The 55,394-nt window shown below is 68.1% G+C and carries 53 protein-coding genes and 2 tRNA genes (1 of these 55 running past the window's edge); 25 read left to right on the top strand and 30 right to left on the bottom strand.

The window, feature by feature from the left end:
* The 4 genes in view from VF651_03915 to VF651_03900 are tightly spaced (at most 29 nt apart) and all read right to left on the bottom strand, a layout consistent with a single transcriptional unit that may run on beyond the window.
* Window positions 1–995 carry the 5' portion of a CHAT domain-containing tetratricopeptide repeat protein gene (locus VF651_03915; GenBank protein ID HEX7964844.1) on the bottom strand. 2,368 nt of this gene lie to the left of the window's left edge, so 995 of the gene's 3,363 nt are visible here — the first part of the coding sequence; the start codon lies at window positions 993–995; its stop codon lies off the left edge, out of view.
* Window positions 996–1,018: 23 nt separating this feature from the next.
* Window positions 1,019–4,369 (bottom strand): CHAT domain-containing tetratricopeptide repeat protein, encoded by a 3,351-nt coding sequence (locus tag VF651_03910; protein HEX7964843.1) that lies wholly within the window; start codon window positions 4,367–4,369, stop codon window positions 1,019–1,021.
* Window positions 4,370–4,398: 29 nt separating this feature from the next.
* The gene (locus VF651_03905) at window positions 4,399–5,175 is read right to left on the bottom strand and encodes a DUF928 domain-containing protein (protein HEX7964842.1); all 777 of its coding nucleotides are present in this window, start codon (window positions 5,173–5,175) and stop codon (window positions 4,399–4,401) included.
* Between the two features lie 17 nt (window positions 5,176–5,192).
* Window positions 5,193–7,073, bottom strand: coding sequence for an adenylate/guanylate cyclase domain-containing protein (locus VF651_03900; protein HEX7964841.1), 1,881 nt, complete (start codon window positions 7,071–7,073; stop codon window positions 5,193–5,195).
* A 132-nt stretch (window positions 7,074–7,205) separates the two neighbouring features.
* Here VF651_03900 and VF651_03895 point away from each other — a divergent pair, with 132 nt between their 5' ends.
* Both VF651_03895 and VF651_03890 read left to right on the top strand, forming a co-directional pair.
* On the top strand, window positions 7,206–7,760 hold the full coding sequence (locus VF651_03895) for an outer membrane beta-barrel protein (GenBank protein ID HEX7964840.1): 555 nt from the start codon (window positions 7,206–7,208) through the stop codon (window positions 7,758–7,760).
* Window positions 7,761–7,764: 4 nt separating this feature from the next.
* A complete protein-coding gene (locus VF651_03890) occupies window positions 7,765–8,673 on the top strand; it encodes a pirin family protein (protein ID HEX7964839.1) in 909 nt (302 codons plus the stop codon).
* A 37-nt stretch (window positions 8,674–8,710) separates the two neighbouring features.
* On the opposite strand, the gene VF651_03885 is transcribed toward VF651_03890, so the two are convergent.
* Window positions 8,711–9,253 carry a peroxidase-related enzyme gene (locus VF651_03885; GenBank protein HEX7964838.1) on the bottom strand — a complete coding sequence of 181 codons (543 nt, stop codon included), beginning with the start codon at window positions 9,251–9,253 and terminating at the stop codon, window positions 8,711–8,713.
* A gap of 104 nt (window positions 9,254–9,357) precedes the next feature.
* On the opposite strand from VF651_03885, the gene VF651_03880 reads away from it, so the two are divergent.
* Entirely contained in the window at window positions 9,358–9,915 is a 558-nt protein-coding gene (locus VF651_03880) for a TetR/AcrR family transcriptional regulator (GenBank protein ID HEX7964837.1), read from the top strand.
* A 288-nt stretch (window positions 9,916–10,203) separates the two neighbouring features.
* Entirely contained in the window at window positions 10,204–10,713 is a 510-nt protein-coding gene (locus VF651_03875) for an Lrp/AsnC family transcriptional regulator (protein ID HEX7964836.1), read from the top strand.
* Here VF651_03875 and VF651_03870 read toward each other — a convergent pair.
* The 5 genes from VF651_03870 to VF651_03850 all read right to left on the bottom strand — a co-directional run bounded on the left by VF651_03870 (window position 10,697) and on the right by VF651_03850 (window position 14,892).
* Window positions 10,697–11,173 (bottom strand): hypothetical protein, encoded by a 477-nt coding sequence (locus VF651_03870; protein ID HEX7964835.1) that lies wholly within the window; start codon window positions 11,171–11,173, stop codon window positions 10,697–10,699. The two genes, VF651_03875 and VF651_03870, sit on opposite strands and share 17 nt — an antisense overlap.
* A 122-nt stretch (window positions 11,174–11,295) precedes the next feature.
* Window positions 11,296–11,664: a VOC family protein gene (locus tag VF651_03865; GenBank protein HEX7964834.1), complete on the bottom strand. Its 369-nt coding sequence runs from the start codon at window positions 11,662–11,664 to the stop codon at window positions 11,296–11,298.
* An 11-nt stretch (window positions 11,665–11,675) separates the two neighbouring features.
* A complete protein-coding gene (locus VF651_03860) occupies window positions 11,676–12,323 on the bottom strand; it encodes a glutathione binding-like protein (protein HEX7964833.1) in 648 nt (215 codons plus the stop codon).
* Between the two features lie 19 nt (window positions 12,324–12,342).
* Window positions 12,343–13,338 (bottom strand): EamA family transporter, encoded by a 996-nt coding sequence (locus VF651_03855; GenBank protein ID HEX7964832.1) that lies wholly within the window; start codon window positions 13,336–13,338, stop codon window positions 12,343–12,345.
* Window positions 13,339–13,443: 105 nt separating this feature from the next.
* On the bottom strand, window positions 13,444–14,892 hold the full coding sequence (locus VF651_03850) for a pyridoxal-dependent decarboxylase (protein HEX7964831.1): 1,449 nt from the start codon (window positions 14,890–14,892) through the stop codon (window positions 13,444–13,446).
* A 112-nt stretch (window positions 14,893–15,004) separates the two neighbouring features.
* Here VF651_03850 and VF651_03845 point away from each other — a divergent pair, with 112 nt between their 5' ends.
* On the top strand, window positions 15,005–15,910 hold the full coding sequence (locus tag VF651_03845) for a transcriptional regulator GcvA (protein HEX7964830.1): 906 nt from the start codon (window positions 15,005–15,007) through the stop codon (window positions 15,908–15,910).
* A gap of 43 nt (window positions 15,911–15,953) precedes the next feature.
* Window positions 15,954–16,853, top strand: coding sequence for a DMT family transporter (locus VF651_03840; GenBank protein HEX7964829.1), 900 nt, complete (start codon window positions 15,954–15,956; stop codon window positions 16,851–16,853).
* Here VF651_03840 and VF651_03835 read toward each other — a convergent pair.
* Window positions 16,850–17,779, bottom strand: a complete 930-nt coding sequence (locus VF651_03835) for a DMT family transporter (GenBank protein ID HEX7964828.1) — start codon at window positions 17,777–17,779, stop codon at window positions 16,850–16,852. The two genes, VF651_03840 and VF651_03835, sit on opposite strands and share 4 nt — an antisense overlap.
* 51 nt (window positions 17,780–17,830) lie before the next feature.
* Window positions 17,831–18,406, bottom strand: coding sequence for a carboxymuconolactone decarboxylase family protein (locus tag VF651_03830; protein ID HEX7964827.1), 576 nt, complete (start codon window positions 18,404–18,406; stop codon window positions 17,831–17,833).
* Between the two features lie 130 nt (window positions 18,407–18,536).
* Between VF651_03830 and VF651_03825 the strand changes: the two genes are divergently transcribed.
* The 4 genes from VF651_03825 (at window position 18,537) to VF651_03810 (ending at window position 22,342) form a co-directional block, all read left to right on the top strand.
* Complete coding sequence (locus VF651_03825) at window positions 18,537–19,427, top strand: LysR family transcriptional regulator (GenBank protein HEX7964826.1); 891 nt, start codon at window positions 18,537–18,539, stop codon at window positions 19,425–19,427.
* A gap of 134 nt (window positions 19,428–19,561) precedes the next feature.
* Complete coding sequence (locus VF651_03820; GenBank protein HEX7964825.1) at window positions 19,562–20,875, top strand: chloride channel protein; 1,314 nt, start codon at window positions 19,562–19,564, stop codon at window positions 20,873–20,875.
* A gap of 39 nt (window positions 20,876–20,914) precedes the next feature.
* On the top strand, window positions 20,915–21,331 hold the full coding sequence (locus VF651_03815) for a MarR family transcriptional regulator (GenBank protein HEX7964824.1): 417 nt from the start codon (window positions 20,915–20,917) through the stop codon (window positions 21,329–21,331).
* A gap of 81 nt (window positions 21,332–21,412) precedes the next feature.
* Window positions 21,413–22,342: a DMT family transporter gene (locus VF651_03810; GenBank protein ID HEX7964823.1), complete on the top strand. Its 930-nt coding sequence runs from the start codon at window positions 21,413–21,415 to the stop codon at window positions 22,340–22,342.
* A gap of 47 nt (window positions 22,343–22,389) precedes the next feature.
* Here VF651_03810 and VF651_03805 read toward each other — a convergent pair whose 3' ends face one another.
* Both VF651_03805 and VF651_03800 read right to left on the bottom strand, forming a co-directional pair.
* Entirely contained in the window at window positions 22,390–24,159 is a 1,770-nt protein-coding gene (locus VF651_03805) for a DUF885 domain-containing protein (GenBank protein ID HEX7964822.1), read from the bottom strand.
* A 96-nt stretch (window positions 24,160–24,255) separates the two neighbouring features.
* Window positions 24,256–25,503 carry a GGDEF domain-containing protein gene (locus VF651_03800; GenBank protein ID HEX7964821.1) on the bottom strand — a complete coding sequence of 416 codons (1,248 nt, stop codon included), beginning with the start codon at window positions 25,501–25,503 and terminating at the stop codon, window positions 24,256–24,258.
* 144 nt (window positions 25,504–25,647) lie between these two features.
* On the opposite strand from VF651_03800, the gene VF651_03795 reads away from it, so the two are divergent.
* Window positions 25,648–26,442 carry a hypothetical protein gene (locus VF651_03795; protein ID HEX7964820.1) on the top strand — a complete coding sequence of 265 codons (795 nt, stop codon included), beginning with the start codon at window positions 25,648–25,650 and terminating at the stop codon, window positions 26,440–26,442.
* Between the two features lie 28 nt (window positions 26,443–26,470).
* On the opposite strand, the gene VF651_03790 is transcribed toward VF651_03795, so the two are convergent.
* Window positions 26,471–27,718, bottom strand: a complete 1,248-nt coding sequence (locus VF651_03790; protein ID HEX7964819.1) for a GGDEF domain-containing protein — start codon at window positions 27,716–27,718, stop codon at window positions 26,471–26,473.
* Window positions 27,719–28,050: 332 nt separating this feature from the next.
* Here VF651_03790 and VF651_03785 point away from each other — a divergent pair, with 332 nt between their 5' ends.
* The 4 genes from VF651_03785 to VF651_03770 all read left to right on the top strand — a co-directional run bounded on the left by VF651_03785 (window position 28,051) and on the right by VF651_03770 (window position 32,178).
* Window positions 28,051–30,066, top strand: a complete 2,016-nt coding sequence (locus tag VF651_03785) for an EAL domain-containing protein (GenBank protein HEX7964818.1) — start codon at window positions 28,051–28,053, stop codon at window positions 30,064–30,066.
* A gap of 55 nt (window positions 30,067–30,121) precedes the next feature.
* Window positions 30,122–30,727 carry a DedA family protein gene (locus VF651_03780; GenBank protein HEX7964817.1) on the top strand — a complete coding sequence of 202 codons (606 nt, stop codon included), beginning with the start codon at window positions 30,122–30,124 and terminating at the stop codon, window positions 30,725–30,727.
* Window positions 30,728–30,791: 64 nt separating this feature from the next.
* On the top strand, window positions 30,792–31,286 hold the full coding sequence (locus VF651_03775; protein HEX7964816.1) for a hypothetical protein: 495 nt from the start codon (window positions 30,792–30,794) through the stop codon (window positions 31,284–31,286).
* Window positions 31,287–31,368: 82 nt separating this feature from the next.
* Window positions 31,369–32,178: a hypothetical protein gene (locus VF651_03770; GenBank protein HEX7964815.1), complete on the top strand. Its 810-nt coding sequence runs from the start codon at window positions 31,369–31,371 to the stop codon at window positions 32,176–32,178.
* A gap of 168 nt (window positions 32,179–32,346) precedes the next feature.
* Here the strand turns inward: VF651_03770 and VF651_03765 are convergent, their stop codons facing one another.
* The 3 genes from VF651_03765 to VF651_03755 form a co-directional block, all read right to left on the bottom strand.
* Entirely contained in the window at window positions 32,347–32,874 is a 528-nt protein-coding gene (locus VF651_03765) for a lytic transglycosylase domain-containing protein (GenBank protein HEX7964814.1), read from the bottom strand.
* An 84-nt stretch (window positions 32,875–32,958) separates the two neighbouring features.
* Window positions 32,959–33,933, bottom strand: coding sequence for an MBL fold metallo-hydrolase (locus VF651_03760; GenBank protein ID HEX7964813.1), 975 nt, complete (start codon window positions 33,931–33,933; stop codon window positions 32,959–32,961).
* A gap of 20 nt (window positions 33,934–33,953) precedes the next feature.
* Window positions 33,954–34,220, bottom strand: a complete 267-nt coding sequence (locus VF651_03755; protein HEX7964812.1) for a DksA/TraR family C4-type zinc finger protein — start codon at window positions 34,218–34,220, stop codon at window positions 33,954–33,956.
* Window positions 34,221–34,405: 185 nt separating this feature from the next.
* On the opposite strand from VF651_03755, the gene VF651_03750 reads away from it, so the two are divergent.
* Window positions 34,406–35,260, top strand: a complete 855-nt coding sequence (locus VF651_03750) for a fatty acid desaturase (GenBank protein HEX7964811.1) — start codon at window positions 34,406–34,408, stop codon at window positions 35,258–35,260.
* Here VF651_03750 and VF651_03745 read toward each other — a convergent pair.
* The 3 genes from VF651_03745 to VF651_03735 form a co-directional block, all read right to left on the bottom strand.
* Window positions 35,257–36,387 (bottom strand): sterol desaturase family protein, encoded by a 1,131-nt coding sequence (locus VF651_03745; GenBank protein ID HEX7964810.1) that lies wholly within the window; start codon window positions 36,385–36,387, stop codon window positions 35,257–35,259. The two genes, VF651_03750 and VF651_03745, sit on opposite strands and share 4 nt — an antisense overlap.
* A 91-nt stretch (window positions 36,388–36,478) precedes the next feature.
* Entirely contained in the window at window positions 36,479–36,901 is a 423-nt protein-coding gene (locus VF651_03740; protein HEX7964809.1) for an SRPBCC family protein, read from the bottom strand.
* A gap of 239 nt (window positions 36,902–37,140) precedes the next feature.
* A tRNA-Phe gene (locus tag VF651_03735) sits at window positions 37,141–37,216 on the bottom strand.
* 180 nt (window positions 37,217–37,396) lie between these two features.
* Here VF651_03735 and egtB point away from each other — a divergent pair.
* Complete coding sequence (egtB, locus tag VF651_03730; GenBank protein ID HEX7964808.1) at window positions 37,397–38,665, top strand: ergothioneine biosynthesis protein EgtB; 1,269 nt, start codon at window positions 37,397–37,399, stop codon at window positions 38,663–38,665.
* Between the two features lies 1 nt (window position 38,666).
* Window positions 38,667–39,647, top strand: a complete 981-nt coding sequence (gene egtD / locus VF651_03725) for an L-histidine N(alpha)-methyltransferase (protein ID HEX7964807.1) — start codon at window positions 38,667–38,669, stop codon at window positions 39,645–39,647.
* On the opposite strand, the gene VF651_03720 is transcribed toward egtD, so the two are convergent.
* From VF651_03720 to VF651_03680, 9 genes are all read right to left on the bottom strand, one after another.
* Complete coding sequence (locus VF651_03720) at window positions 39,644–39,919, bottom strand: oxidative damage protection protein (GenBank protein HEX7964806.1); 276 nt, start codon at window positions 39,917–39,919, stop codon at window positions 39,644–39,646. The two genes, egtD and VF651_03720, sit on opposite strands and share 4 nt — an antisense overlap.
* Window positions 39,920–39,932: 13 nt before the next feature.
* Window positions 39,933–40,988 (bottom strand): A/G-specific adenine glycosylase, encoded by a 1,056-nt coding sequence (mutY, locus tag VF651_03715; protein ID HEX7964805.1) that lies wholly within the window; start codon window positions 40,986–40,988, stop codon window positions 39,933–39,935.
* Window positions 40,981–41,589, bottom strand: a complete 609-nt coding sequence (locus VF651_03710; protein ID HEX7964804.1) for an SRPBCC family protein — start codon at window positions 41,587–41,589, stop codon at window positions 40,981–40,983. The genes mutY and VF651_03710 overlap by 8 nt, the downstream gene beginning before the upstream one ends.
* A 57-nt stretch (window positions 41,590–41,646) precedes the next feature.
* Complete coding sequence (locus VF651_03705) at window positions 41,647–43,743, bottom strand: AsmA family protein (GenBank protein HEX7964803.1); 2,097 nt, start codon at window positions 43,741–43,743, stop codon at window positions 41,647–41,649.
* 107 nt (window positions 43,744–43,850) lie between these two features.
* A complete protein-coding gene (locus VF651_03700) occupies window positions 43,851–45,776 on the bottom strand; it encodes a GGDEF domain-containing protein (protein HEX7964802.1) in 1,926 nt (641 codons plus the stop codon).
* A gap of 34 nt (window positions 45,777–45,810) precedes the next feature.
* On the bottom strand, window positions 45,811–46,170 hold the full coding sequence (locus tag VF651_03695) for a response regulator transcription factor (GenBank protein HEX7964801.1): 360 nt from the start codon (window positions 46,168–46,170) through the stop codon (window positions 45,811–45,813).
* A 222-nt stretch (window positions 46,171–46,392) separates the two neighbouring features.
* Window positions 46,393–47,025: a response regulator transcription factor gene (locus VF651_03690; GenBank protein ID HEX7964800.1), complete on the bottom strand. Its 633-nt coding sequence runs from the start codon at window positions 47,023–47,025 to the stop codon at window positions 46,393–46,395.
* 41 nt (window positions 47,026–47,066) lie between these two features.
* On the bottom strand, window positions 47,067–49,400 hold the full coding sequence (locus tag VF651_03685; protein HEX7964799.1) for a PAS domain S-box protein: 2,334 nt from the start codon (window positions 49,398–49,400) through the stop codon (window positions 47,067–47,069).
* Between the two features lie 184 nt (window positions 49,401–49,584).
* Window positions 49,585–49,658: transfer RNA gene (locus tag VF651_03680), tRNA-Gly, on the bottom strand.
* A 103-nt stretch (window positions 49,659–49,761) separates the two neighbouring features.
* On the opposite strand from VF651_03680, the gene thiS reads away from it, so the two are divergent.
* From thiS to VF651_03645, 7 genes are all read left to right on the top strand, one after another.
* On the top strand, window positions 49,762–49,962 hold the full coding sequence (gene thiS, locus VF651_03675) for a sulfur carrier protein ThiS (GenBank protein ID HEX7964798.1): 201 nt from the start codon (window positions 49,762–49,764) through the stop codon (window positions 49,960–49,962).
* Window positions 49,963–49,993: 31 nt separating this feature from the next.
* Window positions 49,994–50,803: a thiazole synthase gene (locus tag VF651_03670; GenBank protein HEX7964797.1), complete on the top strand. Its 810-nt coding sequence runs from the start codon at window positions 49,994–49,996 to the stop codon at window positions 50,801–50,803.
* A 62-nt stretch (window positions 50,804–50,865) separates the two neighbouring features.
* Window positions 50,866–51,489, top strand: a complete 624-nt coding sequence (trmB, locus tag VF651_03665) for a tRNA (guanosine(46)-N7)-methyltransferase TrmB (protein ID HEX7964796.1) — start codon at window positions 50,866–50,868, stop codon at window positions 51,487–51,489.
* A 63-nt stretch (window positions 51,490–51,552) separates the two neighbouring features.
* Entirely contained in the window at window positions 51,553–52,359 is an 807-nt protein-coding gene (locus VF651_03660; GenBank protein ID HEX7964795.1) for an ABC transporter permease, read from the top strand.
* Window positions 52,356–53,099 carry an ATP-binding cassette domain-containing protein gene (locus tag VF651_03655; GenBank protein HEX7964794.1) on the top strand — a complete coding sequence of 248 codons (744 nt, stop codon included), beginning with the start codon at window positions 52,356–52,358 and terminating at the stop codon, window positions 53,097–53,099. Before VF651_03660 ends, VF651_03655 begins: the two co-directional genes overlap by 4 nt.
* A 166-nt stretch (window positions 53,100–53,265) precedes the next feature.
* Window positions 53,266–54,237: an MlaD family protein gene (locus tag VF651_03650; GenBank protein HEX7964793.1), complete on the top strand. Its 972-nt coding sequence runs from the start codon at window positions 53,266–53,268 to the stop codon at window positions 54,235–54,237.
* Window positions 54,238–54,257: 20 nt separating this feature from the next.
* Window positions 54,258–55,142: a hypothetical protein gene (locus tag VF651_03645; GenBank protein HEX7964792.1), complete on the top strand. Its 885-nt coding sequence runs from the start codon at window positions 54,258–54,260 to the stop codon at window positions 55,140–55,142.
* Window positions 55,143–55,394: the final 252 nt, after the last annotated feature.

Raw genomic sequence — 55,394 nt, 5'->3', positions numbered from 1 at the left:
GTGCCGGCGAGGTTGCCGGACACCTGGCTGACGTTGCCGTTCTCCTCGCCCTGCACCTTTATATAGGTGGCGATGGAGCGCTGGTAGAGCGGCACCGACTTCGCATACACGCCCATGTTGTCGTAGCAGCGGGCCAGGTCGTTGAGCGCGTTGGCGACGTCCACGCTGTCCGGCCCCAGGCTCTGCTCGTCTATCTTGAGCGCGCGCTGGAACAGCGCCAGCGCCTCCTCGTTGCGGCCCTCGTTGAGGTTGACGTTGCCGAGGTAGTCCAGCGCGTAGGCCAGCGTCGGGGTCGCGGGCTTGCCGGGCTGGTCAAGGATCTTGAGGGCGCGGTCCAACGACTTGCCCGCGGAGTCGTTGTCGCCGTTCACGAGGAACAGAAGGCCCTGGCCCGTGAGGGTCTCGGCCAGGTCTTCCCTGCCCTCCTCGCCCGGCAGTTGCTCCTGCACCGCGAGTGCGCGCTTGTAGTCCGCGTCCGCCGCGTCCATGTCCCCCAGGTTGTACTCGGCCATGGCGAGGTCGCCGCGGGTGCGGGCGGTCTCGGCGGCATCCGCCGCCGGCAGCTTCTCCAGGATCGCGAGCGCGGCCTTGAGGTCCCTCGCCGACTCGTCCCACTTGGCCTGGGCGCCTTCGCTCGCGGCGACCTGCCTGAGCGCCTGCGCCGCCTCGAGGCTCTCTGCGCCGTGCTGCCGGGCGGCGAGGTCCAGGGCCATGCGCAGATGCGCTTCCGCTTCTGAGCCGAGCCCCGAGCGGGCCTCGACGCTGCCGAGGTCCAAGAGCGCCTGCATCATCCCGGGGGAATCGGCGGGCAGGCCCGCCTGGGCGGCGGCGTATTCCTGGCGCGCCGCGGCGAGGGCGTGGACGTAATCCGCCTTGCGCTCGTAAGCCTCACGCTCGGCGGCGCGGGCTTTCCAGTCCGGCGCCGCGGCGGGCGGCGCGGACGCACAGGCGGACAGGGACAGCAGAAGGACGACGGACGCGTGACGGATGCGCATACCCCCTCCTCGTTCTCGTTATATCAACGGCCCACCATGACGAAGGCGCCCCAGTAGTAAGGCAGGTCGTGGCCGTAGCGCTGCTTCACCACGTCCCGCTCGGCGAGCTCCGCCTGGCGCAGGGCCTCGTGCTTCTCCATGCCACCGAGCCAGTTCTTGTAGAAGAGCTGCATGAGCTCGCGGGTCTCCTGGTCCGGCACGGACCACATGCTCATGAGCACCGCCTGGGCGCCGGCTTCCTGCAGCGCGCGGTTAAGCCCGAACACGCCCTCGCCGCTCTGGCTGCTGCCGAGGCCCGTGTCGCAGGCGGAGAGCACCACGAGCTCGGTGCCCTCCAGGTCCAGCTGCGTGGCCTCGTAGGCTGTAAGCACACCGTCGTCCGCCCCCTCCGGCGGCATGGCTCCGGAGAGGGTGTTGTCCGCGCCGGCGAAGTAGAGGCCCGAGCGCAGCATGGGGTCTTCGCTCAGGACCTTCTGGTCCGGCAGGAAGAAGCCGTGGGTGGCGAGGTGCAGCACCCGCGGATGGCGCACTTGCTTCACCGCTTCCTCCAGAGCCTGGTCGTCCCGGTAGAGCGTGGGCTGCCACCGGGCGCGGGTGAGTTCGGCGCCGATGCCGTCCACCTCCGCTGCCGCGCCGGGTAGCGGACACAGCACGCCGGTGTCCGGCAGTGGGCATTTACCGGCAGCATCCCGCGCCATGGCGAGATCGGGATCGGGGCTGCCGCGCTGGGCCAGTTTCTGCCCGTGCGCGGAGTTCGCATCCAGGCCGGCCACCGCCGCGAGGTACTGCCCCGGCGGCAGATCGAAATGCGGCCCGCCCACCAGCACCGCCGTGGCGGCGCCGCCCGCATAGGCCGGGCGCAGGAGGTCGCGGCTGCTGGTGACGAGGCGCAGGTCATAGCGCTCCATGAGCAGCCGGCCCTGGCCGTCCGCGACGATGCCGAGCGAGGCCTGGTTGAGCATGCCGTCCGCCGCGAGGTAGACGCGCGTGGCCTTGCCGAGCGCCGCCTCCAGGGGCCGCCAGAAAGCGCCATAGAAAGCGGTGCCGCCCGCTGCGCCGAACTTGCGGATGCGCGCCGCGTAGTCCGCCACGGGCGCGGACTCGAGATCCCTGGACTTGCCGAGCACCACGAACTGCGGCCCGCGGCTCCGGGGTGTGAGCACGAGAGCGACATAGTAATAGTCGTCGGTGAAGCGCTGCCCATCCTCGAACTGGAAGTGCACCATCTCCACCGCGGCCTCGCCGGGCTTCAGCGCCTTCTGCACGTCGCGCCAGGTGACGGCTTGCAGCTTGCGGTCCTGCGCCAGGGCGCCGGAACGGCTGAGCAGCCGCCGCTCCAGGTCGTCCGCATCCTTCTGCTGCTGGTCCACCGCCTTCTGCCAGGCGGCCCGGTCCCCGTCCGGGTTGTTGATGAGGTTGGCCAGCCGGGTCTTGCTGGCGGAGAGCTTCTCCAGGAGGTCCAGCGCCTCGGGGTCGCCGCTGGCGGCGATCTTGGCGCGCAGCGCCGCGATGCTGTTGCCGACGAGACCCTTCTGCCAGAGCAGCACGTCGTACATCTTGCCGGCGAGCTCCGGGCGCGCCGCGTGGTTCTTGAGGCAGAAGCTGTAGTAGATCTGGAAGTCGCCGTGGCTGCGGGCGAAGTACTGCAGGCGGTCCTGCTCGTTCATGTAGGCGAACTGCTCCTCGTAGATGCTGTGGAGCAGGCCCAGGGACTCATCGAACAGCGCGCCCGCCTTGGCGGGATCACGGCCTTCCGCGTACTGCTCACCGGCGTAGTTGGTGAGCGTCTCCTGCACGCGCGGGTGGCGCGGCCCATAGGCCTTGCGCAGCACCGCAAGTGCCTGGGGAAAGAGCTTGTCAGCCTGGGCGAACTTGCCCTCCCGGTCATACAGGTTGGCGAGATTGTTGATGCCCTCGCCGGTGAGCGGATGGCCCGGGCCCAGGGCCTTGCGCACGATTTCATAGGCCTTGATGTACAGCGGCTCCGCCTCGGCATAGCGCCCCTGGCCTTCGTACACCTGGGCGAGGCTGTTGTAGGCAGTGCTCACCTGCGGGTTGTCCGGCCCCAACGCCTTCACGCCCATCTCCAGCGAGCGCTTGGCGTAGGGCTCGGCCTTGGCGAAGTCCCGCTGCTCGACGTACAGCACCGAGAGGTTGTTGAGGATGACGGCGATGTTCGGGTGGTCCGGCGGCAGACGCCGCTGGAAGATGTCCAGGGCCTTGAGCATCAGCGGCTCCGCTTCCGCGTAGCGGCCGAGCTCCCGGTACTGCTGCGCCAGGTTGTTGTAGTCGTAGGCGGCGTTGATGCGGTCCGCGGTCCAGCCGGCCTCGTCGATGGCGATGGCGCGCTTGAAGTTGGCCTCCGCCTCGCGGAACTTGCCGGCGGTGCTCTGCATTTGCGCCAGGTTGTCCATGACGCTGGCGAGGTTGATGTTCTGCCCGCCCATGGCGCGCCGGTAGGCGGCGATGGAGCGGTTGTAGTAGTCCTCCGCCTCGGCGTAGCGCCCCTCGTCGTCGAAGGCGCGGGCGATGTCGTTGAGCGCGTTCGCCACCTCCTGGTGGTCCGGCCCGTACACGCGGGTGAATATCCCGAGGGCGCGGCGGAACTTGGGCTCTGCGTCGGGATACGCACCGCTGTCCAGGTCCACATTGCCCGAGAGGTCGAGCGCGTAGGCGAGCTCCGGGCGCTCCAGCCCGCCGGGGACGTCGAGGATGCCGAGGGAGCGCTTGAGGAGCTTGGCGGCGGTCTCGTCATCGCCGTTCATGATGGCGAGGAAGGCGGCCTGGTTGAGGGCATGGGCGAGGTCGATCTGGCGCGGCCCCGGCATCTTCTCGCGGATGGCCAGGGCCCGGTCCATGAGCCCCTGGGCCGCTTCCAGCTCGTTGTAGTCCGCGAGGCAGCGGGCGTAGTCGGTGAGGGTGACCGCGAGCACGTCGTCCGGCGCGCCCGCCTTCTCCTGGGCCTCGAGCGCCGCCTTGAAGTCGGCCACCGCCGAAGGCAGGTCCGCTTGCAGGTATTCGTCCCGCGCCAGCGCGGCCAGGCTCTCGGCGGCCTCGGCGCTCTGCGCGCCGAAGGCGGCGCGGCGGATCTCCAGCGCCCGGCGGTAATGCGCCGCGGCATCGGCGTAGGCGCCGGATTCCCGCTCCACGTAGGCGAGGTCCATGAGCGCGCCGGCGAGCTCCGGGGACGCCGGCGGCAGCGCCTGCTCCGCACCGGCCCGTTCGCGCCGCGCCGGCGCCAGGGCTTCCCGGTAATGGGCCGCGGAGCCCAGGTCATACACCTGGATGCGCTCGGCCTGCCAGTCCACGGGCTTGGGCGCGTCCGCGGCGCAGCCGCAGAGGATGAGGAAAAAGGCGGCAGACAGGGCGCGCATGGATGACTCCGGCGGGGGACGCGGATGGGCTAGGGCGTGGTGCCGGCGCGCAACTGCTCCGCGTGCTCGAAGTCCTGGTCCGCGTCCTTGCGCGTCACCGGCAACTGCGCGAACAGGGTGCCGCGCGCATCGTACAGTTCCGCCTTGGCCGGGTACTTGTGCATGAGCGCGAGGTAGGCGCCCACCGCGTCGTACCACAGGCGCGCGTCGGTGTAGGCCCGGGCACGAGCGAGCTCGGCGTCGTAGCCCTCGCCGCTGCCCGCCGCCGCGAGCTTCTGCTCGACGGCCGCGCGCTGCTCGCCGGACACCACCACGAAGCCCACCGGCTCCGACTGCTGGCTGCCGGACATGCTGGGCGGCGTCTCCACGGTCCAGAAGTAGGTCTTGCCCGGCACCAGCGCCGTCGCGCCGGCGGGATAGCGGAAGCGGTAGCCCTTCACGTCGCCGCGGTAGACGGCGTTCTGGGCGTCGTCCCACAGGGTGAACACGTACTGGCCGGCGCCGGTCGCGCCGTTCCAGCAGAACTCGGGAGTGAGGCCGTAGACCTTGCCGAGGCGCGGCGCCAGCGCCACCGGCGCGGTGCCGAGGTCGCGGGAGGCGCCCGCCGCCATGCTCTGCTTCTTGAGCGCGTCCTTGTCGAGGAGGTCGAATCCGGCGAGCACCGTCACCACCCGCGGCTTCTTCACGGGCGCGGCCTTGGCGGGCTTGGCCGCGGCCGGCGGCGCGGCGGTGGACGCGGGTGGCGTACCGGCCAGTGCCACGGGCAGGTAAAGGCTCAGGGACAGCAACGCGATGCGCAGGGCCATGGTCATCCCCTCCACGTCTAGGTATCTCTCTTGATCTCCCCCTCGACAGTATAGACCCGGACGCTGCCCTCGAAACCGCGTACCTGGGTCTCCCCCAGGTCGCGGGTCCTGAAGCGCCCGCGCACCAGGAACTCGGTGTCGGCGGTCATGATCACCGGCACGTGGAACTCCTTGGTGAGGCTCTCCAGGCGCGAGGCCAGGTTCACTGCCGCGCCGATCACCGAGTACTCGACGCGGGTGTCGGAGCCCACGTTGCCGGCCGTCACCTTGCCGCTGTGGATGCCGATGCCGATGCTGACCTCGGGGTAGCGGGGGTCGCCGCGGTGGCGGCGGTTCCACTCCTCCACCCGCTGGAGCATGTCGAGCGCGGTCTGCAGCGCGTGCACCGCGTCCTCCGCCGGCCCGCCGCTCAGCGGCACGCCGAACAGCACCATGATGCCGTCGCCGATGAACTTGTTGAGGAAGCCGTGGTGCGCCTCGATCACCGCGCTCATCTCGGTGAGGTAGCCGTTCAGCCACAGCAGCACCTCGCCGGGCGGCTTGCCGGCGGTGATGGCGGTGAAGTTGCGGATGTCGGTGAACATCACAGTGGCGTAGCGCTCCTCGCCGGCCAGCGTGATCTCGGCGCGCCGCGACCAGATCTCGGCCGCCACCTGCGGCGACACGTAGCGCGAGAACAGGCCCATGAGCTCGTGGCGCTCGCGCTCGGCGCGGCCCTTGAGCCAACGTTCCTCCACGAAGCGGTAGCCGAAACCCGCAGGCAGGCTGAGCAGGAGGCCGAGCTCGCAGAGCATGAAAGGCTGCCAGAGCTGGCGGTGCCCGAACAGCCAGCCGGCGATGAAGGCCGCCGCCAGCATCAGCAGCAGCACGGCCGGCAGGCTCCAGCGCGGCGCGGCGAACAGGATCAGGAACAGGGCCAGCGCCATGTAGGCGCCGGCCAACACGAAACTCGAAATGGTGGTAATCGGCCGGATCGCGCCGCCCTCGAGCAGCGTCTGCAGCGCGGCCGCGTGCACCAGCGTGCCCGGCATCTGCAGCCGGCTGCCGTCGGGCCGGCGGAAGCGGAACTGGGGGGTGAAGTGCAGGTCGTTGCCGGCGGCGCTGCTCTGGCCGATGAGCACCACGCGGCCGGTGAAGGTGCCGGCAGGCACGCGCCCGGCCAGCACCTCGCCGGCGGGGATCACCCGCGGCAACCCGCTGGGCCAGCCGATGAGCGCGGTGCGCAGGCTGCTGCCATCCAGCGCGATGCGCCGCCCGCCCAGGCACACGTCCGTGCCGCAGGGCGTGAGCGGCAGGCGCAGGCGGTTGCTGGCGAGCACCACCGGGAACGGCAGCGCCGGGTAGCCGCGCGGCGGCAGCAGGAACATGCGCCGCACGAAGCCGTCGTCATCCACCGGCATGTTGATGAAGCCGGCGGCGAGCGCCGCGCCCTCCTTGCAGCTGGAGGGGTTGGCCGCGTCCAGCACGCAGTACTCGGGCAGGGGCTCGCTGGCGGGGATGTCGTCGCTGCCGAGCTGGGCCGCCACCACCACGTCGCCTGCCCCGGCCATGGCCGCGGCGAGGCGCTTGTCCTCCTCCGCGCCGCGGCGCTCCGAGAGCAGGAGGTCGAAGCCGATGAGGTCGGGACGGTCCGCCGCCACCTTCTGCAGCACCTCCGCCACGGTGCCGCGCGGCACCGGGTAGCGTCGCAGCTTCTGCAGCAGCGCGTTGTCGAAGTCCACCACCAGGATGTCGGGGTCGGCCGGGGTGCGCACGGCGGCGTGCACCAGGAGGTCGTAGCCCCAGGCCTCGAAGTCCTGCACTACCGGCGCGCGCGCGAACAACACGAGCAGCAACACCAGTAACGGTACCGCCGCCGCCAGGAACAGGTACTTGAGGTAGCCCTGCAAGGGAGCCATGCCGCGCTTCGCCGCTGCAAAGACCGCACCATTATGCGGGAGGCGGGGACGGCGTGCCGCTTGGGGGACCAATGTTAGACTTGCGGCTACCTATATATAGGTGATCTCGCGGGAGCCGGTATGCACCGAATCATGCCAAAGGTCCTCCTGGTGCTGGCGCTGGCACTGCCGTCCCTCGCGCTGGCGGACGACAAGCCCAGCTACAACCTGGCGGAGCTCCTGTACGCGCGCATCGTGACCGATAGCGGCGATGCGGACGGATTCGCGGTCAACGGCTCGTACGACATCGGCAGCGGCTTCTTCGCGGAAGGCCTGTACTACCACCTGAAGGACAACAGCGTGCCGGGCGACGTGACCAGCAATACGCTGTTCCTGGGGCCGGGCTACCGCGTGCACTTCCAGCCGGTGGATGTGTTCCTCTCGGTGGACTACCTGCACAAGCAGGTCAGCGGCAACGGCAGCTCGGTCACGCAGGATGGCTACCGCTGGGTATGGGGCCTGCGCTCCAAGGTCACGGACCGGCTGGAACTCAACACCGGCGTGGAGAAAGCCAACGTCGGCCTGACCGATACCGGGCTGCGCCTCGGCGAGAGCTACGAGTTCACCGAGGGCCTCACCTTGCGCGCCCAATATGTCTGGTTCAGCGATGCGCACAGTTGGGTGATCGGGCTGCGGTACCTATATTGATGCCATGAGCGTCCCGAGCCCGTTCATCGAGAGCCTGCCGGTCCACGTGGCCACGGTGGGCTCGAACATGCAGGTGCGCCGCGCCCTGCCCCACCGCCTGCGGCGCATGGTGGGGGCCTGGTGCTTCCTGGACCACTACGGGCCCGTGCCGCTGGAAGCCGAAGACGCCGGCATGCGCGTGGGGCCGCATCCGCACATGGGGCTGCAGACCGTGAGCTGGCTCTATGCCGGCGAGGTGCTGCACCGGGACAGCCTGGGCTCGAGACAGCTCATCCGCCCCGGCCAGCTCAACCTCATGACCGCGGGCCATGGCATCTCCCATTCCGAGGAGAGCCCGCATCCCCATCCGCAGGACCTGCACGGCCTGCAGTTCTGGATCGCGTTGCCGGAATCCGCGCGCCACGGCGCCGCCGCCTTCGACCACCACGCGGCGCTGCCGGCGATGCAGCGTGACGGGCTCAAGCTCTCGCTCATCGTGGGCGATGCGCTGGGGGAACGCTCCCCCGCGAAGGTGCACTCGCCCATGGTGGGGCTCGACATCCAGCTCAAGGACACCGGCCGCCGCAGGCTGCCCCTGGATCCGGCCTTCGAGCACGCGCTCTTGCCCATCTCCGGCAGCCTCACGCTGGAGGGCCTGCAGGCGGAACCCGGCAACCTCTATTACCTGGGGGCGGGGCGCGACGGCATGCTGCTGGAGAACGAGGCGCCGGCCCACGTGTTCCTCCTGGGCGGCGTACCTTTCGGCGAGGACGTGCTGCTGTGGTGGAACTTCGTGGGCCGCAGCAACGAGGAGATGCAGGCGGCGCGGCGGGAGTGGGAAGAACGCGCGGCCCGCTTCGGCGAGGTGCAGGGCTATGACGGTCCGCGGCTGGTGTCGCCGGAACTCACCGCGCGCCTCAAATCCCACCGCTGAATGTGCCGCACCCTCGCGGGTGCGGCACCGTCACAACTCAGGCTGCGGACCTGAGCTTCACCACCGGGAAATCCACTTCCACCTGGGTCACCACGTTCGCGTAGTTGGTGAGCACGTTGAGCGCCACCGCGGTGACGATGTCCAGGATCGCGGCATCCGAGAACCCGGCATCCCGTACCGCCTTGAGCTCAGCATCGCTCACGTGCCCGCGCTCCTCCAGCAAGGCGCCGGCGAAACGCAGCGCCGCCTGCTCGCGCGCGTCCTGCGAGCGGCCGGAGCGGGCCTGTTCCAGGGCCTTGTCATCGAGCTTGGCCACATGCTTGCCGAGGTAGCTGTGGGCCGAGAGGCAGTACTGGCAGCCGTTCGCCTCCGCCACCACCAGGGCGATCTTCTCGACCAGGGGCTTGCCGAGGGAACCGGCATCGGCGGCGGCGAACAGGCCCAGCAGGCCGTTCAGCGCCGCCGGCGAATGGGCGAAGGTGCGGAACATGTTGGGGGTGGCGCCGAGCTTGCTCTGGACGGCATCCAGCAGGGTCTTGGCTTCGCCGGCGGGCTGGGCCAGGGGGGCGATACGGGACATGGTCAGGCTCCTTGAGTTGAGTGTGTTTGTACCGAACGGTCGGTACAATACTGGCCGATGTCCGCCTTGTCAACACTCGTTGTACCTTGCGGTACAATAGACCCATGCCCGCCCCCCTGCTCCCCAAGAGTGAAGTCGTGGACCGCGTCATGGCCGTGTTCCGCGAGCGCGGCTTCGAGGGCGCCACCCTCGCCCGCATCGCCGAAGCCACCGGCCTCGGCAAGGCCAGCCTCTACCACTACTTCCCCGGCGGGAAGGAGGACATGGGGAACGTGGTCCTGGACGTGACCGAGTCCTGGATGCAGGAACACGTGCTCGGCCCCCTCGGCGAAGAGACTCCGCCCCGGCAGCGCATCGGCCGCATGCTGAAGAGCCTGGATGCGCTCTACGACGGCGGCAATGCCGCCTGCCTGCTGGGCACGCTCACGGTGGGGGATTCGCGCACGCTGTTCAGGAAGCGCCTGCAGCGGATCTTCGATGCCTGGATCGACGCGCTGGCGGGAGCCCTGCGCGATGCCGGTTCGGACCGTCGCGCCGCAAGGGAACGCGCTGAGGACACGGTGGCACGCATCGAGGGGGCGCTGATCCTGGCCCAGGCTCGGGGCGACACCGGGCCCTTCCGCCGCCTGCTGCGCCAGCTCGGTGACGAACTGGCGCCGTGAACGGCAAGCAGCGCCTCGCCCGGAAGAAGACCCCCAAAAGATGAGGCCGCCCGGCTCGCGCCGGACGGCCCTATCCTTGCGTGTCTTCCTGGTCCGGCCGCCTCGCCCCCTTTAGGCAGCGTCCGGACCCTGCGAGACACCTCCACCCGATGTAGCTCTGCTTAGATAGCCGCCCCAGGGGAGCAGCCCGACCGTTCATGGCGGTTCTGGATTTAGCCCCCGGAAGGTACTATATTTTCGCGGCCTCGGGTAATAAGCCGAATTAATATCGGCAAAAAGGGTGGAATCATGAATTACGATAAGACCGACCTCAATATCCTGAGAGAACTTCGGCAGAACGCGCGCATCCCAAACAAGGTGCTGGCGGCGCGAGTGGGCATCGCGCCCTCCACCTGCATCACGCGGGTGCGGCGCCTGGTGGACGGTGGAGCCATCTCCGGTTTCTACGCGGAGTTCAACCCCAAGGGCGTGGGCGTGGGGGCCCAGGCCATGGTGTGCCTGCGCATGACGCGCCACGACCGGGAGGACATCGACTCGTTCCGCAGCCACGTGCTGGCACGCGACGAGGTGGTGTCGTTCTTCCACGTCTCCGGCGACGACGACTTCATGCTGCACGTGGCGGTGCGCGACGTGGAGCACCTGCGCGAGTTCATCATCAACGCGCTGTCGGTGCGCCCCGAGATCGTGCACATCGAGACGCGGCTGATCTTCGAGGAGCGGCGCAACCCGGGATTCCCGGTGTACGTGCCGACGGTGCAGGAACGGCTCGCAGCCGAGGAGCTCAAGACAGGCGCTTGATGAGGCCCGTCTTGACCACGGCGTACTGGATCTCGTCCATGCGGAAGAACGCCGGTTCGCCGGCACCGTCCGTGAGCATGATGCAGCCGGGGATCTCCTCGCCGTAGCGCATCTCGGCGAGGCCGTGGAACATGTCGTCCAGCGGGCCGTGGCCGGTGTAGTCCAGCACCAGCGGTTCGGTGCGGCCCTTGAGGAAGAACGCCACGCCGCCTTTATGCGCCGCCGGCTTCCAGTCGCCGTTGGGCTGGGAGGTGAGCTGCAAGGTCTGGATCTCGCTCACGGAGATGAGAACGCTCAGGGCGTCGCTGACGGGGAAAAGATAGAACGCCTGGATGTCCTTGCCTCCGGCGGCGAGGCCTTTCACTCCGCCGAGGATGTCGTCCGCGTCCACCTGGCCGATCTCAACATGCACGGGTGTCGCGCGCCCGTAGAACGTGAGGCGTAGATACTGCTTGCTCATCCGCTGGTCTCCTGCTGCAGGAGCCTTCCCTGGCGGATTTACCCTGGTTCGATTTTACATATATCTAGAACCAGTATACGCCCGCGAAGGCGTATTGCCAGGGCAGTGGGAGCCAAAGGGTCTTAAGCAGACTCTGGCGCGTGGGTGACGAATTCCACCAAGTTACCGTCAGGATCGAAGACGAAGCCTGCAAAGTAATGGGGGTGGATGTGGGGCAGGAGTGCCGGGGTACGGTCGCCGGCGCCGCCTCCCATGAGTGAGGCTTCATATGCCGCTCTCACGTGCTCCTGGCTGGGGCAGTTGAACGCATAGTGCAGCGGCCGCTCGGCGGGAGTGCCGGACTTGATCCAGAAGTCCTTGGCCCGCTCGTCCCCGAAGCCGAGGCTCGGACCCTCGACCTTCACAGCGTAGCCGAGCGGCGCGAGCGCGGCGCTGTAGAAGCGCCGGCTGGCCGCGAGGTCGCGCACTTCGACTTCGAGATGATCGAGCATGGGTCCGTTCCTTACGCTGCTTTGTTCCAAATCTGGATGCCTTCCTGCTGCAGCGCCCGCTGCACGGCGGCGCGCGCGATCACGCGCTCGGCGTGGCGGGTCCACCCCGGGTAGCCGGCGCGCATGTCGAGGCCGATGCGCCCGCCCCAGCGGTAGAACACCAGCAGGTAGGGATCCACCAGGGTGTAGGCGTTGCCCACGGCCCAGTCGCGTCCGGCCATGCGCCGCTCGATGGAGGCATAGTGCTCCAGCACCATCTCCTGCCCCTTGGCCTTCACCGCGCCGTACAGCGCCTCGTCCGCCACGAAGCGGTGCGGACGCCAGAGCTGGCCGTAGGCCATGGCGTGCACCGTGCCCGAGATCCAGTTGAACCACTCCAGACACCGGCCCTGCGCCAGCGTGCCGTGGGGGATGAGGCTCGCGTGGGGAGCCTGCAGGGCAATGTACCAGGACACCGCCGGCGCCTCCGTCAGCACCTCGCCTTCGAAGGTGAGGAGCGCCGGCACGCGGCCCTTGGGGTTGATGGCGAGGTATCCAGGGGTCTGCTGCTTGTTCTCGGCCAGGGCCACGAGTTCCAGCTGGTACTGCAGGCCCAGCTCTTCCAGCAGGATGTGCGGAGCGAGAGAGCATGCGCCGGGAGAGTAGTAAAGCTTCAGCATGTCGGATACCTCGTCGGGTTCAACCACGGCCGCGCATGTTCACCAGTGCCACGCTGCCGATCACCACGCCGCCGCCCACCATGGCGAGCAGCGCCGGCTGCTCGCCCAGGAAGAGCCAGGAGATGAGCATGGCGATGGGTCCGCCGAGATAGAGCGCTGCGGCGGCGCGGCCCGCCGGCAGGCGCGAGAGGGCGTAGGCCCAGGTGAGATTGCCGATGGCCGCGGGGAAGAGGCCAAGGTACAGCACCGCGAGCGTCGCGGGTGCCGAAGCGGTGCTGAGGCCATGGGCAGCCTGCGCGGTCCAGGGCAGCAGCGAGAGCGCGCCGAACACCGCCACCCAGGCGGTGACCGTGAAGGGACCGAACTTCGCGAGCAGCGGCTTCTGGATGATGAAGCTCACCGCCTGGGCCACCGCCGCCACCAGCACGAACAGCGCGCCTGCCTCCACCCGCGTGCCACCGTGCTGGCCAGATACCAGCAGCACGGCGCCCACGAAGCCCATGAGGACGCCGAGCCAGCCCCGGGTGCCCAGGTGCTCGCGCAGCAACACGAGCGCGAGCAGCGCGGTGAAGATGGGCGAGGTGTTGATGATGAGCGAGGCGGTGCCGGCGTCCACGCTGCGCTCGCCGAGGATGAGTGCGCCCTGGTAGGTGGCGATGCCGACGATGCCGGCCGCCGCGAGCCTGAGCCACTCGCCCGCCGTGAGGCGCGCGAAGGCTTCGCGCTTCCAGGCCAGCGCCACGGCGAGCATGGCGAGGGCGGTGACGGTGTTGCGGGTGAGCGCGAGGCCGAGCGCGTCGTACTCGCGCACCGCGTAGCGGATGCCAGTGAAGGCCGAGGCCCACAGCACCAGGGTGGTGGCGAGGGCCAGTACCACGGGCCACAGGGAGGCGCGGGCCGGCGATGCGGGCGCGGGCTCCGCTTCGGGCGACTCGACACCCCGCGCCGCACTCACCACCGCGTCCAACTCGACGAGAGCCGCGCGCTCGACACGTTCTTCAGAAGGCGAGATCATGGGCTAGCAGCCTGTAAGCAATTTTCACAGGCCGCTATTCTAGGAGCGGGCATTTACACGAAACAAACGATGTTTTTGCACCGTCTGATATGCGTGTAACTCACATCAAAGGGAGAGCTCGCGCCCCAGGGCCAGCACTCCGTCCGCCAGGGCGTCGAAGTCCGCGCGCGTGCTGCGGTGATTAATGATAGCCACGCGGATCGCGAAGCGGCCCTTGAGCACGGTGGAGGACGGCGCGGCGATGCCCCGCTCCTGCAGCGCCACCAGGATGCGCGCGTTGAGCTCGTCCAGCACCGGGTCGGGGACGCCGGGCTTGCGGTAACGGAGGTTCACCACGTTGAGCGGCACCGGCGCCAGCAGCTCCAGGTCCGGCTCCCGCCTCACGCGTGCCTCGAGGTAGCGCGCCTGCTCCAGGTTCTGGCTGATGAGCGCGGCGAAGCGCTCCAGGCCGTAGGCCTTGAGGTTCATCCACACCTTGAGGGCGCGGAAGCCGCGCGAGAGCTGCGGACCGTAGTCGGCGAAGGCCACCGCACCGTTGGCGATGCCGCCCTCCAGCTTGTTGAGGTAGCTCGCCGCCACCGCGAAGGCATCCTTGTGCTTCACGCGGTCGCGCACCAGCACGCAGCCCACGTCGTAGGGCAGGTACATCCACTTGTGCAGGTCGAAAGCCACGGAGTCGGCGCGCTCCATGCCCTTCAGCAGCGCACGTGAACCGGGATCCAGCACGCCCCAGGCACCGAACGCGCCGTCCACGTGCAGCCACATCTTCTCGTCGCGACAGAGGTCGGCGATGGCGTCCAGCTCGTCCACCGCGCCGGTGTTGACCGTGCCGGCGTTCGCCACCACGCACACCGGCAGGCGCCCGGCGCGCCGGTCCGCGGCGATGCGGGCCTTGAGCGCAGCGAGGTCCATGCGGAAATCACCCTGCACGGGGATGCAGGCCAGGGACTCGGCACCGAGACCCATGAGCTCAACCGCCTTCTGGGCGGAGTTGTGGGTCTCGGAGGAGGTGTAGAACATCAGGCGCGCGTGGCCGCTGAGGCCTTCGCGGCGCACCGGGAACGGCGCCATGGCGCTGCGCGCCACGTTCATGCCCACGAGGTTGCTCACGGAACTGCCGCTCACCAGGATGCCGCTGGCCTCGGCCGGGAAACCCATGATCTCCTTGAACCACTCGATGACCTGCAGTTCCACGAGGGTCGAGCTCTGGTCGAAGCCCACGGCGTTCACGTTCAGCGTGGCCGCCAGCATGTCCGCCACCACGCCGAGGGGCGTGCCGTTGCCGTGCACCCAGCCCCAGAAGCGGGGATGGCCGTTGCCGGTGGGATAGGGCTGCACCAGTTCCCGGTAGTCACGGTAAGCCGCCTGCACGCCCTCGCCCTGGCGGGGCACGCCCGCCGTGAGCCGCGTGCGCACCGCCGCCGGGACCGGCTGCCAGGGCCGCTCACGGATGCCGGCGAGGTAGTCGAGGGAGTCGTCCAGCGCCGCATGGGCGAAGCGGCGGAACTCGTCCCAGTCCTGGGGATCGAGGCTCAACTCAGGCTTGTTGTCCATGTGCTATATACTGTTAGGAATTTTCACAGAAGCCTAGTGTAAGTTTCGGTTGATAGGCCTAACTAATCATGTTTTTTCACATTTAGATGTGCAAATAACTGACGGGTAACCCATGCGAAACCTGCCTCCCCCCAACGCCCTCAAGGCCTTCGAGGCCGCCGCCCGCCACGGCAGCCTCAGCAAGGCCGCGGTGGAGCTGCACGTGACCCACGGTGCCGTGAGCCGCCAGGTACGCCAACTGGAAGACTTCCTGGGCTGCGAATTGTTCCACCGCTTGCCGCGCGGGCTGCAGCTCACGGCCCGCGGCCGCGAGTTCGCGTTCGGCGTGCAGAGCGCCTTCGACCAGATCCGCGAGGCGGTGGAGGCGGTGCGGGTGGACAGCAGCAAGCAGGTGCTAACGGTGAGCACCCTCGCCTCCCTCGCCGCCCGCTGGCTGGTGCCGCGCCTGCACTGCTTCCAGAAGGGCCACCCGGAGCTCGAGATCCGCCTCAGCACCTCGCCCCAGCTCACGGACTTCGACCGGGACGGCATCGACCTCGCGATCCGCTACGGCCGTGGCCGCTGGCCCGGCGTGACCGCGCTGCGCCTGTTCACGCCGGAGGAGTTCCCGGTGTGCTCGCCGCGGCTGCTCAAGGGCGCGCACCCCCTGCGCGAGCCCTCGGACCTCAAGCACGTGGCGCTGCTGCACGACACCACCCACCGCCACTGGCAGCAGTGGCTGGAGCTCGCCGGCGCGCACGGCGTGGACGCGCGCCAGGGCCTCGTGGTGGAGGACATGAACGTGCTGATCCAGGCCGCCATCGAGGGCCAGGGCGTGGCGCTCGCCTCCGCGCCGCTGGTGCAGGCGGAGATCGAGGCGGGGCGCCTCGTGAAGCCCTTCAGCATCAACCTGCCGGTGGAGCTCGCGTTCTACGCGGTGCACCCCAAGAGCCGCGGCGGCGATCCTTCCGTGCAGGCCTTCGTGGAGTGGCTGCAGGAGGAAGCGCGCGGCATGGGCAAGCACAAAGCTGCCGCCTGAAGCGCGGACTGCTACCCTCGCGCCCACAAGAACAAGGCCTGACATGAACCGCCTGCGCGCCGACTTGCTGCTGCTGCTCACCGCCTTCATCTGGGGCACGGCCTTCATCGCCCAGAAGGACGCGAACCAGAGCATGGCGCCGGTGCTGTTCGTGGGCTCGCGCTTCCTGCTCTCGGCGCTCGCGCTGATCCCGCTGGTCTTATATGAAGCGCGCCGTCAGAGCATCGGGCTCAGCCGGCGCGACTGGCTGCAGGCGCTCATCGTGGGCCTGTGCCTGTTCGCCGGTGCCAGCCTGCAGCAGGTGGGCCTCGTCACCACCTCCGCCACCAACGGCGGCTTCCTCACGGCGCTCTACGTGGTGATCGTGCCGTTCATGGTATGGGGCATGGCGCGCAAGCGCCCGCGCGCGCTGGTGATCGCGGCCTGCGCCGTCTCCATCTGGGGGGCTTGGCTGCTCACGGACGACGGCAGCGCGCGCCACTGGTCGCGCGGCGACCTGCTGGTGCTCTTGGCGGATTTCGCCTGGGCGCTCGCCATCACCGTGATCGGCGACTTCCTGGAACGCACCCACCGGCCGTTCTTCCTGTCCTTCGCCCAGTACGCCATCACCGCAGTGCTAGGCCTCGGGGCAGGCCTCTTGTTCGAGCCTGTCTCCTTGCCGGGCATCGCCGCCGCCACGCCCGCCATCCTCTACGCGGGCCTGCTCTCGGGGGGCGTCGCCTACACGCTGCAGATCGTGGCGCAGAAGCACACGCCGCCCGCCGAAGCGGCGCTGATCATGTCCCTGGAGAGCGTGTTCGCGGCGCTCGCGGGCGCGGTGATGCTGCACGAGCGGCTGACGCCGCTCGCCGCCGCCGGTTGCGGGCTGATCCTGCTGGGCGTGGTCTTGGTCGAGACCGGGCCGGCCTTGGTGCGCTACATGAATCGCACGCCGGTCAACTAGTTCCCCGGGTCCGGCGCTGGCCCGCCGGATTTACCCGCAAGCCAGCGCGATGCTCCCGCAGGCGCCGTCGCCAGCGCCACGCCCGCGAGGGCGATCACGCCGCCCATCACCGCCGGCCAGCTAGGCAGCTCTCCCAGCCATAGCCAGGCGATGGCACAGCCGCTGACCGGAAGCAGGTACAGGAAGTTGGACACCCGCGACGCGGGCGCCCGGGCCAGGGCCCAGGACCAGCACAGATACCCCGCGACCGTAGGCAGGATGCCCAGGTAGAGCAGCGAGCAGATCTGCGCCGTCGATACGGCGGGCAGCTTGCACGGCAGCGCCAGCGCGAAGGGCGCGAGGCCCAGCATCGCTGCGTAGGTGCTGGCGGCGGTGAAGCCGATGGCGCTGCTGCGTGCCAGCAAGGGCTTCTGGTACACGAAGTAGACGGCATTCAGCAGCACCGCGAACAGCACCAGCAGCGCCCCCGGCTCGAAGTGGCCCACTCTCCCCCGGCCCAAGGTCACCAGCAGCGCGCCGCCGAAGGCGATGCCGAGCCCGGCCACGGCGCGGGCACTGAGCCGTTCCTTGAGGTGCAGCACCGCCAATGCGGAAGTGGCGGCCGGGGTCATGGAGAGCACCACCGAGACCATGCCGGCGGTGATATGGACGAGCGCGTAACCCAGGCAGAGCTGGTAGGCGACGTTGCCGAGGAACGAGAGGACCATGACCGCGGGCCAGTCGCGCCGCGGCGGCAGCCGGATCCAGCCCAGGCAGGTGGGGACCGCCAGCGCCGCGCTCGCCACGGCGAAGCGCAGGAACGAGATCTCGCCCGGCGTGAACACCCGCAGCGCGTAGGCCATCGCGGAATAGGACGAGGACCAGAGCAGCACCGCGAGCGCGGCAGCCGGCAAGGCCCAGCGGGTGGAGACTTGATGCGTTCCCATGCCGGTATCGGCCGGCGGGCGATGTACGCCCGCCGGCCGCCGCCAGTCCCGTCAGGCCACGCGGCGCTTGCGCGGAGCCTTCCAGTTGAGCGCCGGGTCGCTCATGAAGGACTCCGGGGGCGTGTGCGCGATGTGGTTGACGTAGTTCGAGATGGTCTTGCAGGCGATGATCAGCAGCACCTCGAGCACGTTGGCCTGGGTGTAGCCGGCGGCGATGAACTTCTCCACGGCCGCGTCGCCCACGAAGCCGCGCTCGCGCACCACCGCTTCGGTGAAGGACCTCAAGGTCTGCAACCGGGCGTTGGAGACGGGCTTCTCCTCACGCACCGCCTTGATCACGTCCTCGTCGAGCTTCGACATGCGGGCGAGGTAGGTGTGGCCGGCGGCGCAGTATTCGCAGCCGTGGAACACGCTGACCGTGAGGTACACCAGCTGCTGCTCGGCGGGCGACATGCCCGACTGGGTGGAGAGCTTGAAGAGCTGCTGGTAGGCCTCGAGGGTGGGCGCGCTTTCCGCGAGCACCGCGTGCAGGGTGGGGATGAAGCCCCAGTCCTTCTGGGACATCTCGAGCAGGGACTTGGAGGCCTGGGGAGCGCTCTCCAGGGTATGGACGGCGAACGGTTTCATGGCATGGGCTCCTGACTTGGCGTGCCCGCCTCCAACAGGGGGCACAGGGGTCAGGCATGGTATTGGCTCATAAATCATCGACAAAGTAGTTCCATTGCACTGGATTAATGCGCATACTGCATCAATGGACATGGAATCCCTGAAACTCTTCGCCGAGGTGGCGCGGCGCGGCAGCTTCGCCACCGTGGCTCGCGACCACAACCTCGACCCTTCCACGGTGTCGCGCCTGATGGCCACGCTCGAGACCGAGCTCGGGGCGCGGCTCTTCCAGCGCAGCACCCGGCGCGTGGCGCTCACGGAGGCGGGCGAACTCTTCCTGGCGAAGGTCGAGCCGCTGGTGACGGAACTGGAAGGCGCCCTCGACGAGGCGCGCAAGGTCTCGGCCGAGCCCGCCGGCACGCTGCGGCTCACCGCCTCGGTGACCTTCGGGCAACTCTGCATCGTGCCGCTGCTGCCGGAGTTCAGGCGGCGCCATCCCGGCGTGAAGCTGGATTGCGTCTTCACGGACGAGAACCTGGACCTCGTGGCGGACCGGATCGACCTCGCGATCCGGCTCGCGCCGACGGTGGAAGGAGACCTCGTCGCCAGCCGGCTCATGGACACGCCTTACAGGGTCGTGGCGAGCCCGGCCTATCTGAAATCGGCCCCTCCGCTGCGCTCGCCGGCGGACCTCGCCGGCCATGCGTGCCTGCTGCCGCCCTACCAGGTGTTCCGCCCCAACTGGCTGTTCAAGGACGCGCAGGGCCGCGTCACCGAAGTGCCGGTGCGGGGCGACGTGACGCTCTCCACCTTCACCGCGCTGCGGGATCTCTCGGTGCTCGGTCTCGGCCCCTGCCTGCTGCCGTATTGGCTGGTGGAAGGCCTGCTGCGTGACGGCGTGCTGGTGGACCTGTTCCCCGGCTACGCCGTGACCGCGACGACCTTCGACACCGCCGCCTGGATCGTCTATCCGAGCCGCGCTTACCTGCCGAACAAGGTGCGGGTGATGGTGGATTTCCTGAAGGAGCGTTTCGCCGCCTGACGCGCGAATCGGCCGCTTGATGGCCTGACTTGGCTGCGCATCGAGATATGTCTGGGACACGATATTTCACGATTGCGGTACGATTCGTCTGCAATTTCCCACGAAACCAAGGGCTGCGCCTCCGACATGGCTCCATGAGACACCAGTTATCCGGCATCTTCTCGGTACGGGACTGGAAGACCCGTCTCATCTTCTGGTCCGGGGCACTGGCGGTGGGCATCACCGCCGCCTTGTTCGCCATGACCAGCAGCCGCGTCATGGACCTGCACGCGCGCATCATCGCGCGGTCGCCCTGGTGGAGCCTGCTGCTGTCCCCGCTGGTAATGATCGCCGTGGTGTTCTGCACCCGGCGCCTGTTCGCGGGCACGGAAGGCAGCGGCATACCCCAGGCCATCGCCGCACTGCGCAGCGAGAACGCCGGCGAACGGCGGCGCCTGCTGTCGCTGCGCATCGCGGCGGGGAAGCTGCTGCTCACGCTGATGGGGTTCCTGGCCGGCGCCTCGATCGGACGCGAAGGGCCCACCGTGCACATCGGCGCCTCGATCATGTACTCGCTGGGCCGGTTCACCCAGTTCCCGCGTCACTACGTCCGCCACGGCCTGATCATGGTGGGCGGCGCCGCAGGCATCGCCGCCGCGTTCAACACGCCAGTGGCCGGCATCATCTTCGCCATCGAGGAGATGGCCAGGTTCTACGAGGAGCGGGCCACCGGCCTGCTGCTGGTGGCGGTCATCATCGCCGGCCTGGCGGCGCTCGGCTTGCTCGGCAACTACACCTATTTCGGCGAGAGCAGCGCCTCCCTGGCCGGGCTGCATTCCTGGATAGCGGTGCCCATGTGCGGGGTCATCGGCGGCCTGCTGGGCGGCGCGTTCTCGCGGATCCTGCTGGAAGGGATGAAGCGGCTGCGCCCGGCGATGGCCCGGCATTGGTTCGCCATCGCCGCCGTCTGCGGCCTCCTGATCGCGGTGATCGGCCTGCTGTCGCACGGCACCTCCTACGGTACAGGCTACGAAGAGGCCCGGCGCATCCTGCAGGGCCAGGCCGACCCGGACTGGACCTTCCCGTTCTACAAGATCGGCGCGACAATCAGCTCTTACTTCAGCGGGGCGCCGGGCGGCATCTTCTCGCCGTCCCTCTCGATCGGCGCCGGGCTGGGCGGCGACCTCGCCAGCCTGATGCCCTACGTGCCCGTGAGCGCGGTGGTGCTGCTCGGCATGGTCGGGTACTTCACCGGCGTGGTGCAGACCCCGCTCACGGCCTCGGTCATCGTCATGGAGATGGTGGATGACCGCAGCATGGTGTTCCCCATCATCACGACGGCGGTCATCGCGCTCGGCGCATCGAAGCTCCTCTGCCGGCACCCGATCTACTGGGCGCTGGCGGACGAGTTCCTGGCCGACAAGCCGGAAGGCAGCGGCCGCACGCGCCGGCCGAAGCAAGGACAGTGACGACGATGCGAAGGATGCATCGATAATCAAGAGGGAGACATGATGCCGAAGACCCAACTCGAGAACCATGCGCGCATCCTGTTGTGGCGCTCCAGCCTCCACAAGTTCCTGCACGGGAGCAAGGCGATCCTGAAGCGCCACGGCGTGAGCAGCCGGGGCTACCACGGCATGCTGGAACTCTGGGCCGCGCCGAAGGACGATGGGCTGTCCGTCGGCGAGCTGGCGGACCTGCTGCACCTGCGCCACAACTCGGCGGTGGGCGTCGTGGACGTGCTGTGCGCGAAGGGTTTCGCGGTGAGGAGCCGGGGCGACCATGACAAGCGCGTGGTGCACGTGAGGCTGACCGACGAAGGACGCATGGTCCTGGCAGCCCTGGTGGACGACCACCTGCGCGAGCTCGGCAAGATATCGGCGGACCTGCACCAGGTGGTCTGCACCTACCAGACCCACGGCTAGCCCGGGACCCCTGCGCCGGCTGCACGACGGCACTGCCTGATCCCCATGTAATAAACGCCATCCCGGCCGCATCCCTGTCCCATGGACAGACTGCGCGCCGACCTCCTGCTGCTGCTCTCCGCCTTCTTCTGGGGCACCTCCTTCCTGGGCCAGAAGGAAGCGGGCGGCGCGCTGGGGCCCCTGACCGTGGTGGCGCTGCGCTACCTGGTGGCGGGCCTGCTGCTGCTGCCGCTGGCTGTCGCCGAAGCGCGGCGCTCCAGCGCCACCCTGTCGCGGCGCGACTGGCGGCTGGTGGGCTGGATCGGCCTGTGCGCGGTGGGCGGCAACAGCTTCGAGCAATGGGGACTCGCCAGCACCAGCGTCACCAATGCCGGTTTCCTCACGGCGCTCTACGTGGTGTTCGTACCCTTCGCGGTCTGGGGCCTGCGGCGCATGCCGCCCAAGTGGTTCGTGCTGCTCGCCTGCGTGATCTGCCTCGCCGGCGCCTGGCTGCTGACCGCCCACGGGGTCGCCCAGCGCTGGACCCAGGGCGACATCCTGGTGGCGGCGGCGGATGTGTTCTGGGCCTTCAGCATCGCGCTCATCGACCTGTTCCTGACGAGCGGCCGGCCTTTCCTGCTGTGCGTCGCCATCGACGTCATCATCGTGCTGCCGACGCTGGCGGCGGGCCTCTTGTGGGAACCTCTCTCGCTGCCGGACCTCGTGGCGGCCCTGCCCTCCACGCTCTATGCCGGCGCCGCGGCCGGCATCGCCGGCGGGCTGCAGGTGATCGCCCAGAAGCACACGCCGCCCGCGGAAGCGGGGCTCATCATGGCCCTGCAGTGCGTGTTCGCCGCGCTGGCGGGCGCCTTGTTCCTGAACGACATGCTCACACCGGCCGCGGCCGTGGGCTGCGGGCTCATCCTGCTGGCGGTGGTGATGGTGGAAGCCGGGCCGCTGCTGGCCGATACACTGCGGGCGAAGATGCGCAAGCTGAAGATCGAGCCGCGCGGGTTCAAGCGCTCCACATGAAAAAGGCCCGCTCCATCTCTGGAGCGGGCCCGTTCTTCGTCTAAGGCTTACTTCTTGAGCTGGCTAGGCACGAACTGCTCGTCCACCGCCTTGCGCATCAGGTCCGGCGGCAGGAGGCCCTGGGACAGCAGGAAGTCGTTGAACTTCTGCCGGTCGAAGGCCGCGCCGAGCTTGACCTCGGTCTCGCCGCGTAGCTGCATGATGCGCGAGTAGCCGTAGTAGTAGGCGGTGGCCTGGCCCGGCGAGAGGAAGGTGTAGCGGTCCACCTCGGACTTGGCGAAGGCCGGCGACAGGCATACCTCGCGCTGCAGGAACTGGCGCGCCTCTTCCGGCGTCGTCAGCCCCAGGTTCAGCATCGGATCGAGGATGGCGCGGGCCGCCCGCTGCAGGCGCAGCTGCAGGGTGATGAGCTGGCCATCGATGGGCTCGTAAGGCTGCATCTCCGCCTCGGAGTACAGGCCCCAGCCCTCCACGTTCGCGCTGTTGAACGCGAAGATGGCGCGGGCGATGGATACGCCGTGCTCCACCATGGAGGCGAACTGCAGCTCATGGCCGGGCCGCGCCTCGTGGGCGGTGAGGGTCCAGGCCGCCGCGTCGTAGGTGAAGTCGTCGAACTTCTGCGGGGCCTGCCCCTCCTTCGGCGGCAGGTTGAGCGGCAGCACGAACTCGCCGTACTCGCCGGTGTTGCCGATCAGGCGCGGCGGCGTCATGTGCGGAGCCGGCGTCTGGGCGGTCTCCGCGTCCGAGGCCAGGCGGATCGAGGCCTTGCGCTCCGGCAGCGTCACCACGTGCTCCTTGCGGATGATGTCCTCGAGGGTGGCGAGGCGCTTCTGATAGAAGGGCAGGATCGCATCGCCCGTGATCTGGTCCTTCTTCAGCTCACGGATCACGTCGCGGTAGTCGCTGCTCTTGAAGCCCTTCTGCTGCGCCACCAGCGGGGCCAGCGCCTCCATCTGGTGCTGGATCTCGGTGAAGGAGAACTGCGCCATGGCCATGAGCTGCTGGGGCGGGATGTCCACGCCCACCTGCTTCAGGTTGTCGGCGTAGATGGCCGCCGGCAGGCGGTTCTCCTGGCGGGCGCGCGGCAGCACGTTCTTGGTGAGCCAGTCGTTGTAGTCCTGGTTCTGCTTCTCAAGCTTGGCGAGGTCATCCTGCCAGCCCTCCAGGCCGCTCGCCGTGAACAGCTGCCTGAGGCCCTGCATGTACTGGGCGGTGTTGTCCAGGTTCTGCTTCACCTCCTCCACGTAGGGACCCGTGAGCTTCTTGTCGGAGAAGCCCTCGGCGGTGCGCTGCTCGGCCAGCACCGTGAGCGGGGTCACGCCCGGCGCATCGCCGGCGTAGAGCTTGAGGCGCGTGAGCGCCGCCTTCTGGCGCTCCTTCGGCACCTGCTTGTCCAGCAGGAAGCGGATGCCGCTGAACTCGATCTGCGCCACGTCGATGTAGTTCAGCATCAGGTCGTGCTGCAGCTGGTTGCTGTGCTGGTTGTCCTCGGCGGACTGGATCAGTATCTCCAGGTCCTGCTTCACCAGCGGATCGCTGGCCGCCTTGAGGCGCTTCTTCAGTTCCGCCAGCGCGTCAGCGCCGGCCTTCTGGGAGCGCTCGTACACCCCCGGCTTGAGGTCGAAGATCTTGTCATCGAGGCCGTCCACCCCGGTCCGGCCGGCGAACTCGGGGGCGAACTGGGCCGTGACCTTGAGCAGGAGCATGGCGTTCTGGTTGCTCTCCTTGACCCAGGCCGGGCTCTCGGCCTGGACCGCGGTGGCGGCCAGGAGTGCTCCCAGGCCGAGGCCAAGTGCGTGTTTGGTAAGACGTTTCATGCGGACTCCCTTGGGAAGAAGCGTGCGGATGACAAGCCATGAGACCACGGCCGGCTGGCTTGGTGCCCTAAGTCGCGGGGCATTTCATGCGGGGGTTCAGGTGGGGGCGTCGCCCATGTCTGCGTTGGCCGGGGGTGCGGTCTTGTGGATGCGCTTCTGCTCATACATGGCCCGGTCGGCGGCGTTCACCGCGGCCCGCAGGCTCTCCGGGTCGAAGTAGTCCGCGCCGCCCACGCTCACCTCGAGCTTGAGCGGCAGCTGCTTGGCCGAGTACGGCAGCGGCGGGGTGGCGTGCAGCAGCCGGTTCAGGCGCGAGACCACGTTCGCATAGGTGGCGCCCGGCAGGAGCAGCAGGAACTCGTCGCCGCCCCAGCGGTAGAGCTGGTCGCCGGGGCGCAGCCCGCCGCGCAGCACCATCACGAAGTGCTTGAGCAGCTCGTCGCCGGCCTCGTGGCCGTAGCTGTCGTTGACGCGTTTCAGGTTATCCAGGTCGAAGAGGAACACCGAGCCAAACGTGCTGGCGGCGCTCTGCAGGAACACGCCGCGGGTGAAGGCCAGGCGGTTGTACACCCCGGTCAGGGGATCGGTGAGTGACTCGTGCAGCAGCTTCTCGTGCGCCACCGCGAGTTCGGCATGGGCGGCGTTGGTCTCGCGCCGCGCGTCCTCCAGGAGCATCAGCACCATGCCGCAGGCCATGAGGATCTGCAGCAGCGAATCGAGGTAGCCGTTGAAGCGCTCGAACTGGTCCAGGGACAGGCTGAGGAGCTGGGGCAGCAGGTGCTGCTCCTTATATAGGTGCAGGCCGTAGCCCGACCGCAGCAGCGCGTAGACGATGAAGGTGGCGGCGGTGACCTTCGCGCCGAGGGTGCGGCGCATGGGCGGCAGGCTGAGCAGCCGCCAGGCGGCATAGCCGAGCGCCAGCATGCACAGCGCGCTCTGCAGCAGGGCGAGCCGGCTGAGGTCGTCCGCGATCGGCACCGAGGCGAGCGTCGGCAGCAGCACCGCCACCGCGCCCTGTTTCAGGAAGTGCTTGGGCAGCCGGCCGTCGGCGTATTCCAGGGTGCCCGCCAGGAGCAGCAGGAGGAAAACGAGCTTGGCGCACTGGTAGCAGAGCAGCGTGGCGTCGCGCAGCGGTTCCGACTCTGAGCCGTAGAAGCCCACCGCCAGGGACGTGAGCGCGGCCAGGAGCGCGATCCAGCTGAAGGTCCAGAAACGGAAGAAGCGCGAGCGCCGGCCCGCGTGCTGCTTGAGCAGGAAGAAGAACAGCCACAAAAGGGCGCTGACGCCGATCTGCACGCACAGGCCGATCAGCGCGATGAGGCTCCAAAGGTCCTTTTCTGGCACGGTCAGGACAGCCCCCACTCAGGCTGCCGCAAGTATAGGCCCCCTGCCGCGGCCAGGGGCGGCATGACCGCGGTCTATACTTCCGGGCGCCGGTGGGTGGGTTCCGCCGGACATATTTTGCAGGCAAAACGATAAGGGGGCTCCATGACCATGCATATGCAACGGGCCTGGTTGCTGCCGGCCCTGCTGCTTGCTTCCGCCGCGGCCCGGGCCGACGTGGGCGACGACTGGCTCGCCAAGGTGCCGCAGCCTCCCAAGACCCTCGCCGAGGCCCAGGCCCGGTGCGGCGAGAATGCGCCGCGCCCCCGCTCCTGGGACAAGCTCGGCGAGCAGCTGCAGGCCGCTTCCGACAAGCTGGAGCAGGACCTGCGCAAGCGCATGTCCGACCCCAAGGTGCAGCAGGACATGGCGATGCAATCCATGAGCGCCTCCATGGACCCGGCCAGCGCCATGTCCCAGATGCATTACTCCCAGTACCTGGGGGGCCTGGGTCCGCTCATGCCGGACGTGCGCGCCCAGACCCTGCTCGACCCGCCGTTCAAGTCGGCGGAGAGCACGGTGGACGCGGTGCTGGGCGCCGCCAGTGCCAAGCTCAAGAAGTGCCCGATGCAGGACAGCGAGGCTGGGCGCTTCCCCATCGAGAGCTGCCAGAAGCCCATCGACGCGGACAGCACCGCGAAGAAGGACGCGGCCGCGGACCAGTACCTGGCCGCCGTGGCCAAGGCCTGGCCGCAGTTCCTCAAGGACACTCAGGAGTACTTCAGGAAGGCCAGCGCGGTGCCGGACGGGGTGGACCCGAAGAGCTTCAACGTCATGATGCAGCGGGATAACCTGCCGGTGCAGGAACTGGCGGCGGTGAAGCTGGTGTCGCAGCAGTCGGAGCAGGCCTGCAGCAACGCGGTGCAGCTCGCGGCGAAGTTCGTCTATACCGACTATTGAACCTGCAGGCCGCGCGCCAGCGGGCGGGTCAGGAACCCTTGCGGCCGCGCTTGGCGTCGTACATGGCGCGGTCCGCCACGTGCACCGCGGCCTCCAGTTCCTCGACGCTCTTGAAGTCGGCGACGCCGATGCTGGCCTCCACGGTGAAGCTCAGGCCCGTGTCCGGGAAGGCCAGCGGCGGCGCGGCGGCGATCAGCTCGCGCATGCGCTTCTCCACCACCCCCGCCACCGCACGCGGCATCACCAGCAGGAACTCGTCGCCGCCGAGGCGGTAGAGCTTGTCGTTGGAGCGCAGCCCGGCGCGCAGGATGTTGGCGAAGTGCCGGAGCAGGTCGTCGCCGTACTTGTGGCCGTGGCGGTCGTTCACGTCCTTCAGGTTGTCGAGGTCGAACACCGCCAGCGCCCCGAAGCTGCCGCGCGCGTCCTCGAGCCCGGCGCCCTCGTTGAAGGCACGCCGGTTGTAGGCGCCGGTGAGGGAGTCCAGGAACGACTCGCGCAGCAGCTGCTCGTGGGCGATGCGCAGCTCGTTGTGGGCGCTGTCGATCTCGCGCCGCGCGTCCTCGAACAGCACCAGCACCATGCCGAAGGCCAGCAGCATCTCCAGGATCAGGTCGAAGTAGACGTTGCGGCCGCTGAAGAAGCCCCACACCGCGCCGCCGATGCCGAGTTGCGGATAGAAGTGGAAGGTGAAGGCCATCAGGTAGCAGGCCCACAGCACGGTGTTCATCGCCAGCACCGCCGCGGTGGCGCGGGTGCCAAGACTGTGGCGCGCCCGCGGCAGCAGCATGAGGGCCAGGCTGCACCAGCCGAACACCAGCACGTTGGCGAAGGCCTGCCAGAACAGCACGCCGACCGAGTCGCGGGTCATGGCCACCGAGACCAGCGCCGCCCCGCCCGCCATGCCCCACAGGTACTTGATGTAGCCGAGCGGGGGGTCTTGGAGCCCGCCCACGTACAGCAGGGTGCCGCGCAGCAGCAGGATCAGGAACGCGAACTTGCTGAACTGGTATATGAAATAGGTGATGCGCGTGACGATCGCATCCTCGGGCGCCGGCCCTCCCAGCAGGTGCGGCAGCAGGATGTAGCGCAGCACCAGCACCGTGAGCGCCAGCGCCAGCGCGATCCAGGAGTTGCTCCAGGCGTAGAAGTAGGCGCGCCGGTCGGCGTAACGCCGCAGCAACATGAACAACACCACCAGCAGCACCACCGTGGCTGCCTGGCTGATGAGCCCCAGGTACTGGAACAGCACCTGGGTGGATAGCTGCGCGGACGCCATGCTTCCCCTTGAGGGCTCCGGACCGAGGACGTGTTGGGCCCTTCTTGTATCCACGATGATGCGCCGGGGGGCGGCCCCGCCTCAAGGCCGCTGGTCGCCACGGGCATGCCGCTCGGCCAGCACCTGCCGTGCTTCAAGGGGTAGATGCACCACCGTCCCCGGCAGGTTCCCGGCCTCTGCGTCCCTGGAGAGCCGGCCCGGGCCCATGCGCAGGTCCGCGTCTCACCCACTGGACAGGCGAGGGCCCCGACCGGCACACTGCGCCCGGATTCAGCAACAAGCCTCCGGCCGGAACCCCGCGGAAGACGGGCAGGCGGAGACCGGGAGACGTGATGGCGATCGCCACCATGGTGGACCCGCGCGTGCCTAGCCGCGATGTCGGCCGGCACGTGCAGGCGGAACTGACGAACCTGCTCTTCCACAACACCCGCGGGATGCATCTCGCCGGGTTCGCTGTCTCGCTCCTGCTCGTCATCAGCTTCCGCGATACCGCGCTCGCCGGACGCCTGCTCGGCCTGTGGCTCGCCTACATGACCGCGGTGGAGGCCGGCCGCGGCCTGCTGAGCCGCCGCTTCCGCCACAGCGCCATCGCGCTCGGCGACAGCCGCGCCTGGCGCCGCCGCTTCCTCGCCGGCAACCTCGCCTCGGCACTGGGCTGGGGCGCGGCCGCCGCGTTCCTCTTCCCGCACGGCGACGTGGCGCACCAGCTGTTCCTCACCATGGTGGTGCTGGGCGCCTGCGCCGTGACCATGCCCGCGCTCGCCGCGAACCTCGGCTGCTACCTCATGTTCCTGCTGGTCTCGGCGCTGCCGCTGGCGGCGCACCTCGTGGCCGAGGGCGGCGAGATCCAGCTCACTGCCGGCATCATGTCCTGCGTGGGCATCGTGCTCCTGGCGCGCATGGCCTTCGGCACCCACAAGCGCATGGTGGAGCAGCTCAACATCCGCTTCGCGGTGGCCGACATCGCCGAGGAGCTGCGCAACGAGATGGCGGACCGGCGCCGCGCCGAGGAGCAGCTCACCCAGCTCGCCAACTACGACCCCCTCACGGGCCTCGCCAACCGCACCCTCTGCGAGCACAAGCTCGGCCGCGCCATCGTGCGCGCCCGCAACGGCGGCGTGCAGCTGGCGGTGCTGTTCGTGGACCTGGACCGCTTCAAGACCATCAACGACTCGCTCGGCCACAACATAGGCGACGAGGTCCTGAAGCGCGTGGCGCAGCGCCTGCAGCGCTCGGTGACCGAGCGCGACACCGTGGCGCGCCTCTCGGGCGACGAGTTCATCATGCTCATCGAGGACGCCGAGGACCGCGAGGACCTCAACGTGCTCTCGGAGCGCATCCTGCGCGTGATCGGCAAGCCCATGCTGCTCGGCGAGACGGAGCTGCGCATCACCGCCAGCGTCGGCATCACGCTGCTGGCCGAGGACAGCCCGGACGTGAAGAGCCTCCTGGCCAACGCCGATACCGCGCTCTACCGCGCCAAGAAGCTCGGCCGCAACTGCGCCGAGTTCTTCACCCCCGACATGCACGTGGCCGCGCTGCAGCGCCTGAAGCGCGAGGTGGAGCTCCGGAAGGCGCTGCGCCGCGACGAGCTCAAGCTGCACTACCAGCCCTTGTTCGACCTGCCCACCGGCCGGCTGATGGGCGTGGAGGCGCTGGTGCGCTGGCAGAGCCATGAGTTCGGCCTGGTGCCGCCCTCGGAGTTCATCCCGCTCGCCGAGGAGACCGGCCTCATCATCCCCATCGGCGAGTGGGTGCTGCGCGAGGCCTGCCGCCAGGCGGTGCGCTGGCGCGCCATCACCGGCGAGCACTTCCACATGGCGGTGAACCTCTCGGCACGGCAGTTCACCCAGCCGGACCTCGCCGGCAGCATCGGCCGCATCCTGGGCGAGACCGGGCTGCCGCCCTCGGCGCTGCTCCTGGAGATCACGGAGAGCGTGACGCTCGGCAACGAGGACGGCAACATGGCGGAGCTGCGCAAGCTGCGCGGCCTCGGCATCCGCCTGGCGCTCGACGACTTCGGCACCGGCAACTCCTCGCTCGGCTACCTGAAGCGCTTCCCCATCGAGGTGCTCAAGCTCGACCAGAGCTTCGTGCGCGACGTGGCGCACAACCCGCAGGACGCGGCGGTGGCGCGCGCCACCATACGCCTCGCCAACACCCTGGGCCTGCACGTGGTGGCCGAGGGCGTGGAGAACGAGGCCCAGCTCGCATGGCTGCAGGGCGAGAGCTGCGCGTTCATCCAGGGCTACCTGCTCAGCGAGCCCCTGGACGGCGACGCCTGCGAACAGCTGCTGCACCGCGGCATGCGCGCCGCGTTCCTGAACGCGACCAAATCCCTGAACTGACGGGCCTGCGGGCCCTTTCTGCTAACATCGGGACTCGTCCCCGGCGCGGTCCCGCATGGAACTCCTGCTCCGATACCTGTCCGATTACGGCTACCCGACGCTGTTCCTGGTGGTGCTTCTGGAGAGCTTCGGCATCCCCGGCCCCGGCCAGGCGCTGCTCATCGCCGCCGCGCTGCTGGCGGCCCACGGCAAGCTCAACATCGTGGCGGTGCTCGTCACCGCCGTCACCGCCACCACCCTCGGCGGCTGCATCGGCTACTGGATCGGCACCCGCGGCGGGCGGCGCCTGATCCTGCGCTTCGGCCGCTACGTGCGCATCGGCGAGCCGGAGCTCATGAAGCTGGAACGCTCCTTCGACCGCTACGGCTTCTGGTTCGTGCTGTCCGCGCGCTTCTTCGAGGTGCTGCGCCAGATCCAGGGCATCGTGGCAGGCATCGTGGAGATGCCGTTCCGCCGCTTCTTCGCGGCGAACCTCCTGGGCGGCCTGCTGTGGTCCTGCACCTGGGGACTCGGCAGCTGGCGGCTGGGCCGCCAGATCCAGAGCTACGACGACCTCACCGAGAAGGCCGGCATCCTGTTCGTGGCGATGCTGGTCCTGGTGCTGCTGGTGCTGCTCGGCATGTACCTCAAGCACCGCTGGAAGAACCAGAGCGGCCGCTGAGACGATGCGGACGCCTGGTGTTCCGGGCTATACTTCGTGAAAACGTACTCCAGGGGTTTTCGCCATGAAAAGAGTCCTGTTCCTGTCGCTTCTCCTCGCGCTCGCCGCCTGCGGCAAGACCCCCGACAAGGTGGTGGCCGTGGATGCCAGCCAGAGCGCCGACGTGCAGGCCCTGGTGAAGGACGCCACCAAGCAGCTCGTCACCGCCTGCACCGGCCTCAACCAGTATTCCTACGACCTCCTGAAGAAGACCTGGACCGCATCGGTCGCGAACAACGCCGGCAACTCCTTCAACTACCGCACCGAGAAGTGGGGCTGGAACAAGTGGGTCGAGATCCAGGTGCAGGTCTCGCCCAAGGCCAAGGACCTGCCCAAGGAGTGGCAGGCCCAGGGCAAGATCCTGGTGTACGACCTGGGCGGCGGGAAGACCCCGGGCATCGCGAGCCGCGACAAGCTCTCGCAGCGCATGTGCGGCAGCATGGCGATCAGCAACGACCCCGAGGACCCGTACTCCTACCTCGGCTGGCCTGACCTCTCGAGCCTCGACAAATTGCCGTAAGCGGCCCGTCGCATGGCCAAAGGAAGCCGAAGGGGCGACCCTTCGGCTTCTTACTTTTGGGCCGCCGCGTTAACCTATCCCCATGAACGAGACCCCCGCAAAGGCCAAGCCCGCCCGACGCCTGCTCTCCTCCGGCATCCCGGGGGCGGACTACGGCGTGTTCCTGCTGGCCACCCCCGTGATCGGCGCCATCGGCATCCTGATCACGGCTTTCGCCAGCTACTCCCTCACGGGCTTCATATGGCTGGTGGCGCTCACCTTCGTCGTCACCGCCATCATGGCGGTGCTGGAGATCGTGCAGGCTCCGGCAGCCTGGGACCCGGATCCGCCGACCAGGGCCATCGCCCGCTGGGCCGCGCTCCTCAGCTTCGCCTGGCCAGTGGGCTACCCGCTCTATCTCAAGGAGCGCAAGCGCTGGAAGCTGGATGACTGGATGAAGGCCGCGCTGGCCGTGGACGCATTGTTCGTGGCGGCGGCGGTGGCCGGCGCCGTGGTGACTGTCACGGGCTACGCCAAGGCGCCGCCGAGCGCCGAGCAGAAGCAGGCGGAACCGGCGCTGCTCACCTCCGACCCGCACTGGATCCCGGACCCTGACGACATCTACATCGTGAAGACCGGGCACCTGGACAACTGCCCGCGCCGCACCCTCGACCAGGAGGTGAGCGGCTACTTCGAGTCGCCGCGCTGGGACGCCGGCGCCACCAGCGACGGGACCGACTTCGTGAACGTGAGCGGCATCCTCACCTACCAGGACCGGCCGGCGGTGGCGGTGCTGCAGTTCGTGATGTACAAGGACAAGAGCGGCTTCAGGCCCCACCTCTTCACCATCAACGGCGTGCCGCAGCCGCTGTATGTCACGGCGTTTACCCTCGCACAGATGTGCGAGATGTAATGAGAAGGTCTATTTTGCCCTCTGGCGTTGTTGCAGCCGGCCTCGCAATCCTCACGTACTGGAATGTACGCTTCGGCTGCTCGGCCGTCTGCGCCTAGCCATAGGCCAAAATAGCCCTTCTCGCCGTTCTTTCAGAATGGCGATTCTCGAACATCAAAATCTCTGGGATTACTTGAGGTTGCTGGCCAGGAGCTTCCTGGCTTCGCGCATGCGCCGCTTGATGTTGGCGAGGTAAGCGTCCTTCGCCACGTCCGCCTTGGCCATGGTGCGCGCGTGGTAGGGGCCGCGATTGTAGCAGATCACGCTGCGGTCCCAGTCCGGCATCGCCTGCATGCAGTAGGCGAGGTAGCGGGCGGCGATGCGGATGTTGAAGGCGTCGTCGTGCTGCAGCTTCTTGGCCGCCACCGGCTTGCCGTTCATGAGCAGCGCGGTCTGCTGGCGCACCTGGCCGCAGCCGTAGGAATGCTTGTCCAGGCCCTTCTTGTGGTGGCACAGGCTGGATTCCTGGGCGAGCACCGCGGTCAGGGTGTGGGGGAAGTCGTACTCATCCGGCAGCGGGTCGGCGTAATAGCTGGTGCCCACCACGGAGGCATAGAGCAGTGCCCAGTTCTGCTGGCGCGTGAGGCCGTTGCCGGCCTCGGCCGTGGAGGCCGCCAGCAGTCCAGCCAGCCCGAAGGCCGCGATCAAGGTACGCATCCCGCTCAAATCCATCTCCTGCCCTACAGTTTGAAACGCATTCCCGGCGCTTCAGGTGACATATTTTACCCGGTCATTATTTGGTCATACAACCCGCCGGCGGCGGCGCCACAGCCTGTATAACAAGTAGCCGATACCCGCCAGGACCAGTATCGCCGCCGCCCCCATCGCCTCCAGCATGTGGATGGAGTTCACGATGAAGAAGCCGTCCCGGCTGGACTGGAAGCCGTTGAAGCCTTCCAGCGCCGCCGGCAGCGCCATGATCTCGGCCTTGCCGAGCTGCAGCGCATGCTCGTCCGGGTGGTGGGTCGACTGCCAGTCGTAGAGGTTCCCGCCGCGGTCTTCTTCTATGTGGCCGCCGAGCACGTAGCTCACCGGCCTGTCCCGCACGAAATCCGCCACCCGCCGCGCGCTCGCGCGGTATGCGTCAATATCGTCAACTAAGAGTCGTGCCGCCATCAGGAAATCCCCCGAAAACAGCAGGCCGGTTTCCCGGTCGTAGAAGACAACATGCGCGGGGTTGTGTCCCGGCGCCGGCAGCACGTCCACCGTGCGCGCGCCGAGGTCGAGGTCCGCGGCCCCTTGCGGCCATTCGCCGAAGCCGAAGAACTTCCGCACGCTGTCGAGGTGCGCGTCCACCAGCGTGACGCCGGGGACGTGGTCGAACTGCGGATCGCCGGCGCGGTGGTCCAAGTGGGTATGGCTGTGCACGACCGTGAGCGGCATGCGCTCGCCTTTCGCCGTGGGCAGGAGCGCCAGCACCGTGTCCTTCAAGGGCATGAGCCTGGGGTCGGCCACGTCGCCGGTGTCGATGAGCAGCGCCTGCCGGTCCCCTATCAGGAGATAGATGAAAGGCGCTTCCCAGGTGGAACAGAGATCCTCACGCAATATGTAAGTGCGCGGGTCGTAACGGTAGACTTCCAGGGGCGGATGGTTTCCGGCCTTGCAGTCCTCAGCCCCCGCATCCCAATGGGCATCGAGGGCCGGAACATTCTTCTCATCCGCGGCCGCAGGGAGGGCCATGCCGGCGAGCATCAGCACGAGCAAAAGGCTTCGCATGGTGTCCCCTCGAGACGATCTCAGCGCAGCTGGCTGTCCTTGCTGCCGCGGCGATTGTAGAGGCTATGCTGCTTCATTTCCTTGTCCGCCTCGGTCTGGCAGGCGACGCACAGGCGCACGCCGGGCAACGCCTGGCGGCGCGCCTCGGGGATCTCCGCGCCGCACTCCTCGCAGTTCTTCAGGCTCGGGCCCTTGGGCAGGTGCCGGCGCGCGGCCTTCACCGCGTCGTCGATGCTGGCGTCGATCTGCTCCTGCACCGCGCCGTCTTTCGCCCAACCTGTGGCCATGTCCGCTCCTCACTACACCGCGTCATTATGCGCCCTATGTAATATTGGGCCAAAATCCCCAATCTCCAGTCAGGCGCCGGCGCAACCGCGTGCCACGGCCGGGGTCAAGGCCCTGCTGATATGCTTTTGCACCGCCACGCCAGTGCGCGTGGGCCAGGGAATTTCCAGATGAAAGGGGGGGACTCATGAAGGTCTACAACGCCGCCGGTTACGCGCTCATCCTCGCCTATGCGCTGAGCTGCCTGTATCTCGCGCCGCCGCATCTCGGCCCCTGGGCCGGCTTGGGGATAGGCGCAGCTTACTTCCTGGTCTGCTGGTTCATGGGCGGGCTCTACCTGTCTTCCGTGATCCACATGGGGATCGCCCACCGGGCACTCGACTATCAGGAATGGTTCGTCAAGGCGCTCACTGTGGTGAACAACACCTTCGGGGTCTACATCGATCCCGTCAGCTGGGTGAACCGGCACCGGCTGCACCACAAGTTCGCCGACCATCCTGGCGATCCCAACAAGCTCGCCTCCGATGGCTTCTGGCGGACGCTGTATCTCTGCCTGCTGCCTTACAAATGCGAAGCCAACATGGCGACCGACGCCATCTTCGGTTCCTGGCCGTTCCGGCTGGTCTCGAACCCCGTGTTCATGGTGGCGGCCCAGGCCTTCAACTTCTGGCTGCTGTGGCTGCTGGTGGGCGACTGGCGCTTCGCGGCCGCGATGTGGGTGGTGTTCCGCATCTGGGCGCTGTGGATCAACATGATCCAGAACTACTGGACCCATGAGCGCCGGTTCGGCTACCGGCGCTACGACGACGGGGACAACGCGATGAACATCGGCGAATGGCTGCCGGTCACCGCCACCTTCAGCGCCTGCCTGCAGAACAACCACCACCATTCCCCAGGCCTCTTGCGCCTGAGCCACGATGAGTCGGAGTACGACTTCGGGTTCATGACCGTCAAGGCCATGAAGGCCTTGGGCCTGGTGCGGGCGACGCCCAAGGGCGCGACGCTGCCCAACGACGTGCCGCTGGAGTCCCTGGGCTTCTAGCGCCGTTTCCTGCGGGTGAAGGGATACCAGGTCTGGCTCCAGAAGCCGGCCGGGATGGGCTCGTTGGAGAGTCCGTAGGTGTGCGGCCAGATGTCCGCCGGATAGTAATAGGTGCCGAACAGCCGGTCGATCCACGGGAAGTGGATCGCGAAATTCTTGTCGATCGCCTCCTTCTGGGAGGTGTGGTGCCAGTGGTGGAATCTCGGGAAGATGAGGTAGGGCTCCAGCCACTTGATGCTCGGGCCGAAGTTCGTGTGCGCCCAGGTGGCGTGGATGGTCACGAACAAGAGGTAGGCCACGATGATGTCCTGGGAGAACATGAACATCATCGGGATGAGCATCAGGCCCCGGATCAGCAGGTCGTCCACCAGGTGGGCGCGTGAGCCCGCGATCCAGTCCAGCGCCTTGGAGGAGTGGTGCACGGCGTGGAAGCGCCACAGCCACGGCACCCGGTGCAGGGCCCGGTGGATCCAGTACTCGGCCACGTCCGCCACCAGCACCGCCAGCAGGAACTGCACCAGCCAGGGCAGGCTGCCCGTAGCAGCCAGCAGGCGCGCGTTTCCCAGGAGGCCCGTGAGCTGGGTCGCGGGCAGCAGGATCAGGAACGAGGTGACCCGGATGGGCAGGTGGGTGAACAGGAAATACTCCACGTCCAGCAGCCACTCGGGGCGGAACACGCCCTGCTTGGGGTAAGCCGGCCACAGCACTTCGATGGGCGAGAAGATCAGCGTCATCAGCAGGAGGTCGAGCAGGAACCAGTCCAGGCCGATGGCCGGGCCGTCGTGCAGCTGCTCGTTGATCGGCACGCTGGCGCCTCCCAGCAGGGTCGCGCCCAGGGCGAAAAGCATCCCGGTCAGGCCCAGCAGCTTCTTCCGGCGCAGGAACGCGGAGATGACGCCGAAGGCGATCGCCGCCACGATCACGCCCTGGATCAGCATCCGCATGAGCGGCATCGGGTAGTGGACGCGCAGGTCGGGAGATGACAGGAGCTGCGGGAAGTGCAGGCACACCACCGCGCCGAAGGCGAGCACGCCGAAGAAGGCTGACAGGACGCCGCTCCACCAGCCGGTGCCGAAGCCGGTGGGATCTTCGTCGCCGAAGATCGCGTGTATCTTCTGTTCCAGCATGGCTACCCCTTCCCGATGGACCCCATCGGGGTGGAAGGAATGTAGCACTAAGCCGGCGAGGACGGGACCTGGGAAGCCCCGTCCTCCTGGGCTACTCGGCCGCCTTCTTCACGCCTTCCAGGACCTGCTTCCAGTTGTCCTCGGAGTGCCGCTTCGCCTCCTCGCTGGCGTTGTGGTCCTGGGTCAGGGTGAGCAGCGTGCCTTCCCCGTCGGGCTTGAGCGAATAGGAGACGGTCTTGTAGTTCTCGGGCTTGTCGGGCGAGCCTTCGAGGCTGCTCCAGAAACTGTGCACCAGACGCGCGTTCGGCACGTATTCCAGCACGCGTCCCTTGTCCTCGTACTCCTTGCCCTTCCAGTTGCCCTTGAACGCGATAGGGCTGCCGGGCTTCCAATCGGTCTCGACCTGGGTACCGAACAGGAACTTCTTGATCTCCTCCGGCTCCGTGAGGGTGGCCCACACCCGGCTGGCGGGTGCATCGATGTGGATGGACGTCTTCACCACGTGGTCTTTCATCTTGCAGACTCCTTGCGACCCTGACACCCCACAGATTCCGCGCATCTGTGCCGATTTCCCGGAACTGCTGCGCAGAATCGCATCTTCATATCTGACACGTCGGATGCGTGAAGTATCTTCGGAGCGGCGCGGGGATTATGGTGTGCGCGGGCAAGGTGAAGTCGGACTGGATCCGGCGCAGGTTTTTGACAGCGGATGGGACGAAAAACTGGGAAGTTATCTGCAGCAGGAATAGAAAATGGTGGCCAGGGACGGAATCGAACCATCGACACGCGGATTTTCAGTCCGCTGCTCTACCAACTGAGCTACCTGGCCATCTTGTCTGCTTTTGACTCTTCGCCATGCAGGCTTTCCTGCATCCGTTAAAGCGGGATAGGCGTAATAAACCCGGCGAAGGGCGGGTATTAGACCGGCGAAAGCAAGCCGGGTCAAGGGGTTGACGGCCGTTTTGACTTGGCCCGGGACCGCCACTACCCTGCGGGAGAGACTCGAAGGATGAACAGCCAGGCCCGCCACACGGCCGCTCCCGCCCCCGGGACGGCGCCCGAGAGACGCTACGCCGCGGTGCGTGCGCTCACGGAGGACCTGTGCCGCAGCCTCGGGCCCGAGGACATGGCCCTGCAGAGCATGCCCGACGCCAGCCCGGCCAAGTGGCACCTGGCCCACACCAGCTGGTTCTTCGAGACCTTCCTGCTCTCGCCGCGCATGCCGGGTTACCGGCCGTTCCATCCGGACTTCGCCTACCTCTTCAATTCCTACTACCAGAGCGTCGGCGGCATGCACCCGCGGCCCCAGCGCGGCCTGCTCTCGCGTCCCGCAGCGGCGGAGGTGCTGGCCTACCGGGCACATGTGGACCATCACATGCAGCACCTCCTGGAGGATGCGGCCGGCGACGACGCAGAGCTCGCCGCGCTCCTCGCCCTCGGCCTCAACCATGAACAGCAGCACCAGGAGCTGCTGCTCATGGACGTGAAGCACCTCTTCTCCCTGAATCCGCTACAGCCCACCTGGCGGCCGCTGCCGAAGGTGGCGGCGGCCCGGGCACCCGCACTCAAATACATCTCCCGTCCCGCGGGACAGGTGTCCATCGGCCATGCCGGCGGGAGCTTCGCCTTCGACAACGAGACGCCGCAGCACGCCGCGCTGGTTCCGGGCCACGCGCTCGCGAACCGGCCGGTGACGAACGCCGAGTACCGGGACTTCATCCGCGATGGCGGCTACCGCGAGCCCGCGCTGTGGATGTCCGACGGCTGGACCACGTCGCAGAAGGAAGGCTGGCAGCGGCCGCTCTACTGGCAGGAGGACCTCGCCACGGAGTTCACCCTCGGCGGCACGCGCGAGATCGCCTGGGATGCGCCGGTATGCCATCTCAGCTGGTACGAGGCGGACGCCTTCGCCCGCTGGGCCGGCGCGCGCCTGCCCGGGGAGACCGAATGGGAGAGCCTGGCGGCGGAACAGCCGCTGGCCGGCAACTTCCTGGACAGCGGCCTCGCGCAGCCGGCGCCCGCCACCGGCGAGGGCGCGCTGCAGATGTACGGCGACGTGTGGGAGTGGACCGCCAGCGCCTACTCGGCCTATCCCGGCTACAGGCCGCCCGCCGGTGCGCTCGGCGAGTACAACGGCAAGTTCATGGCCAACCAGATGGTGCTGAGGGGCGGCGCCTGCGTGACGCCCGCCGGCCACCTGCGCCCCAGCTACCGCAACTTCTTCTACCCGCAGCAGCGCTGGCAGTTCGCCGGCCTGCGCCTCGCCAAGGATGCGTGACATGCAGATCTCCCAGGCCCTCTCCATCACCCTGCACGATTACCATCCGCGCCTCGACGAGATGTGCGAGGAGGTGCTCGCGGGCCTGGCGGAGCGGCAGAAGACCCTGCCCTGCAAGTATTTCTACGACGCGCGGGGCTCCAAGCTGTTCGACGCGATCTGCGAGCTGCCGGAGTACTACCTCACCCGCACCGAGCTCGGCATCATGGAGACCCACGTGGGCGCCATGGCGGCGGCCCTGGGCGAGCGGGTGTTGCTGGTGGAGCCGGGCAGCGGCAGCAGCGTGAAGACGCGCCTCCTGCTCGAGCACCTCAGGGATCCGGTGGCCTACGTACCGGTGGACATCTCCCGCGAGCACCTGGTGCAGGCCGCCGACCGGCTCAACCGGCTGTACCCGGCCCTTGAGGTGCTGCCGGTGTGCGCCGACTTCAACCAGGCCTTCCGGCTGCCGGTGCCGCGGCGCGAGGCGGCCCGCAGCGCGGTCTACTTCCCCGGCTCCACGCTCGGCAACTTCGCGCCAGCCGAGGCGGCGGCGCTGCTGCGCCACATGCGCCGGCTCGCCGGCGAGGACGGCGCGCTGCTGGTGGGCGTGGACATGGCCAAGGACCGGGCGGTGCTGGAACGGGCCTACGACGACGCGGCGGGCGTGACCGCCGAGTTCAACCTCAACATCCTCGCGCGCATCAACCGCGAGCTGGACGCGGACTTCGACGTCGCGCGCTTCCACCACCGCGCGGCCTACAACGAGAAGGCCGGCTGTATCGAGATGCACCTCGTGAGCAGCATGGCGCAGGCGGTGACGGTGGCGGGTGAGCGCTTCCAGTTCCGGGCCGGCGAGCACATCCTGAGCGAGCGTTCCCACAAGTACACGCCGGAACGTTTCGCGGCGCTGGCGGCACAGGCGGGCCTGAAGATCGAGCGGCAGTGGACCGACGACAGGCGCTACTTCTGCGTGGCGTATCTCACGTCGGTCGAGGGCTAACCGCCGGGCGGCGTATAGCCCTCCGGCTTCGCCGCCTCACCGCCGCCGAAAAAGTACTTCTCCATCTCGGCTTCTAGAAACTTCCTCGACTTCGGGTCTATGACCGAAAGCCGGTACTCGTTGATGAGCATGGTCTGGTGGCGCAGCCACTGCTGCCAGGCCTGTTGGGAGACCTGCTCGAAGATGCGCTGGCCCAGCGCCCCCGGATAGGGCGGCCGTGGCAGCCCCGGCAGGTCCTGCTTCAGCAACACGCACTGCACCGTCCGCGTCATCGTCCTCTCCATGCTAGTCCTGTACCAACGTCTCGAGCAGCCGCTTCACCGGTGCCGCGAGCCCGAGGCGCGGCGTCTCGCCCAGGGGATGCCAGCGGCTCCCCTCCTCCCGCACCGCTGCGGCGGCCGGAAGCGCGAGCTCCAAGGGTTCGATGTCCAGGTGGAAGTGGCTGAAGGTGTGGCGCAGCGCCGGGTGCTCGCGCACGGAGCGCGGCGGCTTGCCGAAGCGTTCCCGGCACCATGCCGCCACGTCTACATCCACATCCACCTGCGGGAAGCCCCACAGGCCGCCCCAGACGCCTGCCGGCGGACGCCTTTCCAGGAGCACCGCATCCTGCGCGACCAGCATCAGCATGCGGGTGCGTCTCACCGGCAGCGCCTTGCGCGGTTTCGGGGCCGGGAACTTCGTCTGCCTGCCGAGCCTGCGCGCGGCGCAATCCGCCGCCACCGGGCACTCGCCGCAGCGCGGGCTGCTGCGGGTACAGACGGTGGCGCCGAGGTCCATGACGGCCTGGGTGTAATCCGCGACCTTGGCTTCCGGGGTGTGGCGCTCCGCCAGCGCCCAGAGCTTCTCCTCCACCCGTTTCGCACCGGGCCAGCCCGCCACGGCGCCGTGGCGCGCGAGCACGCGCTTCACGTTGCCGTCCAGGATCGGATGCCGCTGGCCGGTGGAGAGGGCGAGGATCGCGCCGGCCGTGGAGCGGCCGATGCCCGGCAGCGCCTGCACCGCCTCCATGTCTTTCGGGAAGCGCCCGCCGTGCGCATCGCGGATCGCCTGCGCCGCCTTCTGCAGGTTGCGGGCACGGGCGTAGTAGCCGAGGCCGGTCCATAGGTGCAGCACCTCGTCCAGCGGCGCGTCCGCCAGCGCCTGGACGTCCGGGAAGCGCTGCATGAACCGCGTGTAGTAGGGGATGACCGTCGCCACCTGGGTCTGCTGCAGCATGATCTCCGACACCCACACGCGATAGGGCGTACGGCGCTTCTGCCAGGGCAGGTCGTGGCGGCCGTGGCCTGCGTGCCAGGCGAGCAGCCGCGCGGCGAAACCGCGCCCAGTGCGGCGCTCACTCATCCTCGCCTGCCTCGTCCTCATAATCGTCCATGGACGGCAGATGCGCGCGCTCCCGCGCCAGCCGCTCGACGCCGTCGGCGGAACGGCGCCCCTCGGTCTTGAGGCTGTGGGCCACCAGGGCCGAGCCGATGAGCGGAGGCACCCAGAAGGAGGGTTCCAGCGTGAGTTCCATGCGCATGCGCGTGCCCTTGCCCTCCGCCTCCAGGTGCCAGTGGCTCTCGCCCATCTTGAGGTTGCTCTGTTCCGGCAGCACCACCGCAGCGAGATCCCCGGGCGGAGTGCGGCTGAACTTCTGCATCCCCTGGATGTGGCGGCAGAGGAACAGCGCGCAGATGCGGCTGTCGGTATACACCAGCGCCGTGTCCGGGTCGAGCTGCTTCACCAGGCGGCTGACGCGGATGCTGGGCGAGATGCGCGTCAGGTGTGCGTAGTCCGTGAGCACCGCGTACACCGCATCCGGCGGCGCGGCCAGGTACAGGTCCGCCTGCACCCGGTAGCGGCCGGCGTCCCGGCTGACCTCGAGGGAATGGAAGTCCGCGGCGCCCGCCGCGGGCGGCAGCGCCGCGACACCGAGGGCCAGGATCAGGGCCAACTCACGCATCGCCTTGAGGTCTCCGCAGCCGTGCTCCGTGGGAGGAGGACCCGGCGGCGTCCGTGGCTATTCCCCGCCGCTGCTGCTGCCGAGGAGGTCCTGGAGCTTGTCCTTGACCTTGTCCTCGGCCTTCTTCTTGAGGTCGTCGAGCTTGCCCTTGGCGGCCTCGCCCAGGTCCGGCTGCACGCTCAAGTGGCCGAGGGTGCCGCCGATGTGCAGCGGCAGCGTCGCGCCCTTGAGGCCCGAGAGGTCGGTGCCGAGCTTCGGCGTGCCGGTGACGCGGCCCTTGAGGCTGTAGTCCACCGTGAGGTCGGCGAGGCCGAGCTTGCCGGCGCCGGACAGGTTCAGGAACGGCAGCGCGGCGCTGAAGTCCTTGTTGTACATCACGCCCTTGGTGAGGGTGGCGGTGCCGTGCATGTCCGCGAACTCGGTGCGCGGCGGGGCCGGCGGCGGCGGCTTCTGGCCCTTCACCCGCGCATAGGCGCGGGCGATGGCGTCCCACACGTTCACGCCCTCGAGCGCGCCGTTGCGGATAGCGAAGCTGGCGCGCCCGTTCAGGCTCTGGCGCAGCTGCCCCACCAGGCGGCCGGTGCCGCGGGTGGAGCTGGTGAGGTCGATGGTGCCGGAGAGCTTGTCGGTCTTGAACAGGTCCTGCGCGAGGCCCGCCACCTGCACGCCCTTGAGGTTGAGCGTCTCGCTCACGGTGGGATCCGCCTCCAGGCCGCGTGCGTCCACGCGCTTGCGTGCGTCCACCTGGATGTCGCCGTCGATGCCGCCGCCGTAGAGCCTGGCGCTGAGCGGCTGCACGTGGGCGAGGCCGTCGTGGCTGCTGATGCCCACGTCCATGTCGCTGGTCTGGACGTTGAGCAACTTGAAGCTGCCGATGTGCAGGTGGCCGTCCATCTCCAGCGCGCGCAACGTGCGCAACGGGATGCCCACCTTGTCCACGTCCACCTCCTCGCGAGGCTTGTCGGGCGTGCCGAGCTGCTGGGGCGGGAGGTAGCGGTCGGCGTCGAGCCTGTCCACGTTGAGGTCGTAGGACATGGCCAGGGTCTTGAAATCCTTGATCGCGGCGCGGCCGGTGAGATGGGTGTCGTCGAGCGTGAAGTCGAGGCCGCTCAGGGCGGCGGAGCCCGCGTCCGCCACGAAGCTGAAGCTGCCGAAGGCGTTGCCGAAGGCGCCGCGGTCGCGGGTCTCGGCGACGCCGGCGTGGCCCATGGCCTTGAGCGTGTCGCGCGGCGAGAAGCGCGCCAGCTTGGCGCTGCCGGTGAAGCTCGCGTCCTTGAGCACATCCTTGCCCTGGGCCTCGAGCTGGAAGCGCATGCCGTAGGCACCGGCGTCGAGGCCGTTTAGCGCGAGGCTGCCCTGCTCCTGGTTGAACGCCAGGTGCTGCCAGCGCAGCACCGCGTCCACCTCGCCGCCGGGCACCGCGTCGCCCTTGGCCTGCATCTCGAGCTTGGCGTCGTCCGCCGTATAGAGATGGCGCTCCAGGTCGGCGGTGGCGGTACCGCTGAAGTCCACGTGGCCCTGCACCGCCGGGTTGGTGCCGGTGAAGTCGAAACCCGATTCCACCGACAGCGGCTTGGCCGAGGCGAAGGCGCCGAGCTTGAGGGTGAAGTCGCTGATGGTGTACTGCTTGTGCTTCTCGGCGTCGGTCCAGCGCACCTGGCTGTCGGTGACGCTGACGCCGGCCACGCTGAGGTCCACGTTGCTCTCTTCCTCGTCCGCGCTCCCGCCCTTGGCGGAGGCGCGGGCCAGGTGCTCGCTGATGTCCTGCCAGTTGTTGCGGCCCTGGGCGTCGTGCTCGAGGTCGAGGTTGAGGCCGTCGAGCTTGACCGCGCCCACCTCGACGCGCCGGTGCAGCAGCGGCCAGAAGCGCACGTGCACGTCGGTCTCGTTGATGGAGGCGAACGGCACGCCGCCGAAGCCCTTGGCGTTGGACAGCTCCATGGGTCCGATCTGCATGCCGAGCCAGGGGAAGATGGAGAGCTTGATGTCGCCTTGGATGGCGAGCTCGCGGCCGGTCTTCTGCTTGACCAGGCGCGCGATGTCGTCCTTGAAGCTGTTGGGGTTGATCAGGAACGGCAGGGCCACCGCCAGCATGATGACCACGAGCACGAGGATTCCCAGGACGATGCCGGTTATCTTCAGTGCTTTCTTCATGGACTTTGGCTGCCTGCCTCTGGCGCGCCGCGGGCGCGACGTGTGGACGGTCCCAAGCCCCCCTGAAGGGCCTGGACGGTCATGTTATCAGCTTGTCCCCGGAGGGCCTAGCGCGGGGCGGGGGCCGGAGGCGTATCCGACCGCGGTCGCGGGCTCTCGCGCCGGCCCGCCTCGGCTTCGAGCCGCACGCGGAAGGCGCCGAAGTCCATGGGCCGGCCGGTCAGGTAACCCTGCACCCGGTCGCAGCCGTGCACCTCGAGGAAGGCGCGTTGGGCCTCGTGCTCCACGCCCTCGGCGAGCACCTGCATGCCGAGGTTGTGGGCGAGGCGGATCACGGTGTCGGTGATGGCCGCGTCCGCCGCCGAGTGGGTGACGCCGGTCACGAAGGACTTGTCCACCTTGAGCTCGTCCACGGGGAAACGCTTCAGGTAGCTGAGCGAGGAATAGCCGGTCCCGAAGTCGTCGAGCGCGATCTTCACGTTCACCTGCTTGAGGCGCTGCAGCACGCGCTCGGCGTCGGCCGGGTCGCGCATCAGCAGGCTCTCGGTGATCTCCAGGGTGAGGCGCTCGGCGGGCACCGCGTGGGCCTTCAGCACCGCCTGGATGCGCTCCGCCAGGCCCGGCTGCATGAACTGGCGGGCCGAGAGGTTCACCGCGATGCGCGGCGGGGCGCTGCCGCCCCGCTCCAGCTCCGTGAAGTCGCGGCACACCTGCGTGAGCACCCACTCGCCGACCGGCAGGATGAGGCCGGTCTCCTCGAGAAGCGGGATGAACTCGGACGGCGAGACTTCGCCCTCCTCCGGGTGGTTCCAGCGCAGCAGCGCCTCGGCGCCGCTGAGCATGCCGCCCGCGAGCTCCACCTGCGGCTGGTAGTGGACCTCGAACTCGCCGCGCTCCAGCGCGTGGCGGAGCCCCCCGAGCAGCGCCACCCGCCGCGCCGCCGGCGCGTTCATGGCGGCGTCGAAGAACTGGAAGCCGTTGCGGCCGCGCTGCTTGGCACGGTGCAGCGCCACGTCGGCATGCTTGAACAGGGTGTCGGCGTCGTCGCCGTCGCGCGGGCCGACGGCGACCCCGAGACTCGCGGTCAGGAACACGTCGCGCCCGTCGACGCCGATGGGCTGGGTGATGTTCTCGAGCAGCGCCTGCACGGTACTGCGCAGCACGCCCTCGTCGTCCTGCCCCTCCAGCACCACGCCGAACTCGTCGCCGCCGACCCGAGCCATGAGGCTCCCGCCGACATGCGCGGCGAGCCGTCCCGCCACCGCCTGTATGCAGCGGTTGCCGTACTCGTAGCCGAGGGTATCGTTGATCTGCTTCATGCTGTCGAGGTTGAACAACAACAGCGCCGCCGGCTTGTGCTTCCCGATGCTGAGCAACGCATCGTCGAGCCGGTCCAGCAGCAGCGAGCGGTTAGGCAGGCCGGTGAGGCCGTCGTAGTTGGTCATGCGCTCGATGGTGCGTTCGGCGTGGTGCTTCTCGATGGCGATGCGCGCGATGTGGGCGAAGCGCTCCATCAGCGCCGCATCCTGCGGTGCGGGCCGTGCCGGCGTGCGGGAGTAGGCGGAGAAGGTGCCGAGCAGCTTGCCGCGCTGCGAGAGGATCGGCAGCGACCAGGCGGCGCCCACGCCGAGCGTGGCGGCGAGGTCGCGCAGCGAACTCCAGCGTGGATCGGTGGCGCAGTCCTCCACCAGCACCGGTTGCTTGCTCCAAGCGGCCACGCCGCTGGGATTGGAATCCGCGGCCACGGGCACATCGCCCAGCAGCGCACTGTAGTCCGGCGGCATGTTGGGCGCCGCCACTACGTTCAGGCGGTCGCCGGCCTCGTTGGCGAGCAGCACCGCGTACAGCGTCGGCTGCCGGGAATGGCGCTCGCACAGCCGGGCCATCTCTTCCAACACCGGCTTGAGCCCCTCGTCCGCCGCCATGCGCTCGAAGACGCGACGCTCTCCTTCCAGCAACGCAGGATCGGCGACCACTTCCCCGGTCGAGGAAGAGCCGAACAGTCCTGCGATGGAAAGCGGTCTGTGCTCCATGCAGTACATCCTTGTACCTTGGAAGCGCTGGGGCTCAGGTGCAGAGTCGCTTCAGCAGCGGCATCAGCTCCTGATACAGGTCGGACTTCACCAGGTAGGCGTCCGCCCCCGCATCCAGGGCCATCTCACGATACTCCGGTTCCGCATGGAAAGACATGACCACCACTTTCGGCGGCGATTTCCGGGACTTGAGCTTGCGGGTGACCGCGGGCCCGTTCATGTCCGGCATAGTGAAGTCCACCAGCACCAGGTCCGGTTCCTGTTCATCGGCCAGCTTGAGCCCGTCTCCGCCGGTGTGGGCGCGGCCCACGATCTCGACACCGTCATAGGTGCGCAGCAAGGTGGTCAGCGCGGAAAGCAGCGGCGGATAGTCATCCACCAGTATCGTGCGCATCGGTCTCTTCTCCCCGGTCTGCATTGCATCCCTCCGGATGCCCCGAGCCTGCACGATCGCGTCCTTATGCGGGGTCCTTTAGTCTTGGTCGCGCACAGGCTTCGGGTACGGTGCCAATGTGCGCGTTCCGGGGGACGGGGGGCATTGGGGCTTCCCTGATTGTGTCTCAGGGATTCCCTGATATGAGGGCCGGCGGGAGGCCGCCCTGCGCGGGGTCTGGGCCTATTCGGAGGAGATCAGCCCCTTCTTCATGGCGTAGCGGACCAGGCCCACCACGTCGTGGATGTCGAGCCGCTCCATGAGCTGGGCACGGTGGGTCTCCACGGTCTTCACCGAGAGGTGCAGGGTATCGGCGATCTCGCGGGTCCCCTTGCCTTCGGCGATGAGCTGCAGGATCTCGCGCTGGCGCGGCGTGAGCAGGTCCAGGCCCGTGGGGCCTCCGCGCAGGAAGTTATCCACCACCTGGCGCGAGATGGCGGGGCTCAGGTAGAACTGCCCCATCGCCACGGACTTCAGCGCCATCTCGAGCTCGGCGGTGGCGGCGTCCTTGAGCAGGTAGCCGGAGGCGCCGGCCTTGAGCGCCTGCGCCACGTACTCCTCGCTCGCGTGCATGGACAGGATGATGATCTTGGTCTGGGGATGGATGTTGTGGATGCGCTCAGCCGACTCGAGGCCATTGAGCCCCGGCATGGCGATGTCCATGAGCACCATGTCCGGCTGCAGGTCCCGCACCAGGCGCAGCGCCTGGCGCCCGTCGGCGGCCTCCGCCACCACCTCCATCTCCGGTAGGCGCGCGATCAGCGCGGTGAGCCCGGACCGCACCAGCGTGTGGTCATCGGCGATGAGTATCCGCATGGGCCATCACTCCCTTGTCTCCCAAGCCCTCACACCATAAATCACCGCCCGCGATCCGGCAATGACACCCGGATCAGGGTACCCTGGCCGGGCGACGACTCCATGGCCAGTTCGCCCCCGGCCAGCCGTACCCGCTCCTGCATGCCCAGCACGCCCAGGCTGCCGCCCCCCAGGGCATGGCGGCGGGCAGCGTCCACATCGAAGCCGCGTCCGTCGTCCCTGAGCGAGAGCACCAGGCGTCCCTCGGCATGTGCCAGCGCCACCTGCGCCTGGTGCGCATCCGCGTGCTTGAGGATGTTGGAGAGGGCCTCCTGGAACACCCGGAACAGCGTCAGCTCCACCATGGCGTCGAAGCGCGGCAGGTCCTCGGGAAGATCCCACGTCACCTCGAGACCGCTGCCGCCGGTGCGGGTGCGCACGCACCAGCGCAAGGCCGGCACCAGTCCCAGGTCGTCCAGCACCGAAGGGTGCAGGTCCAGGGACATCTGCCTGACCTTCGCCAGCAGGTCGGCGATGATGGCGGACGTGTCGGCTAGGCGCGGCGCGAGCGCGCCCGCTGCCGCATCCTGCTCCAGGTCCCGCAGGCTGATGCGGGTGGCGGTGAGCGATTGGCCCACTTCGTCATGGAGTTCCCTGGCTATGGTCCGCCGCTCGGACTCCTGCGCTTCCAGGAGCTGACGTGACATGAGCCGCAGCTCTTCCGTGTAGGCGCGTTCGCGCTCTTCCGCCGCGCGCCGCTCGGTGATGTCGATGATCGAGGCCAGCACGAAGCGTCCCTGAGCCGTGACGATGGGATTGAGGCCGATCTCCACCGGCACCTCATGGCCTTGCTTGTGCACGCCGAACAGGTCGCGCCCCTGCCCCATGGCGCGCATCTGCGGCGCGCGGCTGTACCCTTCGCGTTGCGCCGCGTGGTCGCCGCGATAGCGCATCGGTACCAGCATCTCCACCGGCTTCCCGGCCAGTTCCGCGGCGGTGTAGCCGAACAGCTTCTCGGCCTGGGGGTTGGCGAGCACGATGGCCCCGCGCTCATCCACCATGACCATGGCATTGGGAGCACCCTCCACCATGGAACGGAAACGCAACTCCGACTCCTTGCGTTCGCTCACATCCTGGATGGCGCTCTGGATGTTGCCGTCGTGAAGGCGGCGGGCGCTCACTTCCACGTGGATGACCTGGCCGTCCTTGCGGCGCATGCGCTTCTGCAACTGCAGGTGGCCGCCCGACTCGAGCTGCTCGACGCGGACGATGGTGTCGGCGTCTTCCGGATGCACCAGGTCCCGCATGTTTAGCTGCACCAGCTCTTCACGCGCGTAACCCAGCATCCGGCACAGAGTGCCGTTCACGAACAGCAATCTGCCCTGGGGCGAGCGCACCAGGATCCCCTCCAGGGCCTGGTCCACCAGCTCGGCGTAGCGCCGCTCGCTCTCCTCACGGGCCTGCTCGATGCGCTTGCGCTCGCCGATGTCGTGGCTGATGACCTGGATCGATCCGTCCGCGAGGCGCTGCACGCTCGCCTCCACGGGGATGGCGCGCCCGTCCTTGTGGCGCATGACGCGCTCCAGGCGCAATGTCTCGAGGGGCCTGAGGGCATCTATACGCGCCGCGGTGCCATGGTCCGAGGCATGGATCAGCACCGAGGAACGGCTCGCCAGCAGTTCCTCACGGGCATACCCCAGCATGCGACAGGCCGAGTCATTTACGAACAGCATGCGGCCCTCCGGAGTGCGCAGCCAGATGCTGTCGGCAGCCTGATCCACGAGCGCTGCATAGCGCCGCTCGCTCTCCTGGCGGGCCTTCTCGGCCTGCTTGCGCGCGCTCACGTCCAGCAGCACGGATTGCAGGTTGCCGTCCGGCAGGCGCTGGGTGACATACTCGACCTCGCGCAGGCCGCCGCCCTTGCATCTCATGAGCGTCTCGATGCGCGTCGACTCGCCGGGCTCCAGCAGCGCCACCTTCTGCAGCACCGCCTGGTCCACGACCATGTCCCGCGCCTTGAGCGTGAGCAGTTCTTCCCGGCTGTAGCCGGTCATGCGGCAGTAAGCCTCGTTGACCAGCAGTAGTTGGCCTTCGGGGCTGCGCACCACGAACCCGTTGATCGCCTGCTCCACCAGCCGGGTGTAGCGCCGCTCGCTTTGTTCGAGCCGCGCGGCGAGTTCACGGGAGGTGGCTGCCCGCAGGCCCGCACGCCGCAGGAACAGCAGCGCATACAGGGCGCCGCCCAGGCAGGCGATGAGGATGATGAGCACGGCACTGGGCGGCAGCCACCCCGCGGCATAGGCGGCGACTGCCAGGATGGCGGCAGCCGCCAGCACGCCGGCAGCGAGCGTGTACCCGCTGTCGAACCCTCTGCGCGGTGCCTGGTCAGGTTCCATGTTCCCCTCTTCCCGCATCCCCCGATGCGGCCACTGCATCCAAGGATAGCGCAAGCACAGGACAGCCAGTTTTTCCCAAAGAGCACGCAGCAGCCGACGCGCAAGGGGCAGCCATATATGGCTGCCCGGCGTACAGGGATGTACGCCGTGGTCATGTCACCAGGGATGGTTAGCAGAAGAATTCTGGAGCGGGTGATGGGAATCGAACCCACGTTATCTGGTTGGGAACCAGGAGTTCTACCATTGAACTACACCCGCGTGCAGGCCCATTCTAGCGGCGGCCCGGGGGCTTTCAAAGGCCCGCGCTGGGCCTGCGCGCGGGTGCGGTAAAATCCCGGATCGCACCCCCACGAGCCCGCCCATGCGCCTGCACGTCAACGGCCAGTCCACCGACCACCCCGCCGGCCTCACCGCCCGGGATCTCCTGGAGCGCATGGAGCTGGCGGGCAAGCGCGTGGCGGTGGAAGTGAACGGCGAGATCGTGCCCCGCAGCGCCCATGCCACCCACGAATTCAAGGATGGCGACACGGTCGAGATCATCCATGCAGTCGGCGGCGGCTGAGCCGCACCATAGATATAGAGACAACAACCCGATGAACACCGCCCACAAACCGGCCCCCTCGGCCGATGACAGCTTCGCCGTCGCCGGCAAGGCCTTCCGCTCGCGCCTGCTCATAGGCACCGGCAAGTACAAGGACATGGACGAGACGCGCCGCGCGGTGGAAGCCAGCGGCGCCGAGATCGTCACCTTCGCGATCCGCCGCACCAACCTCGGCCAGACGCCGGGCGAGCCCAACCTGCTGGAGGTGCTGTCGCCCTCCAAGTACACCTTCCTGCCCAACACCGCCGGCTGCTATACCGCCGAGGACGCGGTGCGCACCTGCCGCCTCGCGCGCGAGCTCCTGGACGGCCACCGGCTGGTGAAGCTGGAAGTCCTGGGCGATGAGAAGACCCTGTACCCGGACGTGAGCGAGACCCTCAAGGCCGCCGAGGTGCTGGTGAAGGAAGGATTCGAGGTCATGGTCTACACCAGCGACGATCCGCTGGTGGCGAAGAAACTGGAGGACTTGGGTGTGGTGGCAGTGATGCCGCTGGGCGCGCCCATCGGCTCGGGACTCGGCATCCGCAACCCCTACAACATCCTCACCATCGTGGAGCAGTCCCGGGTACCCGTTCTGGTGGACGCGGGTGTAGGCACCGCTTCCGATGCCGCCATCGCCATGGAGCTCGGCTGCGACGGCGTACTGATGAACACCGCAGTGGCGCTCGCAAAGGACCCTGTCCTAATGGCCTCGGCCATGAAGAAAGCCATCGAGGCGGGCCGCGAGGCCTATCTGGCCGGCCGCATCCCCAGGAAGCGCTTCGCCTCCGCCTCATCTCCCGTCGACGGCCTGTTCTTCTAATAATAATGAGTGAGATGCCAGTCATGCGCAGAGTACGGAGTTTCGTGCTCCGGCAAGGCCGCATGACACATGGGCAAGAGCGTGCACTGACGGAACTGCTGCCCCGCTACGCGGTGCCGGATGGCCCGGTGGATTTCCCGGCGCTGTTCGGCCGCGACGCGAAGCGCACCCTCGAGATCGGCTTCGGCGATGGGCACAACCTGGTGGAGCTGGCGCGCCGCCATCCGGAGCAGGATTTCCTAGGCTGCGAGGTGCACCGCCCCGGCGTCGGCCGGCTGCTGCTCAGCATCGAGGAACTCGGCCTCGCCAACCTGCGGGTCTACCCGGACGATGCCCTGCCCTTCCTCAAGGAACGGATACCCGACGCGGGCCTCGACACGCTCCTCATCTATTTCCCGGATCCGTGGCCCAAGAAGCGCCACCACAAGCGCCGCCTCATCCAGCCGGACACGGTGGAACTCTTTGCGCACAAACTGAAACGGGGTGGAACGCTGCAGCTCGCCACCGACTGGGAGGACTACGCCCGCCACGCGCTGGAGGTGCTAAACGCCTCCCCGGCCTTCGGGAACTGCGACCCGCTGGGCGGCTGCGTGCCGCGCCCGCCGGAGCGGCCCGAGACCAAGTTCGAGCGCCGGGGCCTTAAGCTCGGGCACGCGGTGTACGACCTCGTCTTCACGCGGCGCTGACGCCTATTGCGGCCCCGCGGGGCATCTTCTAGGCTGATGCTCCTTCGTTGTGGGGTGACGAGCATGTCCGAGACGCGGGCCGGCCGCCTTGACGGCCTCGCCGGCTGGACCGGCCGGCGCACCCTGTCGGTCGGCAGCTACCTGCTCGAGCTCACCGTGTTCGTGCTGCGCGCATTCCGCGAGTGGGCGCAGCGCCGGCAGGTGTTCAACCGCGCCACCCTGCAGACGCTCTACGGCCAGATCATCTTCACCGGCGTGGACGCGCTGCCGCTGGTCAGCTTCCTGGGCCTGGCGGTGGGCCTCTCCATCACCTCGCAGATGCTCAAGCTCGCCACCGCGCTCGGCAACGAAGCCGACGTGGCGGCGCTGCTCACCCGCATCGTGGGCATGGAGCTCTCCTCCATCCTCACCGCGATCGTGCTCATCGGCCGTTCCGGCTCGGCCATCGCGGTGGACCTGGGCTCCATGAAGCTGCGCGGCGAGGTGCAAGGCCTCGAACTCCTCGGCATCAACGTCAACGAGTTCTTCGTGGCGCCGCGCATCATCGGCGCCGGCATCGCCCAGTTCACCCTGGCGGTGTACTTCGCGGTGATCGCGCTGTTCGGCGGCGTGCTCATCAACGACCTGCTCACGCCCGGCAGCAGCGCCCACCAGCTCAGCAAACTGGCCGAGGCGATCGCGCCGGAGCAGGTGCTGCTGTTCGGCCTCAAGAACCTGCTGTTCGGCATCACCATCGCCGGCACGGCCTGCTACCACGGACTCAGGGTGCGCACCTCGCCCACGGAGCTGCCGCAGCAGACCCAGCGTGCCATCGTGACCAGCCTGGTGCTGGTGTTCGCCGCCGATGGCCTGCTGGCGGTGGTGTCGTGAGCGCGGCGGCGCTGCTGGAAGCCGAGGACCTGCGCCCGTTGCGCGAGGACGGCAGCCCCTTCCTGCATCCGCTGAGCTTCCGCGTCCCGGCCGGCCGCACCGTATGCCTGGTGGGGCCCAACGGCGGCGGCAAGACCGCCTACCTGCGCGCACTCGCCGCGGTGGACCCGCCCGCCGCTGGGAACCTCAAGCTGTTCGGACTGGACACGCGCCGGCTCGGCGAGACCGCACGGCGCAACCTCAGGTTGCGGGCGGCGTTCGTGATGGAGAGCGCGCCGCTCCTGTCGGTGGTGAACGGCCTCGCCAATGTGACCCTGCCGGCCATGTACCACCGGCCCGGCAACGCCACCGAGGTGCAGGCGGCCGCCATAGAGACGCTGCGCTTCCTCGACTACCCGGGACGGCAGGACCTGCTGCCTGCCTACCTCAACCAACACGAGCGGCTCTTGCTCGCCATCGCGCGCTGCCTCATGCTGTCTCCGGAAGCGATCTTCCTCGACGAGCCTTTCCACATGACGGACAACGCCTGCCGCGACCGCGAGGCGGCGGTGTACCGGAAGCTCGCGCGGGAACGGAACATGGCGGTGCTCATCGCCACCCATAACCTGGGGTTCGTGCGCCGCCACGCCGAGGACATCGTGTTCCTGCACCCGGGTTGGGTCGGATGCTTCAGGGGGTGGGACGAGTTCACGGATTCGCGGCGTGCCGAGGTGCGCGGCTTCCTCGACACCGCTGCGTGATGCGGACGGTTGTATTCTCGTCTTTTGCGGTGCATGGATGCACCGCACGCGAATCAAGCACGCAGTGCTTGATTCGGCGGAGGAGAGCCAGGACTTGCTCCTGGCTCGACGACTCTGAAAAATCCTGGGATGGATTTTTCAGGGCTTAAACAGAAGAGCGAAGCTCGTGGCCGAGAAACAGACTGAGCAGGTCCATTACATCCACCGCCTCAACTACACGGTGCGGGAACGGCTGGTGGGCGTGTTCGTGCTGGCCGCGGTGCTGCTGCTGTTCTTCACCCTCGCCTTCAACCGCCAGACACTGCGCTTCTTCGCGCCCAAGTTCACGCTGCATGCCTACATCACCAACGCCCAGGGCGTGACCCGGGATACGCCGGTGATGGTGTACGGCCTGGACGTGGGCAAGGTCACCAAGCTCAGTCTCTCCGACGACAACCGCATCGCGGTGACCATGGAGATCCTGGAGCGGTTCCACAGGCTCATCAGGACCGACTCGACGGCCGAGATCAGCAAGCTCTCGGTGATCGGCAACGCCGCCATCAGCATCAAGCCGGGCTCCCCGGACAAGCCCATGATCCCCGCCGACTCCACCCTGGTGCTGGAGCAGCCCATGTCGGTGGACCAGATGATGGCGCAGGTCTCGCCGGTGCTGGCTGACGTGAAGTCCACGCTCTCGCAGGTGAACCAGCTCACCCACTCCATCGCGCCGGAGGACCTCAAGGCCACGGTGCACAACCTGGCCGAGCTCACCGCGAACCTCAAGGTCATCACCGATCAATTCGCCTCGCCCAAGGGCACCCAGGCGACCCAGGCTACGCTGCAGAACCTGGCGGCGACCCTCAAGGAGACCCAGGCGCGCCTCGCGGAGATCCAACCGCTCATCAAGAGCGCGAACGCTGCCTCCGCCGACATCCCGGGCCTGGTGGCCGAGAGCCGCAAGCTAGTGACCCAGCTCAACACTACCCTGGGCACGGTGAACTACCAGCTGCAAGCCATGCCGGACATGGTGGGCCGCACCCGCCAGATCCTGGATGAGACGGATGCCACCCTGCAGGCGGTGCAGAACACCTGGCCCATCTCTTCCTCGGTGGCGAAGAAACCGACGGATACGCTCACACCTGTGCCGCCGCCCCCATGACGCGAATAAACGCCGCCTCAATGCTGGTGCTCACGGCCTCGCTGGCCGCCTGCGGAAGCAAGCCCGTGCAGCAGCCGGCCACCGTGAGCAACGCCCAAAGGTTCATGGCCAGCGGCATGCAGGCCTACCAGGACAACCGCTACGCCGAGGCGCGCAACTTCTTCGGCCGCGCGTTCATGGAATACCGCAGCGTGGACAACCTGGACCGCGAGGCGGACGCGCTCACGGACCTCGCCGACGCCGCCCTGCAGCAGGGCGAGGTGAAGGCGGCGCGCGGACACCTTGCCCAGGCACGTTCGCTCCTGGCCACGCATCCAGTGGCAGGGCTTGCGGCGCGGCTCACGCTGCTGGAGAGCTACGCCGACCTGCAGTCCCAGGACCCCACTGCCGCTGCGGCGAAGCTCGACGGCCTGCTCGCCGACGCTTCGACGCCGGCGGACCTGCGCCGCGCCGCGCTCATCGCCCGTACCCAGGCGGCCTTCGACGCGAAGGCGTCCGACGCGGCGGACTGGCTCGCGAAACTGGGTGCCCCCCAGGGCGAACTGGATGAGGCCCGCCTTGCGCGCCTGCAGGCGCTGGCGGAACCCGCGCGCGCCGATACGCTCTACGCCGACGCGCTGAAACGCTACCAGGCGGCCTACTACCGTCCCGGCATCGCGGCGACCCACGAGGAATGGGGCGGGCTGCTCGTGTCGCAGCAGCAATGGCCCGCTGCTCGCGACCACTTGCAACGGGCGCTGGATGTGAGACTTTGGATGTACGACGCGACCCACTCCGCGCGCATCCTGGACGGACTCAAGCAGGTGGATACGGCGCTCGGCGACGCGGATGCCGCCAAGAAGGACCAGCAGTACTCCGATTACCTGAAGAATGGCGGGGATCCCTCCCAGCCGCCTAATCCCTAAGCCCCGGCACTACCCCATAAGAGATATTCAAGAGGGCGCGTTCCGCCGCGCTCACGGGCCCCTTTTCTTTGCTCGCCCAAAGAAAAGGGGCGAAAAGAAAGGGCGCCCCCGGGATGCCGGCCCGAAGCGGGCTGAAGCTGCGCGCTTCGCTCGCTGCGGGGCCGCGCTCACGGGACATCCCTGTCCCTTCGCGCGGGCGCGGTCTCCCTGACCGCGCCCTTCGGCCATCCTTGCTCGCTCCAGTGCTCGCCG

The sequence above is a fragment of the Gammaproteobacteria bacterium genome (genome assembly GCA_036383255.1).
GTDB lineage: Bacteria > Pseudomonadota > Gammaproteobacteria > Natronospirales > REEB76 > DASUBN01.
This window is presented reverse-complemented; position numbering and strand designations above follow the sequence as displayed.

Excerpts from the sequence above, each read along its gene's own strand:
- VF651_03910 (HEX7964843.1), bottom strand. The coding sequence starts at position 4,369 with ATGCGCGCCCTGTCTGCCGCCTTTTTCCTCATCCTCTGCGGCTGCGCC.
- VF651_03905 (HEX7964842.1), bottom strand. The coding sequence starts at position 5,175 with ATGGCCCTGCGCATCGCGTTGCTGTCCCTGAGCCTTTACCTGCCCGTG.
- VF651_03900 (HEX7964841.1), bottom strand. The coding sequence starts at position 7,073 with ATGGCTCCCTTGCAGGGCTACCTCAAGTACCTGTTCCTGGCGGCGGCG.
- VF651_03895 (HEX7964840.1), top strand. The coding sequence starts at position 7,206 with ATGCCAAAGGTCCTCCTGGTGCTGGCGCTGGCACTGCCGTCCCTCGCG.
- VF651_03890 (HEX7964839.1), top strand. The coding sequence starts at position 7,765 with ATGAGCGTCCCGAGCCCGTTCATCGAGAGCCTGCCGGTCCACGTGGCC.
- VF651_03885 (HEX7964838.1), bottom strand. The coding sequence starts at position 9,253 with ATGTCCCGTATCGCCCCCCTGGCCCAGCCCGCCGGCGAAGCCAAGACC.
- VF651_03880 (HEX7964837.1), top strand. The coding sequence starts at position 9,358 with ATGCCCGCCCCCCTGCTCCCCAAGAGTGAAGTCGTGGACCGCGTCATG.
- VF651_03875 (HEX7964836.1), top strand. The coding sequence starts at position 10,204 with ATGAATTACGATAAGACCGACCTCAATATCCTGAGAGAACTTCGGCAG.
- VF651_03870 (HEX7964835.1), bottom strand. The coding sequence starts at position 11,173 with ATGAGCAAGCAGTATCTACGCCTCACGTTCTACGGGCGCGCGACACCC.
- VF651_03865 (HEX7964834.1), bottom strand. The coding sequence starts at position 11,664 with ATGCTCGATCATCTCGAAGTCGAAGTGCGCGACCTCGCGGCCAGCCGG.
- VF651_03860 (HEX7964833.1), bottom strand. The coding sequence starts at position 12,323 with ATGCTGAAGCTTTACTACTCTCCCGGCGCATGCTCTCTCGCTCCGCAC.
- VF651_03855 (HEX7964832.1), bottom strand. The coding sequence starts at position 13,338 with ATGATCTCGCCTTCTGAAGAACGTGTCGAGCGCGCGGCTCTCGTCGAG.
- VF651_03850 (HEX7964831.1), bottom strand. The coding sequence starts at position 14,892 with ATGGACAACAAGCCTGAGTTGAGCCTCGATCCCCAGGACTGGGACGAG.
- VF651_03845 (HEX7964830.1), top strand. The coding sequence starts at position 15,005 with ATGCGAAACCTGCCTCCCCCCAACGCCCTCAAGGCCTTCGAGGCCGCC.
- VF651_03840 (HEX7964829.1), top strand. The coding sequence starts at position 15,954 with ATGAACCGCCTGCGCGCCGACTTGCTGCTGCTGCTCACCGCCTTCATC.
- VF651_03835 (HEX7964828.1), bottom strand. The coding sequence starts at position 17,779 with ATGGGAACGCATCAAGTCTCCACCCGCTGGGCCTTGCCGGCTGCCGCG.
- VF651_03830 (HEX7964827.1), bottom strand. The coding sequence starts at position 18,406 with ATGAAACCGTTCGCCGTCCATACCCTGGAGAGCGCTCCCCAGGCCTCC.
- VF651_03825 (HEX7964826.1), top strand. The coding sequence starts at position 18,537 with ATGGAATCCCTGAAACTCTTCGCCGAGGTGGCGCGGCGCGGCAGCTTC.
- VF651_03820 (HEX7964825.1), top strand. The coding sequence starts at position 19,562 with ATGAGACACCAGTTATCCGGCATCTTCTCGGTACGGGACTGGAAGACC.
- VF651_03815 (HEX7964824.1), top strand. The coding sequence starts at position 20,915 with ATGATGCCGAAGACCCAACTCGAGAACCATGCGCGCATCCTGTTGTGG.
- VF651_03810 (HEX7964823.1), top strand. The coding sequence starts at position 21,413 with ATGGACAGACTGCGCGCCGACCTCCTGCTGCTGCTCTCCGCCTTCTTC.
- VF651_03805 (HEX7964822.1), bottom strand. The coding sequence starts at position 24,159 with ATGAAACGTCTTACCAAACACGCACTTGGCCTCGGCCTGGGAGCACTC.
- VF651_03795 (HEX7964820.1), top strand. The coding sequence starts at position 25,648 with ATGACCATGCATATGCAACGGGCCTGGTTGCTGCCGGCCCTGCTGCTT.
- VF651_03790 (HEX7964819.1), bottom strand. The coding sequence starts at position 27,718 with ATGGCGTCCGCGCAGCTATCCACCCAGGTGCTGTTCCAGTACCTGGGG.
- VF651_03785 (HEX7964818.1), top strand. The coding sequence starts at position 28,051 with ATGGCGATCGCCACCATGGTGGACCCGCGCGTGCCTAGCCGCGATGTC.
- VF651_03780 (HEX7964817.1), top strand. The coding sequence starts at position 30,122 with ATGGAACTCCTGCTCCGATACCTGTCCGATTACGGCTACCCGACGCTG.
- VF651_03775 (HEX7964816.1), top strand. The coding sequence starts at position 30,792 with ATGAAAAGAGTCCTGTTCCTGTCGCTTCTCCTCGCGCTCGCCGCCTGC.
- VF651_03770 (HEX7964815.1), top strand. The coding sequence starts at position 31,369 with ATGAACGAGACCCCCGCAAAGGCCAAGCCCGCCCGACGCCTGCTCTCC.
- VF651_03765 (HEX7964814.1), bottom strand. The coding sequence starts at position 32,874 with ATGCGTACCTTGATCGCGGCCTTCGGGCTGGCTGGACTGCTGGCGGCC.
- VF651_03760 (HEX7964813.1), bottom strand. The coding sequence starts at position 33,933 with ATGCGAAGCCTTTTGCTCGTGCTGATGCTCGCCGGCATGGCCCTCCCT.
- VF651_03755 (HEX7964812.1), bottom strand. The coding sequence starts at position 34,220 with ATGGCCACAGGTTGGGCGAAAGACGGCGCGGTGCAGGAGCAGATCGAC.
- VF651_03750 (HEX7964811.1), top strand. The coding sequence starts at position 34,406 with ATGAAGGTCTACAACGCCGCCGGTTACGCGCTCATCCTCGCCTATGCG.
- VF651_03745 (HEX7964810.1), bottom strand. The coding sequence starts at position 36,387 with ATGCTGGAACAGAAGATACACGCGATCTTCGGCGACGAAGATCCCACC.
- VF651_03740 (HEX7964809.1), bottom strand. The coding sequence starts at position 36,901 with ATGAAAGACCACGTGGTGAAGACGTCCATCCACATCGATGCACCCGCC.
- egtB (HEX7964808.1), top strand. The coding sequence starts at position 37,397 with ATGAACAGCCAGGCCCGCCACACGGCCGCTCCCGCCCCCGGGACGGCG.
- egtD (HEX7964807.1), top strand. The coding sequence starts at position 38,667 with ATGCAGATCTCCCAGGCCCTCTCCATCACCCTGCACGATTACCATCCG.
- VF651_03720 (HEX7964806.1), bottom strand. The coding sequence starts at position 39,919 with ATGACGCGGACGGTGCAGTGCGTGTTGCTGAAGCAGGACCTGCCGGGG.
- mutY (HEX7964805.1), bottom strand. The coding sequence starts at position 40,988 with ATGAGTGAGCGCCGCACTGGGCGCGGTTTCGCCGCGCGGCTGCTCGCC.
- VF651_03710 (HEX7964804.1), bottom strand. The coding sequence starts at position 41,589 with ATGCGTGAGTTGGCCCTGATCCTGGCCCTCGGTGTCGCGGCGCTGCCG.
- VF651_03705 (HEX7964803.1), bottom strand. The coding sequence starts at position 43,743 with ATGAAGAAAGCACTGAAGATAACCGGCATCGTCCTGGGAATCCTCGTG.
- VF651_03700 (HEX7964802.1), bottom strand. The coding sequence starts at position 45,776 with ATGGAGCACAGACCGCTTTCCATCGCAGGACTGTTCGGCTCTTCCTCG.
- VF651_03695 (HEX7964801.1), bottom strand. The coding sequence starts at position 46,170 with ATGCGCACGATACTGGTGGATGACTATCCGCCGCTGCTTTCCGCGCTG.
- VF651_03690 (HEX7964800.1), bottom strand. The coding sequence starts at position 47,025 with ATGCGGATACTCATCGCCGATGACCACACGCTGGTGCGGTCCGGGCTC.
- VF651_03685 (HEX7964799.1), bottom strand. The coding sequence starts at position 49,400 with ATGGAACCTGACCAGGCACCGCGCAGAGGGTTCGACAGCGGGTACACG.
- thiS (HEX7964798.1), top strand. The coding sequence starts at position 49,762 with ATGCGCCTGCACGTCAACGGCCAGTCCACCGACCACCCCGCCGGCCTC.
- VF651_03670 (HEX7964797.1), top strand. The coding sequence starts at position 49,994 with ATGAACACCGCCCACAAACCGGCCCCCTCGGCCGATGACAGCTTCGCC.
- trmB (HEX7964796.1), top strand. The coding sequence starts at position 50,866 with ATGACACATGGGCAAGAGCGTGCACTGACGGAACTGCTGCCCCGCTAC.
- VF651_03660 (HEX7964795.1), top strand. The coding sequence starts at position 51,553 with ATGTCCGAGACGCGGGCCGGCCGCCTTGACGGCCTCGCCGGCTGGACC.
- VF651_03645 (HEX7964792.1), top strand. The coding sequence starts at position 54,258 with ATGCTGGTGCTCACGGCCTCGCTGGCCGCCTGCGGAAGCAAGCCCGTG.